The sequence below is a fragment of the Klebsiella sp. AqSCr genome, from assembly GCF_008452795.1.
Classification (GTDB): Bacteria; Pseudomonadota; Gammaproteobacteria; order Enterobacterales; family Enterobacteriaceae; genus Klebsiella; species Klebsiella pneumoniae.
Genome location: NZ_MJDM01000005.1, coordinates 3,357,481 through 3,415,151, shown reverse-complemented (window position 1 = coordinate 3,415,151; position 57,671 = coordinate 3,357,481). Strand labels below are relative to the sequence as shown.

46 protein-coding genes and 1 pseudogene (1 of these 47 running past the window's edge) are annotated in these 57,671 nt (G+C 57.9%); 23 read left to right on the top strand and 24 right to left on the bottom strand.

The window, feature by feature from the left end; genetic code table 11:
• The 3 genes from focA to pflA form a co-directional block, all read left to right on the top strand.
• Positions 1–269: the end of a formate transporter FocA gene (focA, locus tag BHE81_RS20660; protein ID WP_002898150.1), read on the top strand. It extends 589 nt beyond the left edge of the window; only the last 269 of its 858 coding nucleotides appear in the window; the start codon falls outside the window, past its left edge; its stop codon occupies positions 267–269.
• A 51-nt stretch (positions 270–320) separates the two neighbouring features.
• Positions 321–2,603 (top strand): formate C-acetyltransferase, encoded by a 2,283-nt coding sequence (pflB, locus tag BHE81_RS20655; RefSeq protein ID WP_004191136.1) that lies wholly within the window; start codon positions 321–323, stop codon positions 2,601–2,603.
• 191 nt (positions 2,604–2,794) lie between these two features.
• On the top strand, positions 2,795–3,535 hold the full coding sequence (pflA, locus tag BHE81_RS20650) for a pyruvate formate lyase 1-activating protein (protein ID WP_002898145.1): 741 nt from the start codon (positions 2,795–2,797) through the stop codon (positions 3,533–3,535).
• 162 nt (positions 3,536–3,697) lie between these two features.
• On the opposite strand, the gene BHE81_RS20645 is transcribed toward pflA, so the two are convergent.
• The 9 genes and pseudogenes from BHE81_RS20645 to lrp form a co-directional block, all read right to left on the bottom strand.
• Positions 3,698–4,846, bottom strand: a complete 1,149-nt coding sequence (locus tag BHE81_RS20645; RefSeq protein WP_023342916.1) for an MFS transporter — start codon at positions 4,844–4,846, stop codon at positions 3,698–3,700.
• 274 nt (positions 4,847–5,120) lie between these two features.
• A complete protein-coding gene (locus tag BHE81_RS20635; protein WP_004150844.1) occupies positions 5,121–5,984 on the bottom strand; it encodes a dimethyl sulfoxide reductase anchor subunit family protein in 864 nt (287 codons plus the stop codon).
• 1 nt (position 5,985) lies between these two features.
• Positions 5,986–6,602, bottom strand: a pseudogene (locus BHE81_RS20630) (DMSO/selenate family reductase complex B subunit).
• 10 nt (positions 6,603–6,612) lie between these two features.
• Positions 6,613–9,051 (bottom strand): dimethylsulfoxide reductase subunit A, encoded by a 2,439-nt coding sequence (dmsA, locus tag BHE81_RS20625; protein WP_149888827.1) that lies wholly within the window; start codon positions 9,049–9,051, stop codon positions 6,613–6,615.
• Positions 9,052–9,251: 200 nt separating this feature from the next.
• Positions 9,252–10,544, bottom strand: a complete 1,293-nt coding sequence (gene serS / locus BHE81_RS20620) for a serine--tRNA ligase (RefSeq protein ID WP_002898139.1) — start codon at positions 10,542–10,544, stop codon at positions 9,252–9,254.
• 90 nt (positions 10,545–10,634) lie between these two features.
• Positions 10,635–11,978, bottom strand: a complete 1,344-nt coding sequence (gene rarA / locus BHE81_RS20615) for a replication-associated recombination protein RarA (protein WP_004179165.1) — start codon at positions 11,976–11,978, stop codon at positions 10,635–10,637.
• An 8-nt stretch (positions 11,979–11,986) separates the two neighbouring features.
• A complete protein-coding gene (lolA, locus tag BHE81_RS20610) occupies positions 11,987–12,598 on the bottom strand; it encodes an outer membrane lipoprotein chaperone LolA (protein WP_002898132.1) in 612 nt (203 codons plus the stop codon).
• Between the two features lie 122 nt (positions 12,599–12,720).
• Positions 12,721–16,830: a DNA translocase FtsK gene (gene ftsK, locus BHE81_RS20605; protein ID WP_149888826.1), complete on the bottom strand. Its 4,110-nt coding sequence runs from the start codon at positions 16,828–16,830 to the stop codon at positions 12,721–12,723.
• A 135-nt stretch (positions 16,831–16,965) separates the two neighbouring features.
• A complete protein-coding gene (gene lrp / locus BHE81_RS20600; RefSeq protein ID WP_000228469.1) occupies positions 16,966–17,460 on the bottom strand; it encodes a leucine-responsive transcriptional regulator Lrp in 495 nt (164 codons plus the stop codon).
• A gap of 532 nt (positions 17,461–17,992) precedes the next feature.
• Here lrp and trxB point away from each other — a divergent pair.
• The 5 genes from trxB (at position 17,993) to infA (ending at position 23,882) form a co-directional block, all read left to right on the top strand.
• On the top strand, positions 17,993–18,961 hold the full coding sequence (trxB, locus tag BHE81_RS20595; protein ID WP_002898019.1) for a thioredoxin-disulfide reductase: 969 nt from the start codon (positions 17,993–17,995) through the stop codon (positions 18,959–18,961).
• Between the two features lie 114 nt (positions 18,962–19,075).
• The gene (cydD, locus tag BHE81_RS20590; RefSeq protein WP_023342919.1) at positions 19,076–20,842 is read left to right on the top strand and encodes a heme ABC transporter permease/ATP-binding protein CydD; all 1,767 of its coding nucleotides are present in this window, start codon (positions 19,076–19,078) and stop codon (positions 20,840–20,842) included.
• Positions 20,843–22,564 (top strand): heme ABC transporter ATP-binding protein/permease CydC, encoded by a 1,722-nt coding sequence (gene cydC / locus BHE81_RS20585; RefSeq protein ID WP_023302125.1) that lies wholly within the window; start codon positions 20,843–20,845, stop codon positions 22,562–22,564.
• A 44-nt stretch (positions 22,565–22,608) separates the two neighbouring features.
• Positions 22,609–23,310 carry a leucyl/phenylalanyl-tRNA--protein transferase gene (aat, locus tag BHE81_RS20580; RefSeq protein WP_023302126.1) on the top strand — a complete coding sequence of 234 codons (702 nt, stop codon included), beginning with the start codon at positions 22,609–22,611 and terminating at the stop codon, positions 23,308–23,310.
• 353 nt (positions 23,311–23,663) lie between these two features.
• Positions 23,664–23,882 (top strand): translation initiation factor IF-1, encoded by a 219-nt coding sequence (gene infA, locus BHE81_RS20575; protein WP_001040187.1) that lies wholly within the window; start codon positions 23,664–23,666, stop codon positions 23,880–23,882.
• A 130-nt stretch (positions 23,883–24,012) separates the two neighbouring features.
• On the opposite strand, the gene clpA is transcribed toward infA, so the two are convergent.
• Positions 24,013–26,292: an ATP-dependent Clp protease ATP-binding subunit ClpA gene (gene clpA / locus BHE81_RS20570; protein ID WP_002896522.1), complete on the bottom strand. Its 2,280-nt coding sequence runs from the start codon at positions 26,290–26,292 to the stop codon at positions 24,013–24,015.
• Positions 26,293–26,322: 30 nt separating this feature from the next.
• Positions 26,323–26,640, bottom strand: coding sequence for an ATP-dependent Clp protease adapter ClpS (gene clpS / locus BHE81_RS20565; protein WP_002896520.1), 318 nt, complete (start codon positions 26,638–26,640; stop codon positions 26,323–26,325).
• Positions 26,641–26,965: 325 nt separating this feature from the next.
• Here clpS and cspD point away from each other — a divergent pair, with 325 nt between their 5' ends.
• Positions 26,966–27,187 carry a cold shock-like protein CspD gene (cspD, locus tag BHE81_RS20560; RefSeq protein ID WP_002896516.1) on the top strand — a complete coding sequence of 74 codons (222 nt, stop codon included), beginning with the start codon at positions 26,966–26,968 and terminating at the stop codon, positions 27,185–27,187.
• A 76-nt stretch (positions 27,188–27,263) separates the two neighbouring features.
• Here cspD and macB read toward each other — a convergent pair whose 3' ends face one another.
• The 3 genes from macB to BHE81_RS20545 all read right to left on the bottom strand — a co-directional run bounded on the left by macB (position 27,264) and on the right by BHE81_RS20545 (position 32,121).
• A complete protein-coding gene (gene macB, locus BHE81_RS20555; protein WP_004150848.1) occupies positions 27,264–29,204 on the bottom strand; it encodes a macrolide ABC transporter ATP-binding protein/permease MacB in 1,941 nt (646 codons plus the stop codon).
• Complete coding sequence (macA, locus tag BHE81_RS20550; RefSeq protein WP_002896440.1) at positions 29,201–30,316, bottom strand: macrolide transporter subunit MacA; 1,116 nt, start codon at positions 30,314–30,316, stop codon at positions 29,201–29,203. The genes macB and macA overlap by 4 nt, the downstream gene beginning before the upstream one ends.
• 146 nt (positions 30,317–30,462) lie before the next feature.
• Complete coding sequence (locus BHE81_RS20545; protein WP_004176693.1) at positions 30,463–32,121, bottom strand: ATP-dependent endonuclease; 1,659 nt, start codon at positions 32,119–32,121, stop codon at positions 30,463–30,465.
• 419 nt (positions 32,122–32,540) lie between these two features.
• Between BHE81_RS20545 and aqpZ the strand changes: the two genes are divergently transcribed.
• From aqpZ to hcr, 4 genes are all read left to right on the top strand, one after another.
• Positions 32,541–33,236, top strand: a complete 696-nt coding sequence (gene aqpZ, locus BHE81_RS20540; protein WP_002896434.1) for an aquaporin Z — start codon at positions 32,541–32,543, stop codon at positions 33,234–33,236.
• Positions 33,237–33,351: 115 nt separating this feature from the next.
• Positions 33,352–34,251 (top strand): lysine exporter LysO family protein, encoded by a 900-nt coding sequence (locus BHE81_RS20535; protein WP_073545651.1) that lies wholly within the window; start codon positions 33,352–33,354, stop codon positions 34,249–34,251.
• 143 nt (positions 34,252–34,394) lie between these two features.
• Positions 34,395–36,047: a hydroxylamine reductase gene (gene hcp, locus BHE81_RS20530; RefSeq protein ID WP_004176696.1), complete on the top strand. Its 1,653-nt coding sequence runs from the start codon at positions 34,395–34,397 to the stop codon at positions 36,045–36,047.
• 10 nt (positions 36,048–36,057) lie between these two features.
• Complete coding sequence (hcr, locus tag BHE81_RS20525; RefSeq protein ID WP_004147771.1) at positions 36,058–37,026, top strand: NADH oxidoreductase; 969 nt, start codon at positions 36,058–36,060, stop codon at positions 37,024–37,026.
• Between the two features lie 211 nt (positions 37,027–37,237).
• Here the strand turns inward: hcr and BHE81_RS20520 are convergent, their stop codons facing one another.
• Complete coding sequence (locus BHE81_RS20520; RefSeq protein ID WP_004209688.1) at positions 37,238–37,672, bottom strand: DoxX family protein; 435 nt, start codon at positions 37,670–37,672, stop codon at positions 37,238–37,240.
• Between the two features lie 151 nt (positions 37,673–37,823).
• On the opposite strand from BHE81_RS20520, the gene poxB reads away from it, so the two are divergent.
• From poxB to BHE81_RS20500, 4 genes are all read left to right on the top strand, one after another.
• On the top strand, positions 37,824–39,542 hold the full coding sequence (gene poxB, locus BHE81_RS20515) for a ubiquinone-dependent pyruvate dehydrogenase (RefSeq protein ID WP_023302129.1): 1,719 nt from the start codon (positions 37,824–37,826) through the stop codon (positions 39,540–39,542).
• A 38-nt stretch (positions 39,543–39,580) separates the two neighbouring features.
• On the top strand, positions 39,581–40,582 hold the full coding sequence (gene ltaE, locus BHE81_RS20510; protein WP_023302130.1) for a low-specificity L-threonine aldolase: 1,002 nt from the start codon (positions 39,581–39,583) through the stop codon (positions 40,580–40,582).
• 10 nt (positions 40,583–40,592) lie between these two features.
• A complete protein-coding gene (locus tag BHE81_RS20505) occupies positions 40,593–42,035 on the top strand; it encodes an SDR family oxidoreductase (RefSeq protein WP_023342921.1) in 1,443 nt (480 codons plus the stop codon).
• An 87-nt stretch (positions 42,036–42,122) separates the two neighbouring features.
• Entirely contained in the window at positions 42,123–43,136 is a 1,014-nt protein-coding gene (locus BHE81_RS20500) for an NAD-dependent epimerase/dehydratase family protein (protein WP_023302132.1), read from the top strand.
• Here the strand turns inward: BHE81_RS20500 and BHE81_RS20495 are convergent.
• Together BHE81_RS20495 and BHE81_RS20490 are read right to left on the bottom strand one after the other, a co-directional pair.
• Positions 43,133–43,963 carry an N-acetylmuramoyl-L-alanine amidase gene (locus tag BHE81_RS20495; RefSeq protein ID WP_004209681.1) on the bottom strand — a complete coding sequence of 277 codons (831 nt, stop codon included), beginning with the start codon at positions 43,961–43,963 and terminating at the stop codon, positions 43,133–43,135. The genes BHE81_RS20500 and BHE81_RS20495 overlap by 4 nt on opposite strands.
• 31 nt (positions 43,964–43,994) lie before the next feature.
• Positions 43,995–45,134 carry a GGDEF domain-containing protein gene (locus tag BHE81_RS20490; RefSeq protein WP_021313343.1) on the bottom strand — a complete coding sequence of 380 codons (1,140 nt, stop codon included), beginning with the start codon at positions 45,132–45,134 and terminating at the stop codon, positions 43,995–43,997.
• Positions 45,135–46,012: 878 nt separating this feature from the next.
• Here BHE81_RS20490 and BHE81_RS20480 point away from each other — a divergent pair.
• The 6 genes from BHE81_RS20480 (at position 46,013) to artJ (ending at position 50,541) form a co-directional block, all read left to right on the top strand.
• Positions 46,013–46,528 (top strand): lipoprotein, encoded by a 516-nt coding sequence (locus BHE81_RS20480; protein WP_002896394.1) that lies wholly within the window; start codon positions 46,013–46,015, stop codon positions 46,526–46,528.
• 226 nt (positions 46,529–46,754) lie between these two features.
• Positions 46,755–47,483 (top strand): arginine ABC transporter ATP-binding protein ArtP, encoded by a 729-nt coding sequence (gene artP, locus BHE81_RS20475; protein WP_002896392.1) that lies wholly within the window; start codon positions 46,755–46,757, stop codon positions 47,481–47,483.
• 20 nt (positions 47,484–47,503) lie between these two features.
• The gene (artI, locus tag BHE81_RS20470) at positions 47,504–48,235 is read left to right on the top strand and encodes an arginine ABC transporter substrate-binding protein ArtI (protein WP_002896390.1); all 732 of its coding nucleotides are present in this window, start codon (positions 47,504–47,506) and stop codon (positions 48,233–48,235) included.
• 6 nt (positions 48,236–48,241) lie between these two features.
• Entirely contained in the window at positions 48,242–48,958 is a 717-nt protein-coding gene (gene artQ, locus BHE81_RS20465; protein ID WP_002896386.1) for an arginine ABC transporter permease ArtQ, read from the top strand.
• Complete coding sequence (artM, locus tag BHE81_RS20460) at positions 48,958–49,626, top strand: arginine ABC transporter permease ArtM (RefSeq protein WP_004141917.1); 669 nt, start codon at positions 48,958–48,960, stop codon at positions 49,624–49,626. The genes artQ and artM overlap by 1 nt, the downstream gene beginning before the upstream one ends.
• A gap of 183 nt (positions 49,627–49,809) precedes the next feature.
• Positions 49,810–50,541, top strand: a complete 732-nt coding sequence (gene artJ / locus BHE81_RS20455; protein ID WP_002896384.1) for an arginine ABC transporter substrate-binding protein ArtJ — start codon at positions 49,810–49,812, stop codon at positions 50,539–50,541.
• An 86-nt stretch (positions 50,542–50,627) separates the two neighbouring features.
• Here artJ and BHE81_RS20450 read toward each other — a convergent pair whose 3' ends face one another.
• The 7 genes from BHE81_RS20450 to potG form a co-directional block, all read right to left on the bottom strand.
• A complete protein-coding gene (locus tag BHE81_RS20450; RefSeq protein ID WP_002896382.1) occupies positions 50,628–52,100 on the bottom strand; it encodes a sensor histidine kinase in 1,473 nt (490 codons plus the stop codon).
• Positions 52,097–52,813: a response regulator transcription factor gene (locus tag BHE81_RS20445; RefSeq protein WP_002896380.1), complete on the bottom strand. Its 717-nt coding sequence runs from the start codon at positions 52,811–52,813 to the stop codon at positions 52,097–52,099. Before BHE81_RS20445 ends, BHE81_RS20450 begins: the two co-directional genes overlap by 4 nt.
• Before the next feature lie 78 nt (positions 52,814–52,891).
• Positions 52,892–54,019, bottom strand: a complete 1,128-nt coding sequence (gene rlmC / locus BHE81_RS20440; RefSeq protein ID WP_002896378.1) for a 23S rRNA (uracil(747)-C(5))-methyltransferase RlmC — start codon at positions 54,017–54,019, stop codon at positions 52,892–52,894.
• A gap of 41 nt (positions 54,020–54,060) precedes the next feature.
• Positions 54,061–54,549, bottom strand: coding sequence for a YbjO family protein (locus BHE81_RS20435; protein ID WP_002896376.1), 489 nt, complete (start codon positions 54,547–54,549; stop codon positions 54,061–54,063).
• 57 nt (positions 54,550–54,606) lie between these two features.
• A complete protein-coding gene (gene potI, locus BHE81_RS20430; RefSeq protein WP_002896372.1) occupies positions 54,607–55,452 on the bottom strand; it encodes a putrescine ABC transporter permease PotI in 846 nt (281 codons plus the stop codon).
• Positions 55,449–56,402: a putrescine ABC transporter permease PotH gene (gene potH / locus BHE81_RS20425; RefSeq protein ID WP_002896371.1), complete on the bottom strand. Its 954-nt coding sequence runs from the start codon at positions 56,400–56,402 to the stop codon at positions 55,449–55,451. The genes potI and potH overlap by 4 nt, the downstream gene beginning before the upstream one ends.
• Before the next feature lie 10 nt (positions 56,403–56,412).
• On the bottom strand, positions 56,413–57,546 hold the full coding sequence (gene potG, locus BHE81_RS20420; protein ID WP_002896370.1) for a putrescine ABC transporter ATP-binding subunit PotG: 1,134 nt from the start codon (positions 57,544–57,546) through the stop codon (positions 56,413–56,415).
• Positions 57,547–57,671: the final 125 nt, after the last annotated feature.

Here is a 57,671-nt window from a genome sequence, read left to right as displayed (position 1 = left end):
TGCCGGTAGCGATGTTCGTTGCCAGCGGCTTTGAGCACAGCATCGCCAACATGTTTATGATCCCGATGGGTATCGTAATCCGCAACTTTGCAAGCCCGGAATTCTGGACCGCCATCGGTTCGACTCCGGAAAGTTTCTCTCACTTGACCGTTATGAACTTCATCACTGATAACCTGATTCCGGTAACTATCGGGAACATTATCGGCGGGGGTCTGCTGGTCGGGTTGACATACTGGGTCATTTACCTGCGTGGCAACGACCATCACTAAGGGTTGTTTCAGGCAGTAAATAAAAAATCCACTTAAGAAGGTAGGTGTTACATGTCCGAGCTTAATGAAAAGTTAGCCACAGCCTGGGAAGGTTTTGCGAAAGGTGACTGGCAGAATGAAGTCAACGTCCGTGACTTTATTCAGAAAAACTACACCCCATATGAAGGCGACGAATCCTTCCTGGCTGGCGCGACTGAAGCGACCACCAAGCTGTGGGACACCGTAATGGAAGGTGTAAAACAGGAAAACCGCACTCACGCGCCTGTTGATTTTGACACTGCCCTGGCTTCCACCATCACCTCTCACGACGCGGGCTATATCGAGAAAGGTCTGGAAAAAATCGTTGGTCTGCAGACCGAAGCGCCGCTGAAACGTGCGATCATCCCGTTCGGTGGTATCAAAATGGTTGAAGGTTCCTGCAAAGCGTATAATCGCGAGCTGGACCCGATGCTGAAAAAAATCTTCACAGAGTACCGTAAAACTCACAACCAGGGCGTTTTCGACGTCTATACCCCGGACATTCTGCGCTGCCGTAAATCCGGCGTGCTGACGGGTCTGCCGGATGCTTACGGTCGTGGTCGTATCATCGGTGACTACCGTCGCGTTGCGCTGTACGGTATCGACTTCCTGATGAAAGACAAATTCGCCCAGTTCAACTCTCTGCAAGCGAAACTGGAAAGCGGCGAAGACCTGGAAGCGACCATCCGTCTGCGTGAAGAAATCGCTGAACAACACCGCGCACTGGGCCAGATCAAAGAGATGGCCGCTAAATATGGCTATGACATCTCTGGTCCGGCGACCACCGCTCAGGAAGCGATTCAGTGGACCTACTTCGGTTACCTGGCTGCCGTGAAATCTCAGAACGGCGCGGCAATGTCCTTCGGTCGTACCTCCAGCTTCCTGGATATCTACATCGAGCGTGACCTGCAGGCGGGTAAAATCACCGAGCAAGACGCGCAGGAAATGGTTGACCACCTGGTCATGAAACTGCGTATGGTTCGCTTCCTGCGTACCCCGGAATATGATGAACTGTTCTCCGGCGACCCGATTTGGGCAACGGAATCCATCGGCGGTATGGGCGTTGACGGCCGTACTCTGGTGACCAAAAACAGCTTCCGCTTCCTGAACACCCTGTACACCATGGGGCCGTCTCCGGAGCCGAACATTACTATCCTGTGGTCTGAAAAACTGCCGCTGAGCTTCAAGAAATTCGCCGCTAAAGTGTCCATCGATACCTCTTCTCTGCAGTATGAGAACGATGACCTGATGCGTCCGGACTTCAACAACGACGACTACGCTATCGCATGCTGCGTAAGCCCGATGGTTGTTGGTAAGCAAATGCAGTTCTTCGGCGCTCGCGCTAACCTCGCGAAAACCATGCTGTACGCTATCAACGGCGGCGTGGATGAAAAACTGAAAATGCAGGTTGGTCCGAAATCTGAACCGATCAAAGGCGACGTCCTGAACTTCGACGAAGTAATGGATCGCATGGATCACTTCATGGACTGGCTGGCTAAACAGTACGTCACCGCGCTGAACATCATCCACTACATGCACGACAAGTACAGCTACGAAGCCTCTCTGATGGCGCTGCACGACCGTGACGTTATCCGCACCATGGCGTGTGGTATCGCTGGTCTGTCCGTTGCTGCTGACTCCCTGTCTGCTATCAAATATGCGAAAGTTAAACCGATTCGTGACGAAGACGGTCTGGCTGTTGACTTCGAAATCGAAGGCGAATACCCGCAGTTTGGTAACAACGACCCTCGCGTCGATGACATGGCCGTTGACCTGGTTGAACGTTTCATGAAGAAAATTCAGAAACTGCACACCTACCGCAACGCTATCCCGACTCAGTCTGTTCTGACCATCACCTCTAACGTGGTGTACGGTAAGAAAACCGGTAACACCCCAGACGGTCGTCGCGCTGGCGCGCCGTTCGGTCCAGGTGCTAACCCGATGCACGGCCGTGACCAGAAAGGTGCAGTAGCCTCTCTGACCTCCGTCGCTAAACTGCCGTTTGCTTACGCGAAAGATGGTATCTCTTATACCTTCTCTATCGTGCCGAACGCGCTGGGTAAAGACGACGAAGTTCGTAAGACCAACCTGGCAGGTCTGATGGATGGTTACTTCCATCACGAAGCGTCCATCGAAGGTGGTCAGCACCTGAACGTGAACGTCATGAACCGCGAAATGCTGCTCGACGCGATGGAAAACCCGGAAAAATATCCGCAGCTGACCATCCGCGTATCTGGCTACGCCGTACGTTTTAACTCCCTGACCAAAGAACAGCAGCAGGATGTTATTACCCGTACCTTCACTCAGACCATGTAATTCCCTGTCTGACTGAAAAGGCGTACAATAAAGGCCCCACATCAGTGGGGCCTTTTTAACAAGCATTCCCCGCCCCAGCCTGCTTTGCCAGTTATCTATACTTTGGGTACCTGTCAAAACAGACTCGACGCAGCCGCGGAGCTGCGCACCAACACGGCCCCGGATGGGCCACATCTGGAGAAAACACCGCAATGTCAGTTATTGGTCGCATTCACTCCTTTGAATCCTGTGGCACCGTTGATGGCCCGGGCATCCGCTTTATTACCTTTTTCCAGGGCTGCCTGATGCGCTGCCTGTACTGCCATAACCGTGACACCTGGGATACCCACGGCGGCAAAGAAATCACCGTTGAAGAATTAATGAAAGAGGTGGTGACCTATCGTCACTTTATGAATGCTTCCGGCGGCGGCGTCACCGCCTCGGGCGGTGAGGCGATCCTGCAGGCGGAGTTTGTTCGCGACTGGTTCCGCGCGTGTAAGAAAGAAGGCATCCACACCTGCCTGGATACCAACGGCTTCGTACGTCGCTACGATCCGGTTATCGACGAGCTGCTGGAGGTAACAGACCTGGTGATGCTGGATCTCAAGCAGATGAACGATGAGATTCACCAGAACCTGGTGGGCGTCTCTAACCATCGTACGCTGGAATTCGCCCAGTATCTGGCGAAGAAGAATATCAATGTCTGGATCCGCTACGTGGTGGTTCCCGGCTGGTCAGACGATGATGATTCCGCGCACCGCCTGGGCGAATTTACCCGCGATATGGGCAATGTCGAAAAAATCGAGCTGCTGCCCTACCATGAGCTGGGTAAACACAAATGGGTAGCGATGGGCGAAGAGTACAAGCTGGACGGCGTCCATCCGCCGAAGAAAGAGACCATGGAGCGGGTAAAAGGCATCCTTGAGCAGTATGGTCACAAAGTAATGTACTGATCCCGCCCGGGCCGGTGATGCGCTTATGCCGGCCTGCAACGGCGTGGGAAGCTGTGTCCGCCCCGCCGTTTCATTCTCATGAAAAACGACTTGTCCTCTCTGCGGCAGAAAGCCTATGCGATTGCAGCAGATGACGCGCAGCATGCGCTGCGCGTTGCAGGGTCAGGCGTGCGCCACCGGCGTCGGATGATGCCCGGCTTTGCGCAGCAGGGTCAGCAGATAGATAAACGACACGCTGGCGATCATGATAAACAGCAGGTTGTCTGAGAAGTTCTGCATCAGCATCGCCGTCAGGGTCGGGCCCAGCAGGCTGCCGATGGTATAGCTCATCAGCAGCGCCTGATTCATCGCCACCAGCTGATGGTGCTCCACTTTTTCACAGGCCCAGGCCATCGCCACCGGATACAGCGTGAAACCAGATGCCCCAAGCACAAACAGCGCCGGGGCCATTGCCGCCTGACTAAGCATCGCCAGACATCCCAGAATGACCACAAAGACCTGTACCCGCAGCACCAGCAGGCGACCGTAGCGGTCTGCCAGGCGCCCTACCGGCCACTGGCCGAGGATCCCCGCACTCACCATCACCGCCATCCAGAAGCCGATGCCGGAGTCGCTGACGCCCTGATGGTTCAGCCACAGCGGCATCAGGCCATACAGCGAGCCGAGGACAATCCCCGAAATAATACAGCCATTGACCCCGTGGCGCGCCTGGCGCAGCTTCAGCATCGGCCAGATACGTACCGTTTCATGCAATTCTTCTGCCTGCCCCATAATGCGGGTAAACAGCAACGGCAGGATCGCCGCCAGCGCCAGGCCGGTCACCCACGGCAGGACGCTCATTAAATCGGTGGGTAATTTACTGACCATCAGCTGGCCCAGTACGGTACCGACGTAATAGACCATCATGTACGCCGCCAGCAGACGACCGCGACTGCGGGAGGTGCCGCTGCAAACCAGCGCGCTTTCCACCACCACCCAGATCATCGCGCAACCTACGCCGGCGATAAAACGCCAGCTCAGCCATGTCCAGAAGCCAACGGTGATCCCCAGCCCTACGCAGCCGACGGCGAAAATTAACGATGCGAGATAATAGCTACGGTTAAACCCCAGGCGCTTGATCACCCAGCCGGCCAGCAACGTACCGGCCAGGTTGCCGGTAAAATAGGATGACCCCACCATGCCGACCTGCCAGGTTGGCATGTTTTCATGGGCGAGCCAGAGCGGGACGAGCGTATTCAGCACCGCTATCGCCAGGGTCAATAAAAGCAGGCCACAGAGCAGCATTTGCACTGGCCGGGTGTAGATGGTCATGGGTAAAAACCGTGAGGAATGTTCAGATCGCGAGCGCATCATGCCACTGCTAAAAACATTGTCAATCCACCTGAAATCAGGCGTGACGCGGTTTTGTCGGCTACGATAGAAGTTTTTTATCCAGAGGATGGAAAAAGGTGAGACAACAGATAATACGCTATTGTTTTTGCTGGTTTATTAATAAATGCCGAAGTTAATTTCAGTTGAAAAATTTCATCTATCGACAGCACGTTTTCATCATGCCGGTGGTTAGGCACCGGCATGATGGAGGTGGTTAACTGGCGACAGCCATCCCAACGGTCATATGCAGGCCATAGAATACGCCGCGGCCGATCATCTCTCCCGCCAGTATCAGAACAAAGGCCAGGCCGAGCAGCGAGACCGCCGGTTTGCGGCCGCGAATCTGCGGCACGCACCAGCAGGCCAGGGCCAGCGCCAGCAGCACTACGCGCCAGGCCATAAGCAACCCGTAATCCGGCACCAGGGCGGAGGCCTGCTGAACTGAGCTGCGGATGGTGGCAAGTTCACTTCCCTGCATCACGACCACCATAATACTGACCAGCAGCGCCAGCAAACTAACCACCGGCAGCAGGCGCAGCGCCCAACCATCGACGCCTGCAACGCGCAGCAGCAGGTAGCCCAGCAGTGGACCGCCGATAAACAGCGTCAGGAAGAAGCTCAGCGGCGTCCAAACGGTGTACCAGGTCGGCACCGTGTCGATGGTGTTGTATACCCGCACCATCATCCACACGAAAATCACGCCCAGCACCATGGTCACCACCAGCCACAGGCTCCGCAGGCCGGCAGGCAGCTTTTTGCACACGGCCAGCAGCCAGCCAATTCCGCCGACGGCGAAGAAGATCGCCCCGCTGGCTATTTCATTACTCAGCGACGAGGCTCCCACGCGATTCAGCGAATTAAAGGCCCGCAGCGGCGAGCCAAGGTGCATCGTCGAGGCAATAAACCCGATCCCCATCAATACCCACAGTCCGAACATGCTGCCCACCACGCGCTGCTCCTGCTCACGGGAAAGCTTGCCTGTCATCAGCGCCAGCGCCAGAACAATAAAGCCGCCTACGACGCACTGGCCGAATACCGTAAAGACCATCAGCGGCCATTCATGCCATCCGTTTCCCATCTCACACCTCCTTCGGGTTCGCCAGGTAACCGGTGGTATCGCCACACGGCCGGGCATTGGCGTTAGGTTTGATAACGATACTCGGCCGGGTAAAGTGCGCCGACGGCAGCGGCGCTACCGCGGCCAGCTGGCCGTGCTTAGCGCGCAGTTCGGCAATCGGCCCGAAATCCAACGCCCGCAGCGGGCAGGACTCGACGCAGATCGGCTTTTTCCCCTCGGCGACGCGCTCGTGACAGCCATCGCACTTGGTCATATGGCCTTTGTCGGCGTTGTACTGCGGGCGCCGTACGGGCAGGCCATATGGCAGTAGCGGCAGCCAATGCATACCTCTTCGTTGACCACCACAAAACCGTCTTCGCGCTTATGCATCGCGCCGCTCGGACAGACCTTGGTGCAGGCCGGATCTTCACAGTGGTTACAGGCGATGGAGAGGTAATAGGCAAACACGTTCTGCTGCCAGACGCCGTTGTCCTCCTGCCAGTCGCCGCCGGCATATTCATAGATGCGGCGGAAGCTGACCTCCGGAGTCAGGTTCTTGTAGTCCTTACAGGCCAGTTCGCAGGTTTTGCAACCGGTGCAACGGGCGGAATCAATAAAAAATCCATACTGAGTTGTCATCGGTTACTCCTTACAGCTTCTCAACCTGAACGAGGTTGGTATGCGACGGGTTTCCCTTCGCCAGCGGCGACGGACGCTGGGTGGTCAGCACGTTGATGCTGCCCGCCTGATCCACACGCGAGGCGTCCGGGTTGTACCAGGCCCCTTCCCCCAGCGCGACGACGCCCGGCATCATGCGCGGCGTCACCTTCGCTTCGATATGCACTTCACCCCGATCGTTGAAGATGCGAATACGATCGCCGTTGTCAATGCCGCGCTTGCGGGCATCGATCGGGTTAATCCACATCTCCTGCCGACAAGCGGCCTTCAGCACATCGACGTTGCCGTAGGTCGAGTGGACGCGAGATTTATAGTGGAAGCCGGTGAGCTGTAGCGGGTATTTCGCTGTCAGCGGATCGTTGTAGTTTTCGAAACCCGGGGTGTAGATCGGCAACGGATCGATAACATCCCCTTCCGGCAGCTCCCAGGTGGCCGCGATTTTCGCCAGATCCTGCGAGTAAATTTCGATCTTGCCCGAAGGCGTGGTCAGCGGATTAGCCTGCGGATCCTCACGGAAGGCTTTGTAGGCCACATGATGACCTTGCGGATCGCGCTGCTTATAGATGCCCTGCTGACGGAAGGTGTCGAAATCCGGCAGGTCGGGAATCGCTTTGCGCGACTGCTCATACAGATAGCGCATCCAGCCTTCCTGGGTACGGCCCTCGGTAAACTGCTCTTCGACGCCCAGACGCTTTGCCAGTTCGCTGGTCATCTCATAGATGGTTTTGCATTCAAAGCGCGGCTTGATGGCCTGATCGGCAAAGATAACGTAGGACATGTTGCCGCAGGAGGCATCCAGCGCGAAATCCATCTGCTCGGAGGCGGTACAGTCCGGCAGCAGAATATCAGCGTATTTCGCCGAGGAGGTCATATGGCAGTCAATGACCACAATCATCTCGCATTTCTTGTCGTCCTGCAGGATTTCGTGGGTCCGGTTGATCTCAGAATGCTGGTTAATCAGACAGTTGCCCGCATAGTTCCAGATCATTTTGATCGGCACGTCGAGCTTATCTTTACCGCGTACGCCGTCGCGCAGAGCGGTCATTTCCGGGCCGCGCTCAATCGCATCGGTCCACATAAACATCGAGATACTGGTCTCAACCGGATTCTCCAGCGTCGGCATACGCTCAAAAGGCAAACTATACGAGCCCTCGCGCGCCCCGCTATTGCCGCCGTTGATCCCGACGTTACCCGTCAGAATGGCGAGCATTGAGATGGCGCGGGTGGCGATCTCACCGTTGGCGTGACGCTGCGGACCCCAGCCCTGGCTAATATAGGCCGGTTTGGCGGTGGCAATTTCGCGCGCCAGTTTAACAATGCGTTCGCGCGGAATACCGGTAATCGTCGAGGCCCACTCCGGCGTTTTGGCGATACCGTCAGTGCCCTGGCCAAGAATGTAAGCTTTGTAATGACCATTGGCTGGCGCACCGGCGGGCAGCGTTTTCTCGTCGTATCCCACGCAGTATTTATCGAGGAACGGCTGATCGACCAGATTCTCGGTGATCATCACCCACGCGAGGCCCGAAACCAGTGCCGCATCGGTCCCAGGACGAATCGGGATCCATTCATCTTCACGCCCGGCGCCGGTGTCGGTATAGCGCGGATCGATGATTATCATCCGGGCATTGGATTTCTGCCGCGCCTGTTCAAGGTAGTACGTCACCCCGCCGCCGCTCATCCGCGTTTCGCCGGGGTTATTGCCGAACAGCACCACCAGCTGACTGTTTTCAATATCCGATGGGCTGTTGCCGTCCGCCCAGCCGCCGTAGGTGTAATTCAGACCGGCAGCAATCTGCGCTGATGAATAGTCGCCATAATGGTTGAGATAGCCGCCGCAGCAGTTCATCAGACGGGCAATCAGCGTTTTCCCCGGCGGCCAGGAGCGGGTCAGCGTCCCGCCGAGCGTGCCGGTGCCGTAGTTCAGATAGATGGATTCATTGCCGTACTCTTTAATCAGCCGCTGCATATTGCTGGCGATGGTATCCAACGCCTCTTCCCAGCTGATTTGCTCGAACTTGCCCTCACCGCGTTTACCAACGCGCTTCATCGGGTACTTCAGACGGTCCGGATTATAGACCCGGCGGCGCATTGAACGCCCACGCAGGCAGGCGCGGACCTGGTGCAAACCGTCATAGTTATCATCACCGGTATTATCGGTTTCGACGTATTTAATCGCGCCATCCACCACGTGCATGCGCAGCGGGCAACGGCTACCGCAGTTGACGGTGCAGGCGCTCCAGACCACCTTCTCACTGGCGGGCGCCGGCGTATCGGCAGCATGCGACAGTCGGGTAAAAGGTAACGTTAGTGCGTTGCTGGCCAGCGCCAGGCCGCCTATTGCCGTGGTTTTCATCAGACCACGGCGGCTTACCTCAGCAGCCAGTAAAGCATCAGGGGCTTTAATTTTCATGGATACTCGCTTTGGTTGCTCACAATAAACTGACAAGCGTTATATAGGCATATATATAATGCTTTGCGATATTATTGGTTTTTTATGCTGGTTTAATCCAAAGGGAGTATCACTGCATTCGCGACAAGGATTATTGCCCGGTATCAATAAGGGCGTAAAAAAAGCGCCCGCAGGCGCTTTTAAAAGAAGGAGTGAGAAGTTTAGCCGATATATTCGAGGCCGCGCATATACGGGCGCAGCACTTCCGGGATCTCGATACGGCCATCAGCCTGCTGATAGTTTTCCATCAGCGCCACCAGGGTACGACCTACTGCCAGGCCAGAACCATTCAGGGTATGAACGAGACGGGTCTTCTTATCGGACTTGCTGCGGCAGCGAGCCTGCATACGACGCGCCTGGAAATCCCAGACGTTGGAGCAGGAGGAGATCTCACGATAAGTGTTTTGCGCCGGAACCCATACTTCGAGGTCATAGGTTTTGCAGGCGCTGAAGCCCATATCGCCGGTGCACAACGCGACCTTACGGTACGGCAGGCCCAGCAGCTGCAGCACTTTCTCGGCGTGACCGGTCATCTCTTCCAGCGCGGCCATAGAGTCTTCCGGGCGGACGATCTGCACCATTTCAACTTTATCGAACTGGTGCATACGGATCAGACCGCGGGTGTCGCGGCCATAGGAACCGGCTTCAGAGCGGAAGCACGGCGTATGGGCGGTCATTTTGATCGGCAGATCGTCCTCGTCGATGATTTCATCGCGCACCAGGTTGGTCAGCGGCACTTCCGCCGTCGGGATCAGCGCGTAGTTGCTGCTGTCAGCCTCTTCTTCCAGCGGACGGGTATGGAACAGGTCGCCGGCGAATTTCGGCAGCTGGCCAGTGCCATACAGGGTGTCCTGGTTTACCAGGTACGGGACATAGTTTTCGCTGTAGCCATGCTGTTCGGTGTGCAGATCCAGCATGAACTGCGCCAGGGCGCGGTGCAGACGGGCCAGCTGCCCTTTCATCACCACGAAGCGCGAGCCGGTGAGCTTAACGGCGGCGGCAAAATCCAGCCCCCCGTGCATTTCACCCAGCGTCACATGATCGCGCACCTCAAAATCGAACTGACGCGGCGTACCCCAGCGGCTAACTTCAACGTTGTCGTTTTCGTCGCGGCCAACCGGCACATCATCATGAGGAATATTCGGGATCGCCAGCGCGATATCGCGAATTTCCGCCAGCAGCGTTTCCAGCTCGGATTTTGCAGCATCCAGTTGTTCGCCAAGCTTGTTAACTTCCAGGCGTAATGGCTCGATGTCTTCCCCGCGCGCTTTCGCCTGGCCAATGGATTTCGATCGGGAGTTACGCTCCGCCTGCAGGTTTTCCGTTTGCACCTGCAGAACTTTACGACGCTCTTCAAGCGCGCGAAGTTTATCTACATCCAGCTTAAAGCCCCGGCGTGCCAGTTTTTCTGCGACTGCGTCTGGCTCGGTACGCAGCAGATTGGGATCGAGCATGCTTATCCTGTGCTTATCGAATTAAAAAAGAAAAGTGGCCGCAGACTACGACCACGGAAATAGTGTAATAACCTTACCGCAACGCCTCAATTAGCGGTAGCGTTTTATCGGGCTATTTTGATCCTGTTCAGCGAGCCAGGCGAGCTTTTCGCCAATTTTGCCCTCAAGCCCCCGGTTTGTCGGGTGATAATAGCGCGTTTGCGCCATTTCCTGCGGGAAGTACTGCTCGCCGGCGGCGTAGGCGTTGGGTTCGTCATGAGCGTAACGATACTCCTGGCCGTAGCCCATCTCTTTCATCAGCTTCGTCGGCGCATTGCGCAGATGCACCGGAACGTCGTAGTCAGGACGATCCCGCGCGTCGGCCAGCGCCGCTTTGAAGGCGGTGTACACCGCGTTGCTTTTCGGCGCGCAGGCCAGATAGACGATGGCCTGGGCAATCGCCCGTTCGCCTTCCGCCGGCCCGACGCGGGTAAAGCAGTCCCACGCCGAAATGGCGACCTGCATCGCCCGCGGGTCGGCGTTGCCGACATCTTCCGAGGCAATCGCCAGACAGCGGCGGGCAACATACAGCGGATCGCCGCCGGCGGTGATGATCCGCGCGTACCAGTAAAGTGCCGCATCCGGCGCGCTACCGCGCACCGACTTATGCAAGGCGGAAATCAAATCGTAGAACCGGTCGCCTTTGTTATCAAAGCGCGCGCTGCGCTCGCCAGCGATCTCGGTCAGCAGTTCCGCCTTCAGCACCCGCTTGCCCGAGTCATCGCTTTCGGCCATATCGGCCATCATTTCCAGGGTATTCAGCGCTCGCCGCGCGTCGCCATTCACTAGCTCGGCAATGGCCCTGCGGGTCTCATCCGGCAAAACGATATCCTGGCCGCCGTAGCCGCGGGTTTTGTCGTTCATCGCCTGGTCAAGCACCCGCTCGATATCGTCGGTGGTGAGCGATTTCAGTAAGTAGACGCGAGCGCGGGAGAGCAGCGCCGAGTTAAGCTCAAAGGAGGGGTTTTCGGTGGTCGCGCCAATAAAAGTAATGGTGCCGTCTTCAATATGCGGCAGAAAGGCATCCTGCTGGCTTTTATTAAAGCGATGCACTTCGTCAACAAACAGGATGGTTCGCCGGCCGGCGTTGCGATTTTGCCGCGCGCGCTCAATAGCCTCGCGAATCTCTTTCACCCCGGAGGTTACCGCTGAGATCCGTTCGACATCGGCGCTGGCGTAGCGGGCAATCACTTCCGCCAGAGTGGTCTTGCCGGTACCCGGCGGCCCCCAGAGGATCATCGAATGCAGGTGCCCGGCCTCAATGGCCCGCGGCAGGGGTTTACCCGGCGCCAGCAGGTGCTGCTGGCCAATATACTGCGCTAAATTTTCTGGCCGCATGCGAGCGGCCAGAGGTTGAAACGCGTTGTCGGAAAAATCGAGCGACAGATTGCTCACTTTCGCCTCTACTTACGTTGATCGTCCACCGTCACCCCTTTCGGCGGCGTAAAGGTGAACTTAGCTGCGTCGACGGCGCCGTTCTGCTGCGATTTCAGCTGATAGCTGCTGCGCTGATCATCCTGCTCGACGGCGCTGAACTGATGGATAGTGCCGTCCCGACCGACGTTGATCGTGAACTGCTTGAGGTTGCCGCTGCCGCTTTTTGGCGTCAGCACAAAATCATCGCCATTTTGCTTGATATTATATTGCTGCCAGTCGCTGGACTGGTTGCGGGCAATCAGCATAAACGGCGTGTTGCTGGTAGCGTCTTTCAGCCAGGTCGCCGTGGCCTGCTCGACGAACGGGTTATAGAACCACAGCGTTTTACCATCCGAAACGAGGACGCTCTCATCCGGTTGGGTCATATGCCAGTTAAACAGGTTCGGGCGTTTCACCCACAGGTCTCCCTGCCCGTCCTGCACGGCGTTACCGCTGCCGTCGGTGACTTTTTGCGTGAAGCTGGCATGGAAGCTGCTCACTTTATCAAGACGGCTTTTTAAGTCGCTGGCCGCATCTGCCCAGACCTGGCTGACGACCATACCAGACAGTAATGCACAGGTGATTGCGAGTTTTTTCATTGTTCTTCCTTAATGTGCGTCACTCCCGACGCGGGAGCCTCTTCTGCCCCTACTGTAGGACCGCCGGCGGCGGCGGGACAGAAGAATTGGCTGATTTTGCGCTTATTTACCCAACTTTGCACTCATTCAAAGGGCGGCGGCGCCAGCACTTCGCGGTTACCGTTATGGCCCTGCTCGCTGACGATACCCTGCGCTTCCATCTGTTCGATAATACGCGCGGCACGGTTATAGCCGATGCGGAACTGACGCTGAACCCCGGAAATCGACGCTTTGCGCTTCTCGGTCACAAAGTTGACTGCCTGATCGAACAACGGATCCAGCTCTTCCCCGCCGTCGAAGCCGCCACCGCCGCCTTCGCTTTCGCTGTCGGAGGTAATGCCTTCCACATATTGCGGGCGACCGCGGGCTTTCCAGTCCTGAACCACGGCGTGGACTTCCTGGTCGCGCACAAACGCCCCGTGGACGCGCACCGGCGTGGTAGAGTTCGGCCCGGAGTAAAGCATATCCCCCATACCCAGCAGCGATTCCGCGCCTCCCTGATCGAGAATGGTACGTGAGTCAATTTTACTCGACACGGTAAAGGCGATGCGCGTCGGGATGTTGGCCTTAATCAGGCCGGTAATAACATCTACCGACGGACGCTGTGTCGCCAGCACCAGGTGGATCCCCGCCGCGCGCGCTTTCTGCGCCAGGCGAGCGATCAGCTCTTCCACCTTTTTGCCGACGGTCATCATCAGATCGGCGAATTCATCCACCAGCACCACGATGTACGGCAGTTTTTCCAGCACCGGATGTACGGCGTCCATGCTGTCGCCAGGCTTCCAGTACGGATCCGGGATCGGACGTCCCATGCGCGCGGCTTCGGCGATCTTCTCGTTGTAGCCCGCGAGGTTACGCACGCCCAGCGCCGACATCAGCTTGTAGCGGCGCTCCATCTCATTGACGCTCCAGCGCAGCGCATTGGCGGCGTCTTTCATGTCGGTGACCACTTCCGTCAGCAGGTGCGGAATTCCTTCGTAGACCGACAGCTCGAGCATTTTCGGGTCGATCATAATGAAACGCACATCTTCCGGCTGCGCCTTGTAGAGCATGCTGAGGATCATGGCGTTGACGCCAACAGACTTACCGGAACCGGTGGTACCGGCCACCAGCAGATGCGGCATTTTCGCCAGATCGGCTACTACCGGATCGCCAGCGATGTCTTTGCCCAGCACCACGGTGAGCGGAGATGGGTTATCACGGAACTTGGCGTTGTCGAGCACTTCACGCAGGTAGACGGTCTGGCGTTTTTTATTCGGCAGCTCAAGCCCGACATACGGTTTGCCCGGGATCACCTCCACCACGCGCACGGCGACCGTTGACAGCGATCGCGCCAGGTCCCGTGACAGGTTAGAGATCCGTGCGGCCTTAACGCCAGGCGCCAGATTCAGTTCGAAGCGGGTGATCACCGGCCCCGGTGAGTAGTTCACCACATCCGCTTTAATGCGGAAATCGGCGAGTCGCGCTTCCACCAGGCGTGCCATCTGCTCGAGAGCAAAGGTATCCACCGGCTCGACTTCACTCGGCGGCGGGGTAAGCAGATCCAGCGACGGCAGTGGCGTGGTCGGCTTTTGCAGCGGTCGACTATCGCCATTGCGCATCAGCAGCGGGTGGATCAGGCTCTCCTGCGGCGCAGGGGCGGCAGGCTGATGCCCCTGCGGGGCAACCGGTTGTTGCGGCTGTACGGGCTGCGACGCAGTCGGATAGGATTGCGGCTGCGGCGGCACAGGCTGATGGTGTATCGGCTGATGCTGCGCAGGTTGATAACCCTGCTGCGGAGCGGCCGCCGGTTGTTGATAGCGCTGGGCCGGCTGCTGCGGCTGGACTTCCGGCGTGGGCGTAAACAGCGGTTCGCTCGGGCCGTCATTGACCAACGTTTTCATCGGCGAGAATTCATAATCTGCCGGCGAGAACGGGTTGGCGCCCGGCGGCTGCTCTGTAGCGTACCGCTGCTGCTGGGTAGCGGCAAACTGACGCGCCAGCTCCGCTTCCGCCGCGGCGTCGGCCTCATCGTCATCAGTCGCGTTATCGTCTTCCCAGCGATGACCGTAGCGCTGCTGCTGGGTGGCGGCGAACTGGCGAGCCAGTTCATCCTGCTCCATAGCATCCGCTTCCTCATCCGAGAGCAGCTCATCATCATAATGCGGATCGCGCTCCGCCTGCCGCGCGCGCTGTTCCGCCTCCCGCTGCGACGGTAGCTTGATGCCGTAGGAGGCCAGTTCCCGACGCGTAGGAACACGCACGCGATTGGGCCGCGGTAGTTTTGGACCGATGCCCTCTTTCACCTGAACCCGTGGGCCGCTGGACGCCGGGCTGAACAATGGCGTAGCCGCAGCGGATGCGGCAGTGGACGAGGTTGTTGCCGCCGCGCCGCCGCTGGCGGCGGTAGCCTGATGCACCCCAGCCGCTACCGCAGAGACTACGGTTGTCTCCACTGGCGGTTTGGACGCAGTGGTCGGCGGCGTCAGCGGTTTAGTGGCAATCGGACTTTCCGGCTCAGGAATTGGCTGATACCAGGAGGCCAACAGCTCGCGTTCGCGCGCCCGCTTCTCTTCCACTTCCTCGAAATAATAGAGCGGCGGACGTTTCACTTCCTCCTGCACGACCTCGGGCTCTGGCTCCGGTGGGGGAACTGGCGCGCTTTGCGGCTGATACGCCGCTGGCTCCGGCTGATACGGCTGCGGCGCGGGCTGGCCGGCATGCGGGTCGTAAGCCGGCTGCTGGTAGGTCTGCGGCGCGGGCTGACCGGCATGCGGATCGTAAGCCGGCTGCTGATAGGTCTGAGGCGCAGGCTGACCGGCATAGGGATCGTAAGCCGGCTGCTGATACGGCGCTGGCTCAGGCTGATAGGCCTGCGGCGCAGGTTGACCGGCATACGGATCGTAAGCCGGCTGCTGATACGGCGCTGGCTCAGGCTGATAGGCCTGCGGCGCAGGTTGACCGGCACGCGGATCGTAAACCGGCTGTTGATACGGCGCTGGCTCAGGCTGATACGCCTGCGGTGCGGTTTGCCCCGCTGGCGGCTGATAAGCAGCCTGCTGGAACGGAGCGGGTTCAGGCTGATACGCCTGCTGCGGCGGATAGCTGGCTTCCGGCTGATAAGCTGGCGCAGCGCCGTGATGGCCCACCGGTGATTCTGCCCACGCCTGCGGCGCGGCAGTAGCCGCCGCCGCTGCGCTTACCGGCTCAGCGATACTGTGGCCATTCAACAACGGATCGTAAGGGTCGAAATCGCCCGGGCGCACGGCGCTGGCGCCGGAGAACAGCACATCATCCTCTGCGGGACGCGCGGCGCTGGCGCCGGAAAACAGTACATCGTCGGCGGCAACAGGCGCCCCGCTGGCGCTGTATTGCACCACCTCTTCGCCGTCATCCATCCGTTTGCCGGAGAAAAGCGCAGCGTCGGTTTTACGCCCCATAGGGTTGGTAAACTTCTCGGCCAGACGCTTACGCCGCGCCAGCGCGCCGCGTAAGATACGGGCGCGACGCGATTCCTGCGGCCTGGCCGCCTCTTCGTCGTCGTACTCTTCCTCTTCGTCTTCGTATTCGCCTTCATCGACCCAGGTATCATCCCGACGGGTACGGTTGCTGGCAAAGGTGAGAACGGACAGGATGCCGCCGCCCAGCTTTTCCGCAATGCTGACCCACGACCAGCCGGTGAAAAGCGTCAGCCCGGCCGCCCAGATACACAACAGGGCGATGGTGCCGCCGCTGCTGTGCAGTAGGGGTTGCAGCGTGGTGCTCAGCAGGCTGCCGATCACCCCGCCGGAGGCGAAGTACCAGATATCATCGGCGTTAATCGCCGCCAGACCACAGGAGGTCAGGATCAGGGCTAACGCACCGATGAGGCGAAGGGAAACGGCAAAATAATCAATGTATTCGTCGTTTTCCTGATGCCGCCAGGCAAACCAGCATCCGCCGATGATGATCACCGGGATGGTGTAGGCCATGACGCCAAAAATGAAAAAGAGGGTATCGGCAAGCCACGCGCCGGGGGCGCCGCCTAAATTATGAATAGGCTCATGCCATGCCGTTTGCGACCAGCTGGGGTCCGAGGGGTTAAAGCTCAGTAGTGCCGCCATCAGCCAGATGGCGAAGAGGGAGCAAAGGATGAGCATCGCCTCAAGGAGTCGGCGCCCGCTGCTGAGTTTGGTTAGTTTGACTTCTTTGTCTTCGGTGTATTCCTGGCTCAAGAAAGGCTCTCCAGGTATCAGGCTGTTTCCTGCCTGCTGCTAAAACGGACAACAGCGCCGGGTCTCCCCGGCACTGTTGCTGTATGGATTAACAGGAGTGTAATCAAACTACGTCGAGTTTGCACCTGTTCCGTGTTAGCGCGTCTTAATAACCAGACGATTACTTTGCTTGACTTCTTCCATTACCACGTAGGTACGGGTGTCGTTAACGCCCGGCAGGCGCAGCAAGGTCTCGCCCAGTAATTTACGATACGCTGACATATCCGGTACACGGGTTTTCAACAGATAGTCGAAATCACCGGAAACCAGATGACACTCTTGAATTTCTTCAAGTTTTTGCACTGCGGCGTTAAATTGCTCAAACACATCCGGTGCGCCACGATTCAGAGTAATCTCAACAAATACCAGAAGTGATGCATCCAGATAATGCGGGTTGAGCAGCGCCGTATAGCCCTGAATAAAACCCTGTCTTTCAAGACGACGCACACGCTCAAGGCAAGGCGTCGGAGAAAGTCCCACCCGTTTAGAAAGCTCGACGTTAGAAATTCGCCCATCTTTTTGCAATTCATTCAGGATGTTACGATCAATGCGGTCGAGATCTTTGCCAGGGCGCTTCTTGCTATCTACCATTATTATTGTCTCTCTGTATTCCTTCCCTACTCCTGTTCCGGCTCTGAGCCTTCACTGCCAGAGCCCATCCTGTTATCACCCGTACGACATTGGGTAACCCAGGGGTACGTGAGAAGCCCGTTGCCTGACGGCAGTCACCGACATCACGCATGGCGTCTGTCCACACCATGCGTAGATTTCGTTAACCCGGATAAAAATGGCATTTGCGTGCATGAAAATTCGCCGCACGCTAAATACTGCTTTTCTTCTTCCTTGAATGTTTTCGCAAAAGCACAGGTGATTGTCAAAGCAAAACATCGATTTTTAGTACAAGATGCCAGATATTCATCATCCGCCCTGGTTGATTCTCATTTTTTCGTCTTATAATTGTCCCGCCGACAGTAGAAATAGTTATATTCCTTGCCGGGAAAATCACCAATTCATTGGCAGCTTCTATTGCACACATCGTTAACAAAATCGCTGTGCTCTTTTTTTACGACAACAAATTCCCTACAATCCCAGCCCAATGTATGCCAATTATTATGGGGATCTCATGGGCACAGCCAAACACAGTAAACTGCTTATCCTTGGTTCTGGACCTGCGGGATACACCGCGGCGGTCTATGCCGCACGCGCCAACCTGCAGCCGGTGCTGATCACCGGGATGGAAAAAGGCGGTCAGCTGACCACCACGACGGAAGTGGAAAACTGGCCAGGCGATCCGAACGATCTCACCGGTCCGCTGCTGATGGAGCGCATGCACGAGCATGCCGCAAAATTTGAAACCGAGATCATTTTCGACCATATCAGCCGCGTCGATTTGCAAAACCGCCCGTTCCGTCTGACAGGCGACAGCGGCGAGTACACCTGTGACGCGCTGATCATCGCCACCGGCGCTTCCGCCCGTTACCTGGGCCTGCCTTCCGAAGAAGCCTTCAAAGGCCGCGGCGTTTCCGCGTGCGCTACCTGCGACGGATTCTTCTATCGCAACCAGAAAGTGGCGGTGATCGGCGGCGGCAACACCGCAGTGGAAGAGGCTCTGTATCTGTCGAATATCGCCTCTGAGGTACACCTGATCCACCGTCGCGATTCCTTCCGTGCGGAAAAAATCCTCATTAAACGCCTGATGGATAAAGTGGCAAGCGGCAACATCGTGCTGCATACCGATCGTACCCTCGAAGAGGTGACCGGCGACCAGATGGGCGTCAGCGGCCTGCGCCTGCGCGATACCAAAAACAGCGACAATGTCGAGTCCCTGGAAGTGGCTGGTTTATTTGTCGCCATCGGCCACAGCCCGAACACCGCCATCTTTGAGGGCCAGCTGGAGCTGGAGAACGGCTACATCAAAGTGCAGTCCGGTATCCACGGCAATGCGACCCAGACCAGCATCCCGGGCGTGTTCGCCGCCGGCGATGTCATGGACCATATCTATCGTCAGGCCATCACTTCTGCGGGCACCGGCTGCATGGCGGCGCTGGATGCGGAGCGTTACCTCGACGGTTTGGCTGACGCTTGCAAATAATCTTTACAAGTCAGTAACAAAGGTAAAGAAGGCGACGAAAAGTCGCCTTTATTTTTGCTGCGATGTAACATTGCCGTGCCCAATACTCCGATAACGACACCTGCAAAGCGCGCAATGAATAAAACCCGTCAACAAGAGTTAACCCGCTGGTTAAAACAGCAAAGCATTATCTCCCGTCGCTGGTTGATGATTTCCCGCCTGCTTGGCGTGGCGAGCGGTCTGCTGATCGTGGCGCAGGCCTGGTTCCTGGCGCGGATCCTGCACCGGATGGTGATGGAGAATATTCCAGCGACCGCCCTGCTGCTGCCGCTCACGCTGCTGGTGCTGATCTTTGTACTACGCGCCTGGGTGGTCTGGCTGCGTGAGCGGGTCGGCTTTCAGGCCGGGCAGCATATTCGCTATGAAATTCGCCGCCAGGTTCTTGACCGCCTCCAGCAGGCAGGCCCGGCGTGGATCCAGGGCAAACCGGCCGGCAGCTGGGCAACGCTTATTCTTGAGCAAATCGACGACATGCACGACTATTATGCCCGCTACCTGCCCCAGATGACGCTGGCGGCCTGCGTACCGCTGCTGATCGTTATTACTATTTTTCCGATTAACTGGGCCGCCGCGCTGATCCTTCTCGGCACCGCCCCGCTGATCCCGCTTTTCATGGCGCTGGTCGGGATGGGCGCCGCCGACGCCAACCGGCGTAACTTCCAGGCGCTGGCCCGCCTCAGCGGCCACTTCCTCGACCGCCTGCGCGGCATGGAAACCCTGCGTATTTTTCATCGCGGTCAGGCAGAAACCGATAATATTCGCGACGCCTCGCAGGATTTTCGCCAACGCACCATGGAAGTCCTGCGTCTGGCCTTCCTCTCCTCCGGGGTTCTGGAGTTTTTCACCTCCCTCTCCATTGCGCTGGTAGCGGTGTATTTTGGCTTTTCTTACCTTGGCGAGCTGAACTTCGGCCACTATGGCGCGGGCGTCACGCTGATGGCGGGATTCCTGACGCTGATCCTCGCCCCGGAATTTTTCCAGCCGTTACGTGACCTGGGTACCTTCTACCATGCCAAAGCTCAGGCCGTGGGCGCCGCAGACAGCCTGAAAACGTTTATGGAAACGCCGCTGACCCAGGTAGAGCGTGGCGAGAAAACGTTAAATGACAACGATCTGATTAGCGTGGAAGCGCGCGACCTGGTGATCAAATCTCCGGAAGGTAAAGTTCTGGCGGGGCCGCTTAATTTTGCGCTGCCCGCCGGCACTCGCGTGGTGCTGGTCGGCCAGAGCGGATCCGGGAAAAGCTCTTTGCTGAATACACTGCTCGGCTTTCTGCCCTATGAGGGGTCGCTGATGGTCAACGGCGTAGAGCTGCGCGAGCTGGACGCTGAGCGCTGGCGCCGCCTGCTGAGCTGGGTAGGACAGAATCCGCAGTTGCCTGCCGCCACGCTGCGGGAAAACGTGCTGCTGGCGTGGCCCGAAGCTAGCGAAGCACAGCTTAGGCTGGCGCTGGACAAGGCCTGGGTCAGCGAGTTTATCGCCCTGCTGCCGCAGGGGATCCATACCGCCGTAGGCGATCAGGCGGGGCGTCTGTCGGTAGGCCAGGCGCAGCGTATCGCGGTCGCCCGCGCGCTGTTGGTGCCGTGCCGCCTGCTGCTGCTGGATGAACCTGCCGCCAGCCTTGACGCCCATAGCGAACAGCGAGTCATGCAGGCCCTGACCCACGCCTCCAGTGAGCAAACCACGCTGCTGGTCACCCACCAGCTCGAGGGGCTGGCCGACTGGGACGACGTCTGGGTGATGCAGGACGGACAGATTATCGAACAAGGCGACTACGCCACGCTGGCCCGTGCTGGTGGGGTCTTCTCGGCGCTGCTGGCCCATCGTCAGGAGGAGATTTAAATGCGCGCACTTTTACCCTATCTGGCGCTCTATAAACGCCATAAATGGATGCTGCTGCTTGGCGTCGTGCTGGCCATTGTGACCCTGCTGGCCAGCATCGGCCTGCTGACGCTCTCCGGCTGGTTCCTCTCCGCCTCAGCGGTGGTGGGCGTCGCCGGGATCTACAGTTTTAACTATATGCTGCCTGCCGCGGGCGTTCGCGGCGCGGCAATTATCCGTACCGCCGGGCGCTACTTTGAGCGCCTGGTCAGCCACGACGCTACCTTTCGCGTGCTGCAGCACCTGCGCGTTTTCACCTTCAGCAAACTGCTCCCCCTCTCTCCGGCGGGGCTGGCGCGCTTTCGCCAGGGTGAGCTGCTCAACCGGGTGGTGGCCGACGTTGACACCCTGGATCATCTCTACCTGCGGGTCATTTCGCCGCTGGTCGGCGCGCTGGTGGTGATTGTGGTCGTCACCTGCGGATTAAGTCTGCTCGACGTCCCCCTCGCGCTGACGCTCGGCGGTATCATGCTGGCGACCCTGCTGGTTATGCCGCCGCTGTTCTATCGCGCAGGTAAGCCAGCCGGCGAAAGTATGACGCAGCTGCGCGGCCAGTATCGCCAACAGCTCACCGCCTGGCTGCAGGGTCAGGCGGAGCTGATGGTATTTAACGCCAGCGACCGCTACCGCGCACAAATGGAAAAGACCGAGCTGAGCTGGCAGGATGCACAGCGGCGCCAGGCCGAGCTGACCGCGCTTTCGCAGGCGGTAATGCTGTTAATCGGTGGCATCGCCGTGGTGGCCATGCTCTGGCTGGCCTCAGACGGCGTCGGCGGCAATAGTCAGCCCGGGGCGCTGATCGCGCTATTCGTATTCTGCGCGCTGGCGGCTTTTGAAGCCCTGGCGCCGGTTACTGGCGCTTTCCAGCATTTAGGCCAGGTGATCGCCTCCGCGCGGCGGATCTCGCAGATTACCGACCAGCAGCCGGAGGTCACCTTTGTCGATGATGAAGCCAGTTCGCCAGCGCAGGTGGCCCTAACGCTTCAGGAGGTCACCTTCCGCTATCCTCAGCAGCCCTCCCCTGCCCTGGAGAATATTTCCCTGCAGATTGCCGCCGGAGAGCACATCGCCATTCTTGGCCGGACCGGCTGCGGAAAATCGACGCTGTTGCAGTTGCTTACCCGCGCCTGGGACCCGTCACAGGGAGAGATTCTGCTCAACAATCAGCCGCTCTCCGGCCTCAGCGAAGCCACTCTGCGGCAGGCAATGAGCGTAGTGCCGCAGCGCGTGCACCTGTTCAGCGCCACCCTGCGCGACAACCTGCTGCTGGCGGCGCCTGAAGCGGATGACGCTCATCTCAGCGCTACCCTTGAGAAGGTGGGCCTCGAAAAACTGCTGCAAGATGGTGGTCTTAACGGCTGGCTGGGCGAAGGCGGGCGTCAGCTCTCCGGCGGCGAACTGCGCCGACTGGCCATTGCCCGCGCGCTGCTCCACGATGCGCCGCTGATGCTGCTCGATGAACCGACAGAAGGTCTGGATGCGGCCACCGAAAGCCAGATCCTGCATCTGCTGGCAGATGTCATGCGCGACAAAACCGTGCTGATGGTGACCCATCGCCTGCGGGGCCTGGCGGGTTTTAATCAGATAATAGTCATGGACAACGGCCAGATAATTGAGCAAGGTAGTCACGCGGAGCTGCTCGCTAAACAGGGCCGGTACTTCCAGTTTAAACAGCGTCTGTAGGCTATTCTATTATCTAATTTTTGCTGATGCGTATTGAGGTTAAAATGCGTCTGGTTCAGCTCTCCCGGCACTCTATTGCCTTCCCCTCTCCGGAAGGCGCCTTGCGAGAACCTAATGGCCTGCTGGCGCTCGGCGGCGATCTGAGCCCCGCGCGGCTGCTGATGGCCTATCAGCGTGGTATTTTTCCCTGGTTTTCCCCTGGCGACCCGATCCTCTGGTGGTCGCCCGACCCCCGGGCGGTACTTTGGCCAGAGCAATTCCATCTCAGCCGCAGCATGAAGCGCTTTCATCAGCGTTCGCCCTACCGGGTCACGCTCAACCACGCCTTTGGCGAAGTGATTGAGGGCTGCGCCAGCGATCGTGACGAAGGCACCTGGATAACCAGCAGTATCGTTCGCGCCTATCACCAGCTGCATGAGCTGGGTCATGCCCACTCCATTGAAGTCTGGCAGGAGAATACCCTGGTGGGAGGAATGTACGGCGTAGCGCAGGGAGCGCTGTTTTGCGGCGAATCGATGTTTAGCCGGGCAGAAAATGCCTCCAAAACCGCGCTGCTGGTATTTTGCCAGGACTTTGCGCACAGCGGCGGTAAATTAATTGACTGCCAGGTACTGAACAACCATACCGCGTCATTAGGCGCAGTGGATATTCCCCGCCGCGATTATCTGGACTATCTGTCGGTATTACGCGACTACCGACTGCCCGAGCGATTTTGGGTGCCGCGGGTGCTATTTCCTGGCGGATAATAAAATGTTTTCAGCACATTTTGCGTCAGGATGGTATAATTGCGCGGTAGAGTAGCTTCTGCCTGTTGCCCCGCCGCCGTTTGGGAATAATAAGAGTCAGATAACGCCCATCGTTCTGTCACTCCCCTTTACGTTTGCGCCTGTCACGCGGCATGGCCGTGTGTGTCCCGGGCAATGCGCCAAAACTACTTCGGCGATTCATACCCGTCATATTTCCGTAGCCGCTGTGCTGACTATGCGCCTTGCGGCAAGGTGAATGATTCAGGGTAGATACGTAAAACTTTACTTACATGATGAACTTCGGCATTATCTTGCCGGTTCAAAACTACGGTAGTGATACCCCAGAGGACTAGATGGCCAAAGAAGACAATATTGAAATGCAGGGCACCGTACTTGAAACGTTGCCTAACACTATGTTCCGCGTAGAACTGGAAAACGGTCACGTGGTAACCGCGCATATCTCCGGTAAAATGCGTAAAAACTACATCCGCATTCTGACGGGCGACAAAGTGACTGTTGAGCTGACCCCGTACGACCTGAGCAAAGGCCGCATTGTCTTCCGTAGTCGCTGATTGTTTTCGCCCTTAAGGCGTAAGATGCTGAAGGCCGGGATAATTCCCGGTCTTTTCATTTCTGCCGTCATCTGCCGTCAGCAAAAAAAAACCGGCCCCTGGCCGGTTTTTTTACATTGAAGATATCGCCTTAGTGGGCCGCTTCCGGTTTGTGCTTCGGCGCGCTCTGGAAGTCGTAAGTCAGCGTATTTTTGTCGCTGTCCAGAGAGACAGTGACCTGACCACCGTCGACCAGCGAGCCAAACAGCAGTTCGTTCGCCAGCGGTTTTTTCAAGTTGTCCTGAATGACGCGTCCCATTGGACGTGCCCCCATCGCCCGATCGTAGCCTTTCGTCGCCAGCCAGTCGCGCGCTTCCTGACTCACTTCCAGGGAGACGCCTTTCTGGTCCAGCTGGACCTGCAGCTCGACGATAAACTTGTCGACAACCTGATGGATCACCGTGGTAGACAAATGATCGAACCAGATGATGTTGTCGAGGCGGTTACGGAACTCCGGCGTAAAGATCTTTTTGATCTCATCCATCGCATCCGGACTGTTGTCCTGCTGAATAAGGCCAATCGATTTACGCTCGGTTTCCCGCACCCCGGCGTTGGTGGTCATCACCAGCACCACGTTGCGGAAGTCCGCTTTACGGCCGTTATTATCGGTCAGCGTCCCGTTATCCATCACCTGCAGCAGCAGGTTGAACACGTCCGGATGCGCTTTTTCGATCTCATCAAGCAGCAATACCGCGTGCGGATGTTTAATCACCGCATCGGTCAGCAGCCCGCCCTGATCGAAGCCGACGTAGCCCGGAGGCGCCCCGATCAAACGGCTGACGGTATGACGTTCCATATATTCGGACATGTCAAAGCGCAGCAACTCAATACCCAACGCCTTCGCCAGCTGGACGGTCACTTCGGTTTTCCCGACCCCGGTCGGCCCGGCGAACAGGAACGATCCCACCGGCTTGTGCTCATGGCCCAGCCCGGCGCGCGCCATTTTAATAGCCTCGGTCAGCGCCTCGATGGCTTTATCCTGTCCAAAGACCAGCATTTTCAGACGGTCGCCCAGGTTTTTCAGCGTGTCGCGATCGCTGCGGGAGACGCTCTTCTCAGGGATCCGCGCAATGCGCGCCACCACTGATTCGATATCCGCCACGTTAACCGTTTTCTTACGCTTGCTGACCGGCATTAAGCGCGCCCGCGCGCCCGCTTCGTCAATGACGTCAATCGCCTTATCCGGCAGATGACGATCGTTAATGTATTTCACCGCCAGTTCTACCGCCGCACGCACCGCTTTGGCGGTATAACGCACATCATGGTGCGCTTCGTACTTCGGCTTCAGGCCGTTGATAATCTGGACCGTCTCTTCCACCGACGGTTCGGTAATATCGATCTTCTGGAAACGGCGGGCCAGCGCACGATCTTTTTCAAAGATGTTGCTGAACTCCTGGTAAGTGGTGGAGCCGATCACCCGGATCTTGCCGCTGGAAAGCAGCGGTTTGATCAGGTTAGCAGCATCGACCTGGCCGCCAGACGCCGCCCCCGCACCGATAATGGTGTGGATTTCATCAATAAACAGGATGCTGTTGGTATCCTGCTCCAGCTGTTTGAGCAACGCTTTGAAGCGTTTTTCAAAATCGCCACGATATTTGGTCCCTGCCAGCAAAGAGCCAATGTCGAGCGAGTAGATAGTGCAGTCGGCCATCACTTCCGGCACATCGCCCTGCACAATACGCCAGGCAAGGCCTTCGGCGATCGCGGTTTTACCGACGCCGGATTCCCCCACCAGCAGCGGGTTATTTTTCCGCCGACGGCACAGGACCTGAATCGCGCGCTCCAGCTCTTTTTCACGGCCGATCAGGGGATCAATGCCGCCGACGCGAGCAAGCTGATTGAGGTTGGTGGTGAAGTTTTCCATACGTTCCTCCCCGCCGGCTTGCTCTTCATTGCCAGGCTGGCTTCCGCTGTTATCGGAAGACTGGCTCGGCTCGTCTTTGCGTGTACCATGAGAAATGAAGTTCACCACATCAAGACGGCTCACTTCATGTTTACGCAGCAGGTAGGCGGCCTGCGACTCCTGCTCGCTGAAAATCGCCACCAGCACGTTGGCGCCGGTCACTTCGCTGCGGCCAGAAGATTGTACGTGGAAGACGGCGCGCTGCAGCACACGCTGGAAGCTTAGCGTCGGCTGGGTGTCGCGCTCTTCTTCCGTGGCTGGCAGAACGGGTGTGGTTTGTTCGATGAAGGCTTCAAGTTCCTGACGCAATGCCACCAGGTCCACTGAACACGCTTCCAGGGCCTCACGGGCCGAGGGGTTGCTTAGCAGAGCCAGCAGCAAGTGCTCGACGGTCATAAACTCATGACGGTGCTCGCGCGCTCTGGCGAAAGCCATATTTAAACTGAGTTCCAGTTCTTGATTGAGCATAGGCACCTCCCCCAATTTTCATGCCTGTATTCAGGCTTTTTCCAGCGTACACAGCAATGGATGCTCGTTCTCCCTCGCGTACTGATTCACCATAGCGACTTTGGTCTCCGCCACTTCCGCGGTAAACACGCCACAAATCGCCTTACCTTCATAGTGAACCGTGAGCATCAGTTGCGTTGCACGTTCAACATCATAAGAAAAGAATTTTTGTAACACGTCAATAACAAACTCCATCGGAGTGTAGTCATCATTGACCAATATCACTTTATACATAGATGGCGGTTTAATCGCATCACGAACTTCGTCGTCAACCAGGTGCTCGAAGTCCAGCCAATCTCTCTTACTCATCGTCAGTGTTCATCATCGGTTGCTGTTGCCAACAGGCGGAGGCCTGTCGATGACCAGAGGTTATGCTCATCACAAATCTACAATAGATCATAGATAACTATCATCTATCGCTTCTATCCGCGACGGCTGTCACATTCCCCGGCAATAGCGTTAACTGCTTCAAATTTTGACGCATTTTTCGCCGTTCCCCCTCCTCAATCGCTTGACGCGTTTTCGTATTTCTCTAAATTGTAGTGGCGAGAGTTGGCGAGCAATTGAACAACTCGTCACTCCACCACCGGTTCATTCCATCTTACTAATAAAGATTTACGAAGGATGTCGAAGTATGGAAATGGGTACTGTTAAGTGGTTCAACAATGCCAAAGGGTTCGGTTTTATCTGCCCTGAGGGCGGCGGCGAAGACATTTTCGCCCATTACTCCACCATCCAGATGGATGGTTACAGAACGCTAAAAGCCGGACAAGCCGTTCGGTTTGATGTTCACCAGGGGCCAAAAGGCAACCACGCCAGCGTGATCGTCCCTGTGGAAGCGGAAACGGCTGCATAACTCTTTTGCTTCATTGTGTACATCCTGCTAATAAAATGCCAGTCCTTCTGACTGGCATTTTTATTTCTCGCCCCGCCTATTCTCGCGCCAGGGCATCCACCGGATCGAGCCGCGCCGCGTTGCGCGCAGGCAGCCAACCAAACAGCACCCCGGTCAGCGTCGAACAGAGAAACGCCGTCAGCAGCGCCAGCGGAGAAAAACCAATCTCCCAGCCGGGGAGAAACAGCTGTAAAATAAAGGCGATCATCAGCGACAATGCTACGCCCAGCGCGCCACCGACCAGGCAAACCAGCACCGCTTCAATGAGAAACTGCTGCAGCACATCGCTGGCCCGGGCGCCAACCGCCATGCGGATGCCGATCTCCCGGGTTCGTTCGGTCACCGACACCAGCATAATATTCATTACGCCAATCCCGCCGACCACCAGGGCAATCACCGCCACCAATGTCAGGAACAGCTGTAAGGTATGTGTGGTCCTTTCGGCGGTTTTCAAGACGCTGTCCATATTCCAGGTGAATACATCTTTTTTACCATGCCGCAGCTCCAGCAGACGCAGCAGCTGTTTCTCTGCGGTTTCACTGTCGTAGCCTTCATGAACGCGCACAGTGATGGAGTTCAGCCACGACTGGCCCATTACTCTTCCCGCCATGGTGGTGTAGGGCAACCAGACGCGGAGAATTTTGCTGCTGCCGAACATCGACTGTTTTTCATCCGCAACGCCAATCACCGTGGCCGGCATATTGCCCACCAGAATCACCTCTCCCACCACTTTCGCTTTATTGGGAAACAGCTGCCGACGGGTATTGCTGTCGAGCACTACCACCTGAGCCCGACTGTTGAGCTGCAGTTCATTGAAGGTATTGCCTTCGCTAAAGGTCATGCCGTAGACATTAAAATACTGTGGACCGACCCCCTCCGCGCTGGCGGCAACGTCAATATTGTTGGCGCGCAGGCGCAGGCTTTTTGAAACCGCCGGCGTGGCGGAGCGCACCCACGGCTGCTTCTGGATCGCCAGCAAATCGTCATACTTCAGCGCCTGCTGATAGCGCGGGTCGTCGTCGCCAAAATCCTTACCAGGATATACATCAATGGTATTGGTGCCGATGGCGCGAATATCTGCCAGCACCATCTGCTTGGCGGCATCCCCCACCACCACGATCGACACCACCGAGGCAATACCGATAATAATGCCGAGCATGGTCAGCAGGGTACGCATTTTATTCGCCGCCATCGCTCGCCAGGCCATCACCAGCGCTTCGCGAAAGCCGCTGGTAAACTGACGCCACGCCGAAGGCTCCGCCTGCGGACGGGCGCGCAGTCCGCCGCCCTGGCGGCTGGCGGGCGGGTTGCGGACGATCTCGCCATCGCGGATCTCGACGATCCGCTCCGCCTGAGCGGCGACCTGCGGATCGTGGGTCACAATGATGACCGTGTGCCCCTGCGCTTTTAGCTGGTGCAGGATCGCCATTACCTCTTCGCCGGAATGGCTGTCCAGCGCGCCGGTCGGTTCATCAGCGAGGATCACCTCCCCGCCATTCATCAGGGCGCGGGCGATACTGACCCGCTGCTGCTGACCGCCGGACAACTGTGAGGGTTGATAGTCGGCGCGCTCGCCCAGCCCCAGCCGCACCAGCAGCTCATGAGCGCGCGCCAGGCGCGCGCGCCGTTCACTGCCGGCATACACCGCCGGCACTTCGACATTCTGCGCGGCGGTCAGATGGGACAGCAGATGGTAGCGTTGAAAGATAAAGCCAAAGTGTTCCCGCCGCAGACGGGCCAGCGCATCGCCATCCAGCTGCGCGATATCGGTTCCCGCCACCCGATAGGTGCCGCTGGTGGGTTTGTCGAGGCAGCCAAGGATATTCATCAGCGTCGATTTTCCCGAGCCGGAGGCCCCGACGATCGCCACCATCTCACCCGCATGGATGCTGAGGGTGATCCCCTTCAGGACCTCAACGCTGCCGTCGCCGGAAGGATAGCTGCGACGTATATCTCGCAGCTCAAGCAGCGCCGTCATTTTGCCGCCCCGCTCGCGCTCTCGCCGACGATCACTTCGTCGCCCTCTTCCAGACCTTGCACCACTGCGACGTCGGTATCATTGCGGGCGCCAATGATAACCTCACGCTCTTTGACCTCACCGGTGCGCAACAGTCGAACGTGGTAGCGGTTATCGCCTACCGCGTCGCCCAGGGCGCTCAGCGGGATAGTAATCACGTTCTTCACCTCAGCCAGCTGAATGTGCACCTGCGCGGTCATGTCGAGGCGCAGGATCCCCTGCGGGTTCGGTACCTCGAAGCGGGCATAATAGAAGATGGCGTCATTCACTTTTTCCGGCGTCGGCAGAATGTCTTTCAGTTTACCTTCATAACGGGTAAGCGGGTCGCCCAGCACGGTAAACCACGCCTTTTGCCCCGGTCTGAGGTGGATGACATCCGCCTCAGAGACCTGCGCTTTAACCAGCATGGTGCTGAGATCCGCCAGCGTCAGAATGTTAGGTGCCTGCTGGGCGGCGATCACTGTCTGTCCCTGCAGGGTGGTAATTTGCGTCACTTCGCCGGCCATCGGCGCCAGGATCCGCGTGTAATCGAGGTTGGTCTTCGCCGTATCGAGCGTCGCCTGGTTACGCTTTATTTGCGCTTCAATAGTGCCGATCTGCGCCTGTTTCACCGCCAAATCGGTGGCCGCGGTATCAAGGTCCTGCCGCGAGACCAGCTGGCGCTGCGCCAGCTGCTGCTGACGGGCCAGAGTCACTTGCGCCAGTTTGCTCTCCGCGCGCGCCTGATTGAGCTGGGCGCGCAGCTCCATGAGCGTCGCTTCCACCTCTTTAATCTGGTTTTGCGCCTGCTCCGGATCGATAACCCCCAGCAACTGATCCTTTTTAACCTTATCGCCAATATTGACGTGCAGCGTTTTCAGCTGTCCGCTGACCTGGGCGCCGACGTCAACTTTTCGCAGGGCATCCAGTTTGCCGGTGGCCAGCACGCTCTGCTGGAGATCCCCTTTGCGAACTACCAGCGTCTGGTAGTTCGGCAGCGGCGCATTGAGGATCCGCCATCCCCAGATAGCCAGCCCCAGCACAACGATCGCCAACAGCCACCAGACGGTCCTGCGTTTTCCCTTCACTTTCATATTCCGATTCCTGCTGTTTCCCTGCCGCTCCAGGCGGTGATTCTATCGAAACCCGTTGGCAACAGGACACCCATTTTTCGCGTCAATGAGGTTTTGTTTAGCTGCCGGAGAGCTTTGTGCCGCCGTAAATGACGACGGCGGTGAGATTAATCGGCACGACCGCGGGCTAGCCACAGCACCCGTGAGAACATTTTCTTCAGCAGCGTCGGCACAGCGTCCACGCCACGGCGGCCGGCCTCCATCGCCACCTCAATCGCCAGGTCCGGCTTGGATGAGCGATGGATGGCTTTGGTGATCACCCGCCGCATATTCATCGGGACATTATCCGGGATCTGCGCCACCCGATGATAAACGTCATCAAATCCCTGACGATACATAAAGTGTTCCATATCCAGCGCCGGCAGACTGGTCAGATGGTCGCGCTCCAGCTCGCGATCGTTATTAAGCAGACCTCGTACCGTCGCGGCATATTTTTTCCCCGCCTCATCGCCGTCCACCAGCACGTGCCACTGGATCCCCATCCGGCGGGCAAACTTGATCAATGGCTTCAGGCCGGACTGGGCGAATTCGATCACCTTAACCCCTTCAGCATCAAAATGATGACCGCACTGCCGGGCCAGTTCGTTGATAACCCAGGTTTCCGTCTCTCCCTCCACCAGCAGCCAGCAGCGGGCGAAGAGCGATGAGGCGCGATTGAAGCGAATGTGAAAAGCAATGCGCCGGCTCTCTTCGGCATTCATTCCGCCCGGGCCTAACCGCCACGCCGATACCCGCGTCGACTCACGCACCAGCCGGCAGACCTGCTCTACCGGTGTCAGGGACAGCAGCTCTCCGGAGTTGGTGGTGGTCACACGCTGCAGCGGCAACAAATTCAGCAGGTGCCAGGCGACGGAAAGCATGATTGGATGCAGACGGGTCTCGGGATCTTCAATCAACAGCAGCGGTCGCGCGTCGCGATCGAGGCGCACCGTCCCTTTCGCCTGCAGGAGGGTGGCAAACAGCCCCAGCAGGATCACCCGATGGCTGCGCCCGCCGGGCTTGTCGATCATCCGGTTGATAATATCCAGATAACGCCAACTGCGCTGTTCATCATGGGAGCGCCGCCGCATCAGGCGATGCCGCGTCTGAGCGCTGCTTTGCTCGGCAAAGTAATGCTCAAGCAGTTGCACCATGGCCGATAGCCCCTGACGGATCTGACCGTCCGATAAATTTTGCGGATGGCTGACCAGTTCGCGGGAGAGAAAATCCAGCTGACGGGCGGTGATCTCTATCTGCGGCGAATGCGGTACCGTCCCGTTATGGATGCGGCGCATAAAGCGCGCATCGCGCAGGCGCAGCACCGGCATCAAACGCACCAGGTGTCGGGCCAGCTCATCAATCTCCTCCAGCACCAACGCTTCGCCTTCACCATCGATAAAGCTCCGCAGGGTCATCACGCTGTCATCTTCGGCGAGCTCGCCCTCCAGGCGATAGAACACCCGGTGATACCCGTCATCGCAAGGCACCCAGCAGCGCTGAAGCGGACGGAAACGCCGGACCCGATGGCGGCCTGGCTCCGTTTCGCGGAAGGTCAGGATAATATGCAAATGGTGTTCGCGCCCCTGGATGTCGCCCGGGGGAAACCAGAAATCATCGCGAACAAAGTGATAAAGATCGAACTCCGGCGACAAAAGCAGGGTCAGCGCATCAAGCAGACTGGACTTCCCCCACGCGTTCTCCCCGATCAGGACGTTATTTTGCTCCAGCATCAACGACAAACGATTGATACCGCGAAAACCGACGATTTCTACGCGCTCAAGAAGCATATCCCCTCCGCTACACCACCACTCTCCTTCAGTAATCAACAGTATAGCGAGGGCGGAGGCAAGATGACACTCTGCTTAATCGCATCCGTGGCTCATATTCAGCGGATTAAATATATTCATAAAATTACTCACTTATCGCCTATTACCGGCCGTTGATTATTCATCAAACAAAATAGTTTTATTTCAGGCGTTATGATCTACACTATTGATAATCTTCCATGGATAAAGGAAAGGCTAAACTGGCAAAAGGAATCCACTCACCTTGCCCTAAATCAAATAATATCAATATATTTAACTGGCTCCGGGATGGCGATTATCTCTAGAATAACGCCGCTTTATTTTTATCGTCATCCCTTATCACGATAAATAAAGACCGGCACGGTCCGCTCGTGCGCGTAAACAATTTAATTGAGGTGGTTATGTTCAGAAAATTAGCAGCCGAATGCTTCGGCACCTTCTGGCTTGTATTTGGCGGCTGCGGTAGCGCCGTGCTCGCCGCGGCTTTCCCCGAGCTGGGTATTGGTTTTGCCGGCGTCGCGCTGGCATTTGGCTTAACGGTATTAACCATGGCGTTTGCGGTCGGCCATATTTCCGGGGGGCATTTCAACCCGGCGGTCACCTTAGGCCTGTGGGCCGGCGGCCGTTTTCCGGCAAAAGAGGTCATTGGCTATATTATCGCTCAGGTGGTCGGCGGAATTATTGCCGCGGCGGTGCTGTACGTGGTTGCCAGCGGTAAAGCCGGCTTTGATGCCGCCGCCAGCGGCTTCGCCTCCAACGGCTATGGCGAACACTCCCCGGGCGGTTTCTCCATGCTGTCGGCTATCGTCATTGAAATTGTCCTGACCTGCGGCTTCCTGCTGGTTATTCATGGCGCGACCGATAAACATGCGCCGGCGGGCTTTGCCCCCATCGCCATCGGCCTGGCGCTGACCCTCATCCATTTGATCAGCATTCCAGTCACCAACACCTCGGTCAACCCGGCGCGCAGCACCGCGGTGGCAATTTTCCAGGGCGGCTGGGCGCTGCAGCAGCTGTGGCTGTTCTGGGTCATGCCAATCGTCGGCGGGATCCTCGGCGGCGTGCTGTATCGCACCCTGCTGGAAAAACGCGATTAACGCTTTTCAAAGCCCGGGTCTCCGGGCTTTTTCTTTCTGGCGACAGCTTTACTCGGCCCGGTGATTTGGGTAGTGTCATGGGCGCTATTCTCATCATGCAAGGGCTGCATCGTTCATGTTTTCGGGACTCTTTATTATTCTGTTGCCGCTGGTCGTCGGCTATTTACTGCCTCTTCGTCACTCCTCCGCGCTAAAGCTGATAAACCGCATGCTCAGCTGGATTGTCTATGTAATCCTTTTTTTTATGGGTATCAGCCTGGCGTTCCTCGACAATCTGGCCAGCAACCTGCTGGCAATATTGCATTACGCCGCGGTGAGCGTGGTTATCATTTTACTGTGTAATATCGCCGCCCTGCTGTGGCTGGAAAGTAAAATGCCATGGCGCAGTCAGCATCGTCAGGAGAAATTACCCTCGCGCCTGGCCATGGCCCTGGAATCGCTGCAGCTGTGCGGTGTGGTCGTGCTCGGTTTTCTGCTCGGTCTGACCAGACTGCCTTTTTTACAGCACGCGACAGAAGCCAGCGAATATACGTTGATTTTTCTCCTGTTCCTCGTCGGTATCCAATTACGCAATAATGGAATGAGTCTGCGACAAATAGTCCTTAACCGCCGGGGAATGATCGTCGCCGTGGTGGTTACGGCCAGTTCATTACTCGGCGGGATACTTAACGCCTTTATTCTCGGTCTGCCGTTAAAGACCGGTCTGGCAATAGCCAGCGGTTTCGGCTGGTATTCGCTCTCCGGTATTTTACTCACCGAATCCTTTGGCCCGGTCATCGGTAGCGCGGCGTTCTTTAACGATCTCTGTCGCGAGCTGCTGGCCATCATGTTAATTCCGGGCCTTATTCGCCGCAGCCGCTCCACGGCGCTGGGGCTGTGCGGCGCCACCTCGATGGACTTCACCTTACCGGTACTGCAGCGTTCCGGCGGCGTCGAAATCGTCCCTGCCGCCATCGTGCACGGTTTTCTGCTTAGTTTGCTGGTCCCGATCCTGATCGCCTTTTTTACCGCCTGAGCACCCGTTGGCGGCAGCCCTCCTGCCGCCAAATTTGCGCTAAATCAATCTCCCTTTAAGTTGTCTTAGAAATACCTTTTCACCCGTTGCCGCGCGGCATAATCTTAAACATGTATATCAAATATAACTTTAAAGGTGTGACCATGTTTTGTGTGCAATGTGAACAAACCATTCGTACCCCAGCCGGCAACGGCTGCTCTTACGCGCAGGGGATGTGCGGTAAAACAGCGGAAACCTCGGACCTGCAGGATCTGCTGATTGCGTCACTGCAAGGCCTGTCCGCCTGGGCGCTTAAAGCGCGCGAATATGGCATTATCGATCATCAGGTCGACAGCTTTGCCCCCCGCGCCTTCTTCTCCACCCTGACTAACGTTAACTTCGATTCCCCGCGCATCGTCGGCTACGCCCGCCAGGCAATTGCCCTGCGTGAGGCGCTGAAAGCGCAATGCCTGGCGATCGATGCCAGCGCCGCGGTCGACAGCCCGGTCGCCGACCTGCAGCTGGTCAGCGACGATCTGGGCGACCTGCAGCGTCAGGCGGCGGACTATACCCCGAATAAAGATAAAGCCGCCATCGGCGAAAATATTCTCGGTCTGCGCCTGCTGTGCCTGTACGGTCTGAAGGGTGCGGCGGCCTATATGGAGCACGCCCACGTGCTCGGCCAGTACGACAACGCTATCTATGCCCAGTACCATAAAATCATGGCATGGCTGGGCACCTGGCCTGCGGATATGAATGCGCTGCTCGAATGTTCGATGGAAATCGGCCAGATGAACTTCAAAGTGATGAGCATCCTCGACGCCGGTGAAACGACCAAATACGGCCATCCGACGCCGACTCAGGTCAACGTTAAAGCCACCGAAGGGAAGTGCATCCTGATCTCCGGCCACGATCTGAAGGATCTGTATAACCTGCTGGAGCAGACGGAAGGCACCGGCGTCAACGTCTATACTCATGGCGAAATGCTGCCGGCTCACGGCTATCCGGAGCTGCGTAAATTCAAACATCTGATTGGCAACTACGGCAGCGGCTGGCAAAACCAGCAGGTGGAGTTCGCCCGCTTCCCGGGCCCCATCGTGATGACCTCTAACTGCATCATCGACCCGACCGTCGGCGCCTACGACGATCGCATCTGGACTCGCAGCATCGTCGGCTGGCCGGGTGTGAACCATCTGGAAGGCGAAGACTTCTCCCCGGTCATTGCCCAGGCGCAGCAGATGGCTGGCTTCCCGTACAGCGAAATCCCGCATCTGATCACCGTCGGCTTTGGCCGTCAGACCCTGCTTGGCGCGGCGGATACGCTGATCGATCTGGTCAGTCGTGAAAAACTGCGCCATATCTTCCTCGTCGGCGGCTGCGACGGCGCCCGCGGGGAGCGTAACTACTTCACCGATTTCGCCACCAGCGTGCCGGATGACTGCCTGATCCTGACCCTGGCCTGTGGTAAATACCGCTTCAACAAACTGGACTTTGGCGATATCGAAGGGCTGCCGCGCCTGGTCGACGCCGGGCAGTGTAATGACGCTTACTCGGCGATTATTCTGGCGGTCACGCTGGCGGAGAAACTGGGCTGTGGCGTCAACGATCTGCCGCTGTCGCTGGTGCTCTCCTGGTTCGAACAGAAAGCGATCGTCATCCTGCTGACGCTGCTGTCGCTGGGTGTGAAAAACATCGTCACCGGTCCGACGGCGCCTGGTTTCTTCACCCCGGATCTGCTGGCGGTCCTCAATGAGAAGTTTGGTCTGCGTTCCGTGACCACCGTGGAACAAGATATGCAGCAGCTGCTGAGCGCTTAAGGAGTCCCTGATGACTATGCCAACCTCCCAGTGCCCGTGGCGGATGCAGGTTCACCACATTCACCAGGAAACCCCGGACGTGTGGACCCTTTCGCTGCTGTGCCACGATTACTATCCGTACCGCGCTGGCCAGTACGCTCTGGTTAGCGTGCGTAACTCGGCGGAAACGCTGCGCGCCTATACCCTCTCCTCGACGCCGGGGGTCAGCGAATACATTACGCTGACCGTTCGCCGTATTGACGAGGGTACGGGTTCGCAGTGGTTGACCCGCGAGGTCAAACGCGGCGATTACCTTTGGCTGTCCGATGCGATGGGCGAGTTTACCTGCGACGATAAAGCGGAAGATAAATTCCTGCTGCTGGCCGCCGGTTGCGGTGTGACACCGATCATGGCGATGCGCCGCTGGCTGGCTAAGCATCGACCGCAGGCCGACGTACAGGTGATTTATAACGTGCGTTCGCCGGAAGATGTAATCTTTGCCGAAGAGTGGCGCAACTACCCGGTCACCCTGGTAGCGGAGCACAACGCGACGCACGGTTTTGTCGCCGGCCGTCTGACCCGGGAGCTGCTGCAGAGCGTGCCGGATTTAGCCAGCCGCACCGTGATGACCTGCGGCCCGGCGCCTTATATGGAGAAGGTCGAGCAGGATGTTGCCGCCCTGGGCGTCACCCGCTTCTTTAAGGAAAAATTCTTCACCCCGGTGGCTGAGGCCGCCACCAGCGGGCTGAAATTTACTAAACTGCAGCCGGCGCGCGAGTTTTACGCGCCGGTGGGCACTACGCTGCTCGACGCGCTGGAGAGCAATAAAGTGCCGGTGACCGTCGCCTGCCGCGCCGGCGTCTGCGGCTGCTGCAAAACCAAAGTGGTTTCCGGGAAGTACAGCGTCACCAGCACCATGACGCTGACCGACGCCGAAATCGCCGACGGCTATGTGCTGGCCTGCTCCTGTCATCCGCAGAGCGATCTGGTTCTCGCCTGAGGTCAAAATCCCCGGTGGCGCTACCGCTTACCGGGGCTACATCGCTGTGCGATTTGGTAGCCCGGAGAAGGCGCAATGCGCCGCCTCCGGGAAAATCCCTGGCGACAATAAACAAACGCTCAGGCGACATGAGATAAACGCTTTCCCGGACTGAAAAAATTGCAAATCGCCAACAGTATCGACTTTACGCCCCAGGACGAATGAGGCATTTTTACCGCCAGGCCGACTGACCGGCCAGCGAATAACGCCCCGCGCCGAGTAGCGCAATCGCCAGTGCGCCAACAAAGAAATAGACCAGATTCTCAATGGCCCACGCTCCCACCGTATCAAGCGCAAACGTCTTGCCGAGACCGACCATCAGCCACGCCACCACCATGGTGAACGCCAGCACCAACGCCGCCGGGCGGGTCAGGACGCCGATAATTAACAAGCAGGGAGCGACCACTTCCCCCACCAGCACACCGTAGGCGATAAACCCGGGCAATCCCTGCGCCGCCAGCATCCCGCTAATGCCATCCACACCATCTATCAGCTTATGGATTCCATGGAAAAGCATTAAGCCGCCGACGGCAAGTCGTAACAAGAGTTTACCGGCGTCATCATGCGACAGCCTGCGATTTACTGTGTTTAACAATCCTTTAACCATTTGATGTGCATCCTGTTTTGCATCCTGTGTACTTCCTGAGTATGCGCAGCCGGAGAGGAATAAAACCAGCAAAAAATCAGGGGTAATCGGTTACATTGCGGTCAGTTTCATCTAAGCTTGAAGGCGTTATCAAAAAAAGGAGATGGAGATCATGAAACAGACCGTGGCGGCATACATTGCCGAAACGCTGGAACAGGCCGGCGTGAAACGTATCTGGGGCGTCACCGGAGATTCCCTCAATGGATTGAGCGATAGCCTTAACCGCATGGGCACCATCGACTGGATGCCCACCCGGCACGAAGAGGTCGCCGCTTTCGCCGCTGGCGCGGAAGCGCAGCTGACCGGCGAGCTGGCGGTCTGCGCCGGCTCCTGCGGACCGGGCAACCTGCATCTGATTAACGGTTTGTTTGACTGTCATCGCAACCATGTCCCGGTGCTGGCCATCGCCGCCCACATCCCATCCAGCGAAATCGGCAGCGGCTATTTTCAGGAAACCCATCCTCAGGAGCTGTTCCGCGAGTGCAGCCATTACTGCGAACTGGTCTCCACGCCGGAACAGATCCCGCAGGTGCTGGCAGTGGCGATGCGTAAGGCAGTGATTAACCGCGGCGTCTCGGTGGTGGTGCTACCCGGCGATGTGGCGCTGAAGGCCGCCCCGGAAAGCGCCAGCAGCCACTGGTATCATGCGCCGCTGCCGACGGTCACCCCGGCGGAAGAAGAACTGCGCAAGCTGGCGCAGCTTATTCGCTACTCCAGCAATATCGCGCTCATGTGCGGCAGCGGTTGCGCCGGCGCCCACCAGGAACTGGTGGAGTTCGCAGCCAAAATTAAAGCCCCCATCGTCCACGCCCTGCGCGGCAAAGAGCACGTGGAGTACGACAACCCGTACGATGTGGGCATGACCGGGCTGATTGGCTTCTCTTCTGGCTTCCACACCATGATGAACGCCGATACCCTGATCCTGCTGGGTACCCAGTTCCCCTATCGCGCCTTCTACCCAACCGACGCGAAAATTATCCAGATCGACATCAACCCCGGCAGCATCGGCGCACACAGTAAGGTCGACATGGCGCTGGTGGGCGATATTAAATCGACGCTGAAGGCGCTGCTGCCGCTGCTGGAAGAGAAAACCGATCGCCACTTCCTCGATAAGGCGCTGGAGCACTATCGCGACGCGCGAAAAGGGCTCGACGATCTGGCTAAACCCAGCGATAAAGCCATTCACCCGCAATATCTGGCGCAGCAGATCAGTCATTTTGCCGATGAAGATGCCATTTTCACCTGTGATGTCGGCACCCCGACCGTCTGGGCGGCACGCTATCTCAAAATGAATGGTAAACGCCGCCTGCTGGGCTCGTTCAACCACGGCTCAATGGCCAACGCCATGCCGCAGGCCATCGGCGCCAAGGCCACTGCGCCGGAGCGGCAGGTAGTGGCCATGTGCGGCGACGGCGGGTTCAGCATGCTGATGGGCGATTTTCTGTCGCTGGCGCAGATGAAGCTGCCGGTGAAGATTGTCATCTTTAACAACAGCGTGCTGGGCTTCGTGGCGATGGAAATGAAGGCCGGGGGCTATCTCACCGACGGTACGGAGCTCCACGATACCAACTTCGCCCGCATCGCCGAGGCCTGCGGTATCAAAGGTATACGCGTTGAAAAAGCCTCCGAGGTGGATGAAGCGCTGCAGACCGCCTTCCGCACCGACGGTCCGGTGCTGGTCGACGTCGTCGTCGCCAAAGAGGAACTGGCGATCCCGCCGCAGATCAAGCTGGAGCAGGCCAAAGGCTTTAGCCTGTATATGCTGCGGGCGATCATCAGCGGGCGCGGCGATGAGGTCATCGAACTGGCGAAAACCAACTGGCTCAGGTAAAACAGAAGCAATACGTTGAACCAGACCAAGGAAAAGCCGTGATCGATTTACGCAGTGATACCGTTACCCGTCCCGAGCGCGCCATGCTGGAGGCCATGATGGCCGCCCCGGTCGGGGACGATGTGTATGGCGACGACCCTACCGTCAATGAACTGCAGCGCTATGCCGCCGACCTGGCCGGCAAAGAAGCGGCGCTATTTCTACCCACCGGCACCCAGGCCAACCTCGTTGGCCTGCTCAGCCATTGCCAGCGCGGCGAAGAGTATATCGTCGGCCAGGGGGCGCATAACTATCTGTACGAAGCCGGCGGCGCGGCGGTCCTCGGCAGTATTCAGCCGCAGCCGATCGACGCCGCGGCGGATGGTTCGCTGCCGCTGGATAAAGTGGCAGCGAAAATCAAACCCGACGATATCCATTTTGCCCCCACCCGCCTGCTGAGCCTGGAAAACACCCATAACGGTAAGGTGCTGCCGCGCGACTATCTGCAGGAAGCCTGGGCGTTTACCCGCCAGCGCAATCTGGCGCTGCACGTCGACGGCGCACGCATCTTTAACGCCGTGGTGGCCTACGGCTGCGAGTTACGCGATATCGCCCAATACTGCGACTCCTTCACCATCTGCCTGTCAAAGGGGCTTGGCGCTCCGGTAGGCTCGCTGCTGCTCGGCAGCGAGGCGTACATTCGCCGCGCCGTCCGCTGGCGGAAAATGGTCGGCGGCGGGATGCGCCAGGCGGGCATCCTGGCCGCCGCCGGGCTGTACGCGCTGAAAAATAACGTGCAGCGCCTGCAGGAGGATCATGACAACGCCGCGTGGATGGCGGAGCAGCTGCGCGCTATCGGCGCCGACGTCACCCGTCACGATACCAACATGCTGTTCGTTCGCGTCGGCGAAGAGCAGGCCCCGGCGCTCGGCAAGTTTATGCAGGCGCAGGGGGTATTGATTAACGCCTCGCCTGTTGTCCGTCTGGTCACTCACCTGGATGTCAACCGTCAGCAGCTGAGCGAGGTGGTCGCCCACTGGCAGGCTTTTTTACAACGCTAAGGAGTCAGGCGTGTCGCAATCAGTTCTGGTGCTCGGCGCCAGCGGCTATATTGGCCAGCATTTGGTGCGCGCATTAAGCGCGCGGGGCTATCCGGTGCTGGCGGCGGCACGCCATATCGACCGATTGCAAAAACTCGCTTTGCCCGGCGTTACCTGCCGGTCAGTCGATCTCAATCAGCCGCAGGACCTGCCTGCGCTACTCACCGGTATCGATACCCTTTATTATCTGGTCCACGGCATGGGCGAAGGCGGTGATTTTATCGCCCATGAGCGGCGGGTGGCGACGTATGTGCGCGATGCCCTGCGTCAGTCATCAGTGCGCCAGGTGATATTTCTCAGTTCGCTGCCGGCCCCGGCGCAGGAGCAGTCCGACCATCTGCGCGCTCGTCAGATTACCGGCGATCTCCTGCGTGAGTCGGGCGTGCCGGTGACCGAGCTGCGGGCCGGGATTATCGTCGGCGCCGGCTCCGCCGCCTTCGAGGTGATGCGCGACATGGTTTATAACCTGCCGGTGCTAACCCCTCCGCGCTGGGTACGTTCGCGTACTACCCCTGTCGCGCTGGAAAACCTGCTCGTTGACCTGGTTGAGCTGCTGAATCATCCCTCCGATGCGCACCGCGTCTTCGAAGCCGCCGGTCCGGAGGTGTTAAGCTATCAGCAGCAGTTCATTCGCTTTATGGCCGTCAGCGGTAAACATCGCCCACTCATTCCCATTCCCCTGCCGACGCGCTGGATCTCGGTGTGGTTCCTCAATGTCATCACCTCGGTGCCGCCGACCATCGCCAAGGCGCTGATTCAGGGGCTGAAGCACGATCTAATCGCTGACGATCGGGCGCTGCGGGCGCTGATCCCGCAAACGCTGATCCCCTTCGATCAGGCGGTTCGCCGCACGCTGAAAGAAGAAGAGCAGTTAGTAAACTCCAGCGACTGGGGCTACGACGCTCAGGCTTTCGCCCGCTGGCGACCGGAGTACGGCTACTATCCGAAGCAGGCAGGTTGCGCCGTCGCCACTCAGGCAAGCCGCCAGGCCCTGTGGCAGGTCGTTAACCAAATCGGCGGTGAAGAGGGGTATTTTTTCGGCAATCTGCTGTGGAAAACCCGCGGCGCGATGGATCTGCTGGCCGGCCACCGGCTGGCCAAAGGGCGGCCGCAGCGCGCTTATCTGCAAACCGGCGATACGGTCGACAGCTGGAAGGTAATTATCGTGGAGGAAGAAAAACAGCTCACCCTGCTATTCGGTATGAAAGCGCCCGGGCTGGGCCGATTAAGCTTTACCATTAACGATAAAGGCGATCGTCGTGAACTGGACGTGCGCGCCTGGTGGCACCCGCACGGTATGCCAGGCCTGATCTACTGGCTGCTGATGATCCCGGCGCACCTGTTTATTTTCCGCGGTATGGCGCAACGCATCGCCCGGCTGGCCGAACAAATCTCAGGCAGAGTCGAAGGATAAGCGTTATTCTTTCATGATTCTCATTGCATAGTCGGGAGAATCACGGAAAAATGCGCACGAAATTCTTTTCTGGGACAGTAGAGTGATATGAAGGTACTGGTTACCGGTGCGACCAGCGGATTAGGCCGCAACGCAGTGGAATATCTGCGCAACAAGGGCATCAGCGTGCGAGCGACCGGGCGCAACGAAGCGATGGGCAAGCTTCTGAGCAAAATGGGGGCGGAATTCATCCCGGCAGATTTAACCGAGCTGGTCTCTTCGCAGGCTAAAGTGATGCTCGCCGGTATCGATACCCTATGGCACTGCTCCAGCTTTACCTCGCCATGGGGCACTCAGCAGGCTTTCGATCTCGCTAACGTCCGCGCCACCCGTCGTCTGGGCGAATGGTCAGTGGCATGGGGAGTGCGCAATTTCATCCATATCTCTTCGCCATCGCTCTATTTTGATTATCACCATCATCGTGATATCCAGGAAGATTTCCGTCCACACCGCTTCGCCAACGAGTTTGCCCGCAGCAAGGCGGCCAGCGAGGAGGTGATCAACCTGCTGGCGCAGGCTAACCCGCATACCCGTTTTACCATTCTGCGGCCGCAGAGCCTGTTTGGGCCGCACGACAAAGTCTTTATCCCCCGGCTGGCGCAAATGATGCAGCATTATGGCAGCGTCCTGCTCCCGCGCGGCGGCAGCGCGCTGGTCGACATGACCTATTATGAAAACGCCGTACATGCGATGTGGCTGGCGAGCCAGCCGGCCTGCGATCATCTTCCCTCCGCCCGCGCGTGGAATATCAGCAACGGCGAACCGCGCACCTTGCGGAGCATCGTGCAGAAATTGATCGACGAGCTCGGCATCAAATGCCGGATCCGCTCAGTTCCCTATCCGATGCTGGATATTATCGCCCGCAGCATGGAGCGCTTTGGCGATAAAACCGCCAAAGAACCCGCGTTTACCCACTACGGCGTCTCCAAGCTTAACTTTGATTTTACGCTCGATATCACCCGCGCGCAGGACGAGCTGGGCTATCAGCCGGTGGTGACGCTTGACGACGGCATCGTGCGCACCGCCGCCTGGCTTCGCGACCACGGTAAACTACACCGCTAACCCTGGCCATATTTTTCTAACAGCGCCTCGGCTATCGCTTCGGTTTGCGCATCCGCTACCCCATCCCAGCGCTGCGGACGGAAGTGCATCTGGAAGGCGATAATCACCCGCTTCTTCTGCGCGGGGGTCATCTCCGGCGTCACCTGATAGCCATAGCGCGAGAGCAAATCCAGTACGATTTCGGGGTCCACTGGCTCGCTGGCCGGCCGCCCGTTGAGATAAAAGGCCACCCGCTGCTCGTCAGGCCAGGCGCCGATCCCCTGCTGCGCCAGCTGTTGCCAGGGGAATAACGGCCCCGGATCGTCTTTGCGCTGCGGGGCGATATCCGCATGGGCGACCACATTCTGCGGCGCGATGTGGTAGCGGGCGATGATATCGCGCGCCAGCGGGATCAGAGCCGCAATCTGTTCCGGATGAAAGGGGGTAAAACTTTTGACGCCCGCCGTCTTCTGCCAGCCGCGGTTCTCCAGCTCAATGCCAATGGAGGTATCGTTAATGCGCGTACTGCCGCGCCAATAGCTTACCCCGGCGTGCCAGGCTAAATCCTCTTCCGGCACCAGCTGCCAGATCCGCGGTTTATGCTGATAACGCGGGGGCTGTTCAGGAATTAAATAGTGGGAGCTGACCTCTTTATCGGTCAACGTGGCCAGCGAGACATCAAAATTGTCAGCCGTATAGTGGATCACTAACACCTTTATTCGCGGATAGGCAGCCTGCGCCGGATGACGGGTGTCCAGCTGGTATCCGTCGCGATCGATAATGCCCTTTTCCCCAGCGCAGCCGGTTAGCAGCAGCGCCAGCAGCACGATCCGCATCATCCGTTTCATCCCTTCTCCCTTGCCCGGCAGCGTCTCCGGGTTAATAAGACCATTGATTACGTCCTTTATTTTTCGCCTGATACAGCGCACTGTCCGCCCGGGCGATCAGCGTCTCTATCGGGACCGTGCCATCGGAGGCGACGATCCCGATACTCACGGTGATCTCCGACGCCACCGCCGAAGCGGCGTGCGGTAGGCCTGCCTCGCGGATCTTCTGCTGAATGCGCTCGGCAATAGCGGTGGCATGCGCTAAGGACACCCCGGGCAACACGACGACAAACTCTTCGCCGCCGTAGCGAGCCACCAGATCGCCCTCCGCCCGGACCGCCATTTTAAGCACCTGCGCGACAGAAGATAAGCACTCATCACCAGCCTGATGGCCATAGCGATCGTTATAGCGCTTAAAATAATCGACATCGATCATCATCAGCGCCAGCGGCGTTTTTTGCTGCCAGATCGCCGCCAGGTAAGCATTGAGCGCCCGACGGTTAGCGGTTCCGGTTAAGGCATCCTGGTTGGCGATACTTTCCAGCCGCTGAATAAGCTGCATATTCTCCTGGTGGGTATCCCAGGCTTCGTCATACCAGCGCTGCAAAATACGTCGGCCATACAGCAAAATCGCGGTAAAAATGGCCCAGAGGATCAAAAAGCGGATCTCGGTGTGATAGTGGAGCTGTATTCCCGCCAGCAAGGCGGTCACCCATAGCGGCAGCATAAAAGCGGTTATGCCGGGCCAATGGTGATACAGCGCGGTGAGGCCGGTAGTCATTAATATCACCAGCAGCGGCCAGGCAAAGGGCAAGGTCCAGAAAAAAATAAAACAATAATTACTCAGGGACCAGCACAGACTGAGCGCCAGCAGCAGCCCGGTGATGATATTCAACGTATATCGTCCCTGCGCCAGTCGCGGCGTGAGGGCAATAATCACTAAAATGGCCGAAATGATAATAACCGCAATCAACGCCGCTTCGATATAAGGAATAACCGCCCGGTGCGTCAGTAGCCTCTTATCAAAATAGGTAAAGATAAAATTGCGGAAGAAAATCATTAACGCAAAAGCGATATTGACAAAGGCCAGCCAGGGCATACTCATGGACAGCGCATGGCGCTGGACATTATCTCTGGTGGCCCACAACGCGGCTCGCTGCTGCCGGGCGCGCTCTCGCTTATTTGTTAACATCTTATCTCCCTGGTGACCTGCATGACCATGGGCGCAGCCCCTGCTTTTCTATATGATAAACCATGTTACCGGGAATGTCTGTCAGCGCCCTATCCCCTCAGCTCCGGCCTCTCAGGGTGATTTTCAGCTAACGACTGAAGAAATTAGCCTGGTCCGCTCCCGATGGGTAACCGGCTCAAAAAACAAGCATCAGCACTGCGAAATACGTCATCTTTTCGCTAAAAAGCGTTAACTAACCGTCATTAAATTGCAGCATTTTGCTTACAAAAAGCAGTGTGAGTTCAATCTGAAATCATTCATTGGTGAATGCAAACAAGAGCATGATGATAGCGAGATAAACAATAGGGGCTAAGAATATTAAATATGCAGCTTTAGTGGCAGGTACAGCATTGTTTTAAGCGGCCAATGCCGTCTTCGCAGAAATTTTAACAAAACAGCTTTTGATAAAGTCCATACGCAATATACCAAAATCGGCGCCATTTCCTCTACTGGTCAAACCGCATCCAACGATGCCCGTGAAGAGCTGATTAAAAAAACAAATGAACAAGGGGGGCGTCATTATCCCCTCCTCCGGTAATACGGATAAAAAAATGCACGTCGCCACTCGCATCTATAATAAGAAATAATTACCCTTATCTTTCAAGAGCCATTTCCCTATTTTACGGGGTAATATTTCTTGTTCACGGGAAAATTAAGTTTATTTTTATACTGCCCTGCCTTTTAGCGCCTGACGGAATTCTGTCATCCCCGTGCCGATTTCCCGCCCTAAGGCTGTAGCCACATCAAGGTCTTAGCTCTTTGCGTCAAGTACAATCCGCACGCTATACGCTATGCTTTAACGGAAACTGAAAACGTAGTTCGCTTATAAGGAAATCATCATGCGCTACAAACTTTTTGCTGTACTTCTCCCTTGCGCGCTGGCGCTCAGCGCCTGTACGACCGTCACCCCGGCCTATAAAGATAATGGCACCCGCAGCGGCCCCTGCGTCGAAGGCGGCCCTGACGACGTAGCGCAAAAATTCTACGACACCCAGATCCAGAATCGTACTCAGGATCCGGCGGCGCTGCGCCCCTATCTGAGCGACGGCCTGGCGCAGTTACTCAATGACGCCCGCCAGGATCCCGCCAACAGCAAATTACTGCAGGCTAATCCGTTCTCCAGCAGCAGCACCCCGGCAGACAGCGCCGTGGTCGCCAGCGCCTCCACCATCCCGAACCGCGATGCGCGCAATATTCCGCTGCGCGTCGATCTGAAACAGGGCACCCAGAGCTGGAAAGATGAAGTGCTGATGATCCAGGAAGGCCAGTGCTGGGCCGTCGATGACGTTCGCTATCTCGGCAACAACAGCCATGCGCCAGCCGGGACGCTGCGACAGAGTCTGGAGAAACGCTGATTCCGGAGTTGAAGCGACGCCGCTGAAACGATAACCCCGGTAAAATGTCGGTATTCGCCCCAGGAATGCCGACATTTGCGCCCCCCTCACCCACCAGGCCATATTTTGTGCTAACTTTAAAGCTAAACGTGGTTTAGATTTAACTTTTAACGCATAAATATTGCATAACTATTCTGCCAAAGGTAGTATTTGCGGCCTCAATAGCTATTCGTATCAGACTGCCCAGATGAGTATTAAACTAAACGGCATTAATTGCTTCTACGGCGCACACCAGGCGCTGTTCGACATCACGCTGGATTGCCCGCAGGGGGAAACGCTGGTGCTGCTCGGCCCCAGCGGTGCCGGGAAGAGCTCGCTGCTGCGCGTACTCAACCTGCTGGAGATGCCGCGGTCCGGTTCGTTATCCATCGCCGGTAACCAATTCGACTTCACCAGAGCGCCGTCCGATAAAGCGATTCGCGAGCTGCGTCAGAACGTCGGCATGGTCTTTCAGCAATACAACCTGTGGCCGCACCTGACGGTACAGCAGAACCTGATCGAGGCCCCCTGCCGCGTACTGGGGTTAAGCAAGGATCAGGCGCTGGCTCGCGCAGAGAAGCTGCTGGAGCGCCTGCGTCTGAAGCCGTACAGCGATCGTTACCCGCTGCATTTATCCGGCGGCCAGCAGCAGCGGGTGGCTATCGCCCGCGCGCTGATGATGGAGCCGCAGGTTCTGCTGTTCGATGAGCCTACCGCGGCGCTCGACCCGGAAATCACTGCCCAGATCGTCAGCATCATCCGCGAGCTGGCTGAAACCGGCATTACCCAGGTTATCGTCACCCACGAAGTTGAAGTGGCGCGCAAGACGGCCAGCCGGGTGGTGTATATGGAAAATGGCCATATCGTCGAGCAAGGGGATGCCTCCTGCTTCACGCATCCGCAAACTGACGCGTTTAAAAACTATCTTTCACATTGATGTTTTTCGGGGAAATGACGATGAAAAAAGTATTGATTGCCGCCCTGCTCGCAGGCATGAGCCTCTCCGCTTCCGCCGCGCAGACCATTCGTTTCGCCACCGAGGCCTCTTATCCTCCGTTTGAGCTGGTGGACGCCAACAACCAGATCGTCGGTTTCGATGTCGATCTGGCGAACGCGTTGTGTAAAGAGATCGACGCCACCTGTACCTTCACCAACCAGGCCTTTGACAGCCTGATCCCGGGACTGAAATTCCGCCGTTTCGACGCGGTCATGGCCGGGATGGACATCACGCCGGAGCGTGAAAAGCAGGTGCTGTTCTCTACCCCGTATTATGACAACTCGGCGCTGTTCGTCGGCCAGCAGGGTAAGTTCACCAGCATTGACCAGCTGAAGGGCAAAAAAGTGGGCGTGCAGAACGGCACCACCCACCAGAAATTCATCACCGATAAACATCCGGAAATCACTACCGTGCCTTACGACAGCTACCAGAATGCGAAGCTGGACCTGCAGAACGGTCGTATCGACGCGGTCTTTGGTGACACCGCCGTGGTGACCGAATGGCTGAAGAGCAATCCGAAGCTGGCGGCCGTGGGCGATAAAGTGACCGACAAAGCCTATTTCGGCACCGGGCTGGGCATTGCCGTACGTCAGGGCAACACCGACCTGCAGCAGAAATTTAACGCTGCGCTGGAAAAAGTGAAGAAAGACGGCACTTACCAGACCATCTATAACAAATGGTTCCAGAAGTAAGACTGAATGAACGAAATTTTTCCATTAGCAAGCGCCGCCGGGATGACCGTCGGCCTTGCCGTTTGCGCGCTCGTCATCGGCCTGGTCCTGGCGATGCTCTTTGCGGTACTGGAGTCAGTGAAATGGCGCCCGGTAGCCTGGCTTGCAACCGGCATAGTGACCATCCTGCGCGGGCTACCGGAAATTCTGGTGGTGCTGTTTATCTATTTCGGCTCTTCCCAGCTGCTGCTGACGCTCTCTGACGGTTTCACCATCCCGCTCGGGTTCACGCAGATCCCGGTGCAGATGCAGATTGAGAACTTTGACGTCAGCCCGTTCCTCTGCGGGGCGATCGCCCTGTCGCTGCTGTATGCCGCTTACGCCTCGCAAACGCTGCGCGGCGCGCTGAAAGCGGTTCCGCAGGGCCAGTGGGAGTCCGGCCAGGCGCTGGGGCTGTCGAAAGCGGCCATATTCTTCCGTCTGGTGATGCCGCAGATGTGGCGCCATGCCCTGCCCGGCCTCGGTAACCAGTGGCTGGTGCTGCTGAAGGACACCGCGCTGGTGAGCCTGATCAGCGTCAACGATCTGATGCTGCAGACCAAAAGCATCGCCACCCGCACTCAGGAACCCTTTAACTGGTATATCATTGCGGCGGCAATCTATCTCGTCATCACCCTGTTGAGTCAATACATCCTTAAGCGGATTGACCAGCGTGCGACGCGCTTCGAACGGAGACCAGGCTGATGCTCGACTATTTACCCGAACTGCTGAAAGGACTGCATACCAGCCTGACGCTGACCGTGGCGTCGATTATCGTGGCGCTGATCCTGTCGCTGATCTTCACCATTATCCTGACCCTGAAGACGCCGGGGCTGGTATGGATAGTCCGCGGCTATATCACCTTGTTTACCGGTACGCCGCTGCTGGTGCAGATATTCCTGATCTACTACGGCCCGGGACAGTTTCCTTCGCTGCAGGAGTATCCGTGGCTGTGGCATCTTATCTCCGAGCCGTGGCTGTGCGCCCTGATCGCTCTGTCGCTCAACAGCGCCGCCTACACCACTCAGCTGTTTTATGGCGCCATCCGGGCGATCCCCGACGGGCAATGGCAGTCCTGCAGCGCGCTGGGGATGAGTAAAAAGGATACTCTGGCGATCCTGCTGCCGTACGCCTTTAAGCGTGCGCTATCGTCCTATTCCAACGAAGTGGTGCTGGTTTTCAAGAGTACCTCTCTGGCCTACACCATCACGCTGATGGAAGTGATGGGCCACGGCCAGCTGCTGTATGGACGCACCTACGACGTGATGGTGTTCGGCGCCGCCGGGATTATCTATCTCATCGTTAATGGACTGCTGACGCTGCTGATGCGCCTGGTGGAACGCAAAGCGCTGGCCTTCGAGCGACGTAGCTAGCACCTGAGCATATTGCATAAAAAGCAAACAGCAAGGCGGATAAGTCTAACACTTGTCCGTCTTTTTTTATGCCAATAAAAATATTTAATCAAATTTATTGCATATAAATTCATTTAATGGCATTGTCACTCTATGCCGCAGACACGGCGAATAATCATAAGATAGACAGACGGGAGTTCCACGATGAAAAAGTTAGTTCTGGCTGCACTGCTCACCTCTTTCGCGTTCGGCGCTGCTGCCGCGGAAAAAATCAGCTTTGGCGTCTCCGCAACCTATCCGCCGTTTGAATCGATGGACGCTAATAACCAGATTGTCGGCTTTGATATCGATCTGGCCCACGCGCTGTGCAAACAAATGCAGGCAGAATGTACCTTTACCAACCACGCGTTTGACAGCCTGATCCCGGCGCTGAAGTTCAAGAAATATGATGCGGTGATTTCCGGAATGGATATTACGCCGGAGCGGAGCAAGCAGGTGGCCTTCACCGACCCGTACTACGCCAACTCGGCGCTGGTGATCGCCAAAAAAGATGCGTTCCATTCTTTCGATGACCTGAAAGGCAAACGGATCGGCATGGAAAACGGCACCACCCACCAGAAATATCTGCAGGATAAGCATCCTGAGGTGAAGACCGTCGCCTATGACAGCTACCAGAATGCGATTATCGATTTGAAAAATGGCCGTATCGACGGCGTGTTCGGCGACACCGCGGTGGTCAACGAATGGCTGAAAACTAACCCGCAGCTGGGGGCAGCCACGCCGAAAGTGACCGACCCGCAATACTTCGGCACCGGACTCGGCATTGCCGTGCGCCCGGATAACAAGGCGCTGCTGGAGAAACTGAACGCCGCGCTGAAAGCGATTAAGGCCGACGGTACCTACCAGAAAATTAGCAACCAGTGGTTCCCGGAGTAACTTTTTTCGCCGGGTGGCGCTGCGCTTACCCGGCCACCGCTCTTCCACGATGGCCGGGTAAGGCGTAGCCGCCACCCGGCGATTTCTCAAAGTGGCACGAAGAACCTGAACCGCGCCCCGCTTACCGACTCCACCAGTCTGATATCGCCCCCGTGCAGCTCCAGCATTCGTTTCACAATCAGCAACCCTAACCCACCGCGATCCTCCCGCGATGCCTGGGTAGACAACGCCGACGGCCGCTGGAACAGATCGTCGCGCAGCGCGGCATCGACGCCCGCTCCGTTGTCTGCCACTTCGACCTGAAGCTGTTGATTCTCCTGCCAGACCGCCAGACGGATCTCCCCGCCGACGGGAGTATGCCGCATCGCGTTATCGAGCAGGTTGGTCACCACCCTCTCAATCATCGACACATCGGCGTTAATCAGCGGCAGCGGTCCCGGTACATCAATATGCAGGTTCACCTCGCGCGTGCGGGCAGTTAATTCAAACTTCTGCGCCACGTCGGAAATCAGCTCCCCCATCGCGAAACGCTCGCGCTGCGGCTTAATGCCTCCATGCTCCAGTCGCGCCAGCTCAAACAGCTGCTGCGAGAGATGGCGCACTTTGTTGCCCTGGCGCAGGGCGATGGTGAGATACTGCCTGCGCTCCTCGGCGGTCAGCCATTCATCCTTCAGGGTCAGCGTTTCCAGATACCCCAGCAGCGAAGTCAGCGGCGTGCGCAAATCGTGAGAGATATTGGCCACAAATTCACGGCGCTGGCGATCGCTGTCGGCCAGCCGATCCCACTGATCGGCAATCTGCCGGGCAAGGTCAATAAAGCGGTTCTCGAGCACCGCCACCTCGTTACCAGGCCGGGGCTCCGGCCTGCGGGCCGCCAGGGTTTTGATGGCGCTGATGCTGTCCTGGCCGCTCGCCGCCACCTGGGCGGTGAGCAGGCGGACCGGCCGGGTGACCCAGAACCATGCCAGCCCCCCTGCCAGCAGGCCAAACAGGGCCACCAGCAGCAGCGTCCACAGAACAATGCTCCACAGCGTTTTTTGCCAGGCGTCGGCCGCCAGCTGATTAAACGTCTCCCCCTGCAAAATGATATACAGGTAGCCGCGCAGTTGGCCGTCGACGCGCAGCGGGGCGGCGCTGAAGACTTTTCGTCCGTCGGGACTGCGCGGATCGTCGCCATACACCGGCGACGCACTGCCGGTGAGAAAAGCCTGCACCGGCGCCATGTCGATACGCTGGCGCTGGATATGGCCCGGCGGCGCCGCATCGGCCAGCAGGTCGCCATCCGGCGACAGCAGATAGAGCTCCACGCTGGGATTAAAGGTCATCAGTCGGTCAAACAGCGACTTCAGGGTTTGCCGGTTGACCTCGCCGTGGGCGTCCAGCAACGGCTCGCGGGCGACAATCTGTTGAGCCAGCCCGGACGACAGACGCTGCACCATGGCGTTGCCATACTGCGCGCTGCTGTGTAACTGGACGGCGCATACCGCCACCGCGCATAGCATCAGCAGGGAAACCACCACCAGCGCCAGACGCTGGCTGAGGCTCAGGCGGCGGATCACGGGGCGGCCTCTTGCGTCACCGGGGCGAACTTATAGCCTTTTCCCCAGACGGTAAGAATGATGTCCGGCTCGGCCGGGTCACGTTCGATTTTACTGCGCAGGCGGTTGATATGGGTATTGACGGTATGCTCATAGCCCTCGTGCTGATATCCCCAGACCTGCTCCAGCAGCGCCAGGCGGGAAAACACTTCCCCGGGGTGGCGGGCGAAGTAATACAGCAGGTCGAATTCACGCGGCGTGAGGTCCACCGTCTCGCCGCGCAGCTTCACTTCGCGCGACAGCGGGTCGATGCTCAGGCCATGGCAGGACAGGCGCCCGGCGTCCATCAGCAGATTCTGCCCCATCGCCTCCTGGCGACGAAACAGCGCTTTGACGCGGGCGATAAGCTCCAGCAGTGAAAAGGGCTTCGCCAGATAGTCGTCGGCGCCCATCTCAAGGCCCAGCACGCGGTGCATTTCACTGGTGCGAGCGCTGATGATAATCACCGGCAGGTAGCGGGTCATCTGGCGGATACGCCGGCAGATCTCCAGACCATCGACGCCGGGCAGCATCAAATCGAGGATCACCGCATCCCAGACCTGCGTCTCCAGCCGGGCGAGGGCCTGGCCGCCGTCGGCTTCATGGACGATCTGATAGCCCTCATCCTGAAGATTGAGCCGCAGCAGCGTGGCTATATCCTCGTCATCTTCCACCAGCAGAATGGTTTTGGCCATTAGATTCCCCCCACCAATAACAAAACATGCTGCGTCAAGCTTACCCGATTTCAGCGGCGCAAAGCCTTCACATTTTGTTTAAACTTCGCGGACCAGCAGGGTCAGCACTTCGTAGTGGGCGGTGTGAGGGAACATATCAAACAGCTGGACCCGCTCAACGCGATAGCCGCTAAGACGAGCGATATCGGTCGCCATGGTGCGGGCGTTACAGCTGGAATAGATAATATAGGGCGGCGCCATGCGGCTTAAATAGTCGCATAGTTCAGCGCCAATACCGCGGCGCGGCGGGTTAACCAGCACCAGCTGCGGGGCATCCGCTTCGTGAGTGGCGAACTGCGTGGAGTCCAGCGCCTGAAAATGCAGATTGCTGAGCCCCAGCTGCGCGGCTGACTGTCTGGCGCAGGCGATGGCTTCCGGGGCGATCTCGATACCGGTCAGGCGCATCGTCGGCGTCGCGCAGTGCAGGCCAAATCCCCCAACGCCGCAAAACAGATCCCACATATGCTGGACCGGCAGCGCGCGCACCCAGTCGCGGGCCGTGGCGTACAGCCGGCTGGCTACCGCCGGATTGGTCTGAAAGAAGCTTTGCGGGCGGATCCACAGCGGCACCCCATTAAAGACCTCCCCCAGCGCCTGCTGTTCGGTGAAGAAGATCTCCTGCTCGCCTTCCATGATTGCCATATGCACCGGCTGGATATTCGCCGTGATCACGCTGAGCTGCGGCAGCTGTGCCTGTAGCCACGGCAGCGCGGCGCGCAGCTGAGCCACCTTGGCCTCTGAGCGCAGCACGAAGCGCAGCATCATCTCCCCCTGCTGGCTGGCGGTCAGCAGCAGGTATTTCAGCTCCCCGCGTTTGCGCGCGACGTTGTAAGGTGTTAACCCGGCGCGGGCGATAAAGGGCTTCAGGGCAGCAAAAACCGGGGCAAACTCGGCGGGATAGAGCGGGCAGTCGGTGAGGTCCACCGGAGTGCCATCGCGGTGCAGCATCCCCAACAGCGGACGCTCAACGCTGCCGCTGACCACCATTTTAGCCTTGTTACGGAAAGCCGCCTCCGGCCCGCTGACCGGCTCGCCCCAGGCTGCGACCGGGATCGCCGCCAGCAGCGTGCGCAGATCGGCCATTTTATCGGCGAGCTGTTGCGGGACCGGCCGCTCCAGCCATTGACAGGAGCGGCAGCGGCCGGCGTCGTAGAGTGCGCAATGCATAATTGACCTTCAAAAATCCAGGGGCGGGGATTGTATCACCGTTATTGCAGGCGGAAAAAGCGACGGCAGTTCGCCGGCACGAACAGCAGCGTCAGAACCAGCAGATCCGGCAGTTTTTGCATCACCAGCGAGTGGAAAATTTCTCGTTTTGATTCCCCGGGAATGCTGAACAGCTCCGGATACCCGTAGCCCAGCGATGCCGCCCACAGGTAGCCGGCAGCGATAATCTGCGTCAGCAGATAGATCCAGCGCGCCCAGTTGCGCCCTTTCACCAGCGAGAAGGCGCACCAGATTTCGATAAACACCAGCGCCAGGCTGCCGAGAAAGACCAGCGTCAGGTTCCATGTCTGAACGCTGCGGTGTATGAATTCGTTCAGCCCCTGCAGGCCCAACAGATTAAGGATCATCAGCAGATCCAGGCCACGAATCAAAATAATAGCAAAGGCCGCCACCTGCACCAGCGCAGGGACGTTAAGGCGGGCATGCGATGAGCGAGTTTTCGTAAACAATCCCAACGTAATGTCTTCCATGAAAACGGCGCCACAGGGTGGCGCCGACCGGAGGCTGCTGTACCGATTTTAGGTGGTTCAGCCTTGTCTTGCACGCTGGATATCGCGCACTCGCTGCTTTTCTGCGCGGGCCATCAAATACCAGGCGATAAAACCAACAATACCGACCACGCCGAGGATGAGCGTCGCCAGGGCGTTGATCTCCGGGTTGACCCCCATGCGCACGCTGGAGAAGACCAGCATCGGCAAGGTCGTGGCCCCGGGACCGGAGACAAAGCTGGCGATCACCAGGTCATCCAGCGACAGCGTGAAGGCCAGCAGCCAGCCGGAGATCACCGCTGGCATAATCATCGGCAGCGTGATGACGAAGAAGACCTTCAGCGGCGCGGCGCCAAGATCCATCGCCGCCTCTTCAATAGAGTGGTCCAGCTCGCGCAGGCGCGAGGAGATCACCACCGCCACGTAGGCGGTACAGAAGGTGACATGCGCCAGCCAGATGGTCAACATGCCGCGGTCCGACGGCCAGCCGATGGCATGTCCCAGCGCCACGAACAGCAGCAGCAGCGAGAGACCGGTGATCACGTCCGGCATGACCAGCGGCGCGGTGATCATAAACGCGAAGCCGTTGGAGCCGCGAAAACGCCCAAAGCGCACCATCACCACCGCGGCGATGGTACCGAGGATCGCCGCCGCCGTCGCCGCGCAGGCGGCGATGGTCAGGCTCAATCCTACCGCGCTCATCATCGCATCATCGTGGAACAGTTCGCTATACCAGCGCGTCGACCATCCGGCCCAGACCGTTACCAGCTTCGAGCTGTTGAACGAGTAGATCACCAGCATCAGCATCGGGGCGTAGAGGAAGGTGAACCCGAGCACGAGGATCAGAATGCGCCACGGCGAGCGTACTACCGGCAAGTCGTTCATCCCTGCTCTCCCATCTGTTTTTGCTGGTGCTTGTGGAACCACATGATCGGCACGATCAGCAACAGCAGCATGACAATCGCCACCGCCGAGGCGACCGGCCAGTCGCGGTTGTTAAAGAACTCCTGCCACAGCACGCGGCCAATCATGATGCTGTCCGGCCCGCCCAGCAGTTCCGGGATCACGAACTCGCCGACCGCCGGGATAAACACCAGCATGGAGCCGGCGATAATGCCGCCTTTGGTGAGCGGGACGATCACCTGGAAGAAGGTCTTCAGCGGCCGGGCGCCGAGATCCAGCGAGGCCTCCACCAGCGAATAGTCGATGCGGGTCAGCGCGGTGTAGATAGGCAGCACCATAAACGGCAGATAGGCATACACGATACCGATGTACACCGCCAGGTTGGTGTGCAGGATCTCCAGCGGCTGATCGATAACCCCTAACCACAGCAGGAAGTTATTCAACACCCCGTTGCTCTTCAGCAGCCCCATCCAGGCATAGACGCGGATCAAAAACGAGGTCCACGACGGGAGGATCACCAACAGCAGCAGAATATTACGCGTCGACGGCTTGCTGTGCGCCACCGCCCAGGCCAGCGGATAGCCCAGCAGCAGGCAGCAGATCGTCGAGATACCCGCCACCTGCAGCGACTGGAGATAAGCTTCAAAATAGAGCGGATCGTCAGTCAACTGTAGGAAGTTGGCAAAGTTAAGCGTCAGCGTCAGCTGGCCGTCCGCCCACTCCATCAGCTCGGTGTAGGGAGGGATCGCCCGCGCCATCTCGGCAAGACTTATCTTGAACACGATCAGGAACGGTAGCATAAACAACAGGATCAGCCACAGATAGGGCAGCGCAATCACCAGCTTGCGGCCATGCGCCATCTGCAGGCGCGCCGCCCACAGCGCGAAGCCGCCCGGTTTTTTCGCCCCTGACGGGGATTCAACGGTATTCATCGCCCTCTCCTCACACCGTCAGCACAACGCAGCTGTCAGCATCCCAGCATAAACGCACCTCATCGCCCCAGGTGGGCGTCCCTTTCCGATGGCGGTGTTCATTCTGCAGCTGGGCGCTGATCATCTGCCCGCTTTGCAGGCGCACATGATAGATAGAGAGATCCCCCAGATAGGCGATATGAATCACCTCGCCGACGGCAAAATTGTAGCCGTCCGCCGGCGGTTCATCGCACAGCATGATCTTCTCCGGACGCAGCGCCACCCAGACCGGCACGTTGTCCACCACCGAGGCGTCGGGGTCGACCTTCAGCGGATGCATCAGTCCCGGCGAGCTTAGCACCAGACCGTCTTCCAGACGCTCCTTCACCAGCCCTTCAAAGACGTTCACCGAGCCGATAAACTCGGCGCTGTAGCGGGTAGTCGGGTGCTCGTAAATCTCTTCCGGTTCGCCAATCTGCACAAACTTGCCGCGATTCATGATGGCGATACGGCCCGCCATGGTCATCGCCTCTTCCTGATCGTGGGTCACCATCACGCAGGTCACGCCAACGCGCTCAAGAATATCCACCACCTCGAGCTGCATGCGATCGCGCAGCTTTTTATCCAGCGCCCCCATCGGTTCATCAAGCAGCAGCAGCTTGGGCCGTTTCGCCAGGCTGCGCGCCAACGCGACGCGCTGCCGCTGGCCGCCTGAGAGTTGGTGCGGCTTACGTTTGGCAAACTCCTGCATATGTACCAGGGCCAGCATCTCCTGCACCCGGGCGGTGATTTCCGCCTTAGGCAGGCGGTCCTGCTTCAGGCCGAAGGCAATATTCTGCTCAACGGTCATATGGGGAAACAGGGCATAGGACTGGAACATCATATTAATAGGCCGCTGATAGGGCGGCACGCGCGCCAGATCCACGCCGTCGAGCATAATCTGCCCGGCGGTCGGTTGTTCAAAGCCCGCCAGCATGCGCAGCAGCGTCGATTTCCCGCAGCCTGACGCGCCCAGCAGAGCAAAAATTTCGCCTTTGTAGATAGTGAGACTGACGTCGTCGACCGCATGCTGGCCATCAAACGACTTGGTTAAGTTACGGATTTCCAGTAGCGGGGTCAGCGCTTTGGGGGCTTTCGCCTGTGGGCGGGGCATTACGTCGTTCAATCGGGTGCTCTCCGGCAAAAAAACGATCACCATATGGTCCGGTGCCATACTTCGTGCTTAACAGTGCATTTGCACCATCCTGGTGCTTCTGCTCGCCGGGCGCGCTGCTATTTCCCGGCGAGTGC

Excerpts from the sequence above, each read along its gene's own strand:
- pflB (WP_004191136.1), top strand. The coding sequence starts at position 321 with ATGTCCGAGCTTAATGAAAAGTTAGCCACAGCCTGGGAAGGTTTTGCG.
- pflA (WP_002898145.1), top strand. The coding sequence starts at position 2,795 with ATGTCAGTTATTGGTCGCATTCACTCCTTTGAATCCTGTGGCACCGTT.
- BHE81_RS20645 (WP_023342916.1), bottom strand. The coding sequence starts at position 4,846 with ATGACCATCTACACCCGGCCAGTGCAAATGCTGCTCTGTGGCCTGCTT.
- BHE81_RS20635 (WP_004150844.1), bottom strand. The coding sequence starts at position 5,984 with ATGGGAAACGGATGGCATGAATGGCCGCTGATGGTCTTTACGGTATTC.
- dmsA (WP_149888827.1), bottom strand. The coding sequence starts at position 9,051 with ATGAAAATTAAAGCCCCTGATGCTTTACTGGCTGCTGAGGTAAGCCGC.
- serS (WP_002898139.1), bottom strand. The coding sequence starts at position 10,544 with ATGCTCGATCCCAATCTGCTGCGTACCGAGCCAGACGCAGTCGCAGAA.
- lolA (WP_002898132.1), bottom strand. The coding sequence starts at position 12,598 with ATGAAAAAACTCGCAATCACCTGTGCATTACTGTCTGGTATGGTCGTC.
- lrp (WP_000228469.1), bottom strand. The coding sequence starts at position 17,460 with ATGGTAGATAGCAAGAAGCGCCCTGGCAAAGATCTCGACCGCATTGAT.
- trxB (WP_002898019.1), top strand. The coding sequence starts at position 17,993 with ATGGGCACAGCCAAACACAGTAAACTGCTTATCCTTGGTTCTGGACCT.
- cydD (WP_023342919.1), top strand. The coding sequence starts at position 19,076 with ATGAATAAAACCCGTCAACAAGAGTTAACCCGCTGGTTAAAACAGCAA.
- cydC (WP_023302125.1), top strand. The coding sequence starts at position 20,843 with ATGCGCGCACTTTTACCCTATCTGGCGCTCTATAAACGCCATAAATGG.
- aat (WP_023302126.1), top strand. The coding sequence starts at position 22,609 with ATGCGTCTGGTTCAGCTCTCCCGGCACTCTATTGCCTTCCCCTCTCCG.
- infA (WP_001040187.1), top strand. The coding sequence starts at position 23,664 with ATGGCCAAAGAAGACAATATTGAAATGCAGGGCACCGTACTTGAAACG.
- clpA (WP_002896522.1), bottom strand. The coding sequence starts at position 26,292 with ATGCTCAATCAAGAACTGGAACTCAGTTTAAATATGGCTTTCGCCAGA.
- clpS (WP_002896520.1), bottom strand. The coding sequence starts at position 26,640 with ATGAGTAAGAGAGATTGGCTGGACTTCGAGCACCTGGTTGACGACGAA.
- cspD (WP_002896516.1), top strand. The coding sequence starts at position 26,966 with ATGGAAATGGGTACTGTTAAGTGGTTCAACAATGCCAAAGGGTTCGGT.
- macB (WP_004150848.1), bottom strand. The coding sequence starts at position 29,204 with ATGACGGCGCTGCTTGAGCTGCGAGATATACGTCGCAGCTATCCTTCC.
- macA (WP_002896440.1), bottom strand. The coding sequence starts at position 30,316 with ATGAAAGTGAAGGGAAAACGCAGGACCGTCTGGTGGCTGTTGGCGATC.
- BHE81_RS20545 (WP_004176693.1), bottom strand. The coding sequence starts at position 32,121 with ATGCTTCTTGAGCGCGTAGAAATCGTCGGTTTTCGCGGTATCAATCGT.
- aqpZ (WP_002896434.1), top strand. The coding sequence starts at position 32,541 with ATGTTCAGAAAATTAGCAGCCGAATGCTTCGGCACCTTCTGGCTTGTA.
- BHE81_RS20535 (WP_073545651.1), top strand. The coding sequence starts at position 33,352 with ATGTTTTCGGGACTCTTTATTATTCTGTTGCCGCTGGTCGTCGGCTAT.
- hcp (WP_004176696.1), top strand. The coding sequence starts at position 34,395 with ATGTTTTGTGTGCAATGTGAACAAACCATTCGTACCCCAGCCGGCAAC.
- hcr (WP_004147771.1), top strand. The coding sequence starts at position 36,058 with ATGACTATGCCAACCTCCCAGTGCCCGTGGCGGATGCAGGTTCACCAC.
- BHE81_RS20520 (WP_004209688.1), bottom strand. The coding sequence starts at position 37,672 with ATGGTTAAAGGATTGTTAAACACAGTAAATCGCAGGCTGTCGCATGAT.
- poxB (WP_023302129.1), top strand. The coding sequence starts at position 37,824 with ATGAAACAGACCGTGGCGGCATACATTGCCGAAACGCTGGAACAGGCC.
- BHE81_RS20500 (WP_023302132.1), top strand. The coding sequence starts at position 42,123 with ATGAAGGTACTGGTTACCGGTGCGACCAGCGGATTAGGCCGCAACGCA.
- BHE81_RS20495 (WP_004209681.1), bottom strand. The coding sequence starts at position 43,963 with ATGAAACGGATGATGCGGATCGTGCTGCTGGCGCTGCTGCTAACCGGC.
- BHE81_RS20490 (WP_021313343.1), bottom strand. The coding sequence starts at position 45,134 with ATGTTAACAAATAAGCGAGAGCGCGCCCGGCAGCAGCGAGCCGCGTTG.
- BHE81_RS20480 (WP_002896394.1), top strand. The coding sequence starts at position 46,013 with ATGCGCTACAAACTTTTTGCTGTACTTCTCCCTTGCGCGCTGGCGCTC.
- artP (WP_002896392.1), top strand. The coding sequence starts at position 46,755 with ATGAGTATTAAACTAAACGGCATTAATTGCTTCTACGGCGCACACCAG.
- artI (WP_002896390.1), top strand. The coding sequence starts at position 47,504 with ATGAAAAAAGTATTGATTGCCGCCCTGCTCGCAGGCATGAGCCTCTCC.
- artQ (WP_002896386.1), top strand. The coding sequence starts at position 48,242 with ATGAACGAAATTTTTCCATTAGCAAGCGCCGCCGGGATGACCGTCGGC.
- artM (WP_004141917.1), top strand. The coding sequence starts at position 48,958 with ATGCTCGACTATTTACCCGAACTGCTGAAAGGACTGCATACCAGCCTG.
- artJ (WP_002896384.1), top strand. The coding sequence starts at position 49,810 with ATGAAAAAGTTAGTTCTGGCTGCACTGCTCACCTCTTTCGCGTTCGGC.
- BHE81_RS20445 (WP_002896380.1), bottom strand. The coding sequence starts at position 52,813 with ATGGCCAAAACCATTCTGCTGGTGGAAGATGACGAGGATATAGCCACG.
- rlmC (WP_002896378.1), bottom strand. The coding sequence starts at position 54,019 with ATGCATTGCGCACTCTACGACGCCGGCCGCTGCCGCTCCTGTCAATGG.
- BHE81_RS20435 (WP_002896376.1), bottom strand. The coding sequence starts at position 54,549 with ATGGAAGACATTACGTTGGGATTGTTTACGAAAACTCGCTCATCGCAT.
- potI (WP_002896372.1), bottom strand. The coding sequence starts at position 55,452 with ATGAACGACTTGCCGGTAGTACGCTCGCCGTGGCGCATTCTGATCCTC.
- potH (WP_002896371.1), bottom strand. The coding sequence starts at position 56,402 with ATGAATACCGTTGAATCCCCGTCAGGGGCGAAAAAACCGGGCGGCTTC.